The following is a 55,269-nucleotide window of genomic DNA, read 5'->3' as shown; positions in this document are numbered from 1 at the left end:
ATCATTCCGCAGGCCATCCCGCGGATCGTCCCCGCCATGGGCAATTATCTCGTCGCGATGATCAAGGAAACGCCGGTCCTTTCCGTTGTCACCGTCATGGAAATGATGGGCCTTGCCAACATGATCGGCGAACGCACCTTCGAATATCTCGTGCCGCTGACGCTTGTCGGCCTGATCTTCCTCCTCCTGACGCTGATCTGCTCGGCCGGTCTCCACCGGCTGCAGAAAGCTCTTCCGAAAGCAGGAATCCCCTTGCGATGACTGAGAACAACAATCCGCCCATCATCGAATTTTCCAACGTCGCCAAGCGCTTCGGCCACCTGACGGTGCTCGACGACTTCAATTTCATTGTCCGGAAGGGCGAAAAGGTGACGCTGATCGGACCGTCCGGGTCGGGAAAATCGACCGTCCTGCGCATCCTGATGACGCTCGAACCGTTTCAGGATGGGAAGCTGACGTTACAGAACATGTCTTATCATGAACCGAACGGCAAAGGCCCTTTCAAGGCCACGGAAAGCCATCTGCGCCAGATCCGCAACCATGTTGGGATGGTGTTCCAGAGCTTCAACCTTTTCCCCCACATGACAGTCCTGCGCAATGTCGTCGAGGCGCCGCTGCGGGTGCTCGGTATTGCCCGCGCAGAAGCGGAGGCGCGGGCGCTACAACTTCTTGACATGGTGGGTCTTGCCGACAAGAAGGACTTTTATCCCTCGCAGCTCTCCGGCGGTCAGCAGCAGCGCGTGGCGATCGCCCGTGCGCTGGCGATGCGCCCGCGGGTGCTTCTCTTCGATGAGCCGACATCGGCGCTCGATCCGCAACTCGTTGGCGAAGTGCTCTCGGTGATCCGCGGCCTTGCCCATGAGCACGACCTAACGATGCTGCTCGTCACCCATGAAATGCGTTTTGCTCGGGAAGTTTCGGATCGGGTCTGCTTTTTCGACAAGGGCCGGATCTGCGAACAGGGAGCGCCCGAGGAGATATTCGGCGCGCCCCAAAGGGAGCGGACGCGCGAATTTCTGTCATCGGTTCTAGGATAACACGGAAACCCAACGGGCGGAGGGCAGAAGCGAATTTTCGGCATGACAACCTAACTTGTCTGCCTGACAATGTCCCGTTGAAGATGACTAGTTACCGCGCAGCCCAAGGCAATTATCAGACGTCTGTGCACAGGCAGATGATGGCCGGCGCTGTCGGGAGAACAGGCTCATCGTTCTTGATTTCATCAGACCGACTGAGATTCCGTCAGGTGCCAATCAGATCCTATCGGCAATCGGAGTGAGGAACGAGAAGCTGTTCGCTGCGTCATGTTGAGTTGTAGATCGAAGCGGTGGACACGGACGAGCGAGTAATTTGCACCTGACCGCTTCTACATGCCGGAAGGGGGCGCGGCGGTGGGTATCAACTAGGGAGATCGTAAATGACATCTATGTCACCCGGTTCGACGCCAGCGCTCCTTCGGCATCGATAGATGAGGGGAGCATCTTGTGGTGTTCTGGCAACATGTCGGCTTTTGATAATCTCATGTGCCAGTCAACCGACCGAAATGAAGGCGCAAAGCGGCCGTGGCGACGCCAGCCTTCACCCGTACCGGTTATGAACCGTCAACGCTACGCGCGCCATCCTCTAAGCAACAAAATTTTGCCCACGTACTGTGGCGTCACATCAAGACGATCAGGCCCTACATGAGCCTGACCACGACCTTTCCCTTAGCGCGCCCGGTTTCCAGATAGGCGAGAGCCTCTTTCGCCTGATCGAAAGGAAAGACCTTGTCGATGACCGGGCGGATGCTGCCAGAATCGATGATGCCACCAATTTGCGCGAGTTGATCGCCGTCGGGACGAACGAACAGGAAGGAGTAGCGAACATCACGCTTCTTCGCGAGGCGCAGGATCTTCCAGCTCATGAGGCTGAAGAGGAAGCGCAGCACGCCATTGAGGTTTCGCGCGCGGGCAAACGCGGCATCAAGCGGACCGATCAGAGAAACAATTATGCTGTTAGGCTTCAGGATTTGTAGCGACTTCTCGATGCCGTCGCCACGGATGGTCCCGAGCACCATGTCGTAGCCGCGCAGGACCGTTTCGAATTCCTCAGTCTTGTAATCGACCACCTCGTCTGCGCCGAGGCTTTTCACGAGGTCAATATTGCCCGTGCTGGTCGTCGTGCCGACCTTGGCACCGATATATTTGGCAAGCTGAATGGCAAAGGTGCCGATCCCACCCGATCCTGCCGGAATGAAGACTTTCTGCCCGGATTTCAGTACTGCCCGCTCCTTGAACGCCTGCCAGGATGTCAGGCCCACCATCGGGATCGACGCGGCTTCGACAAAATCAAGGTTGATCGGCTTTAACGCAGCAAAGCGCTCAGGAACAGCAACGAATTCAGCCAGTGTTCCGCGGCCAAGATCAAAGACACTGGCAAAGACGGCATCGCCGACTTTGAAACGCGTCACGTGGCGTCCCACCTCCGTCACGACGCCGGCGACATCACTGCCCATCGTGGCCGGCAAATCGAACTTGAGCACCGGTTTGAACGTGCCCTTTGGGATCATGTTGTCGATAGGGTTCAGCCCGACGGCATGAACCTGGAGAAGAATTTCGTCCGGGCCGATCGCCGGACGCGGTAAATCGGTATATTCGGGCTGCGTGGATTTGCCGTAGCGTCTGAAGGTAAGAGCTTTCATAGTTTTCTGCCTTGAGGAGAGTGTTTTCGCCATCTGAAGGGGCGTGCCGATCAGGCCGCCAGGAAAGCTTTCGCTTCGTTCAGGAAGGCATCATGATGCTGAAAAATACCGCCGTTCGCAGCGTCGGGGTAAAGGACGAGTTTGGCTTGCTGAATGCGTCCTGTAATGTCGATCGAATTCTTGCTCGGCACCATGATGCCATGGTCACCATTGACGACCAGAACAGGCCGCCGAACTGTCTCAAGCGATGCGCGCGCTGGAGGCCCCAAGCCTTGATGGCCTTCATCTGGCGCAGCATCGGACCGAAGCCGACTGTCTTGTCGCGGTCGTTCTTTCGCTCGCCTAGGCGCTGCACGAAGGTGACAGAAAGATCTTGGGGTCCCGGAACGTGGCAAGGCCCTTGAAGATCAGTGGCCAGGATACGGCGCCGACCCTTGCAACGCCCGTTCCACCCGCAGGCCAGGTTCCAGCCAGAATGACGCGCCGCACAAGCTCTGACGCGTCGAAGAGAATCTGCTGGCTGACGAAGCCGCCATGGGAAAAGGCGATCATCTCACGCGACATCTCCTGGATCGTCAGCGGCGCCTTGCCGCCCGACGTTGCGATACCGCGATAATCGAGCGCATCGACCGGGCGATCGGCCGGCAGTCCTTCCACAAGGCGTGGGTCGCGATTGTCGAGGTTCGCAGCCCAGTGATTGAGCAACACGACCGGCGTGCCCGTTTCAGGGGGGACAGCCTTGGCGGGACCGAGCCCGCGATAGGCAAACCGCGTACCGAGCGCCTGGAGATATTCGGTCGGGACAGTGTTCCAGTCGGACATGAGGTTGTAATTGGTCATGCTGGGATATCCTTGGATACTGCGTGATCGCTCTGGCGCAGCGGACAGTTTGGAGAGTGGCGTCTCGGTAGGCGGGCGGCAGCCCAAACGGAACGCCGCCCGCCTGGCATCAGTCGGTCAGTGTCGGATAGTCGGTGTAGCCCTTGGCTCCGCCGCCATAGAGCGTGGTAAAATCCACATCATTCAGCGCAGCGCTGGCTTTCAACCGCTCCACCAGATCAGGATTGGCGATGAACATCCGGCCAAATGCGAACAGGTCGCCCTCACCGTGTGCGAGTTGCAGCTCGGCAAGCGTCAGGTCCAGACCATTGTTGACCATGAAGGTTCGGCCAAAGCGTTGGCGCAAGGCGGTATAATCAAAGGGAGCCGCGTCGCGCGCACCGCCCGTTGCTCCTTCAACGATGTGGACATAGGCGATGCCCAGTTTGTCCAACTGTTCGACAGCATAATTAAACTGTGATTGCTCGTGGTCCGAAATCACGATGCCGCTCGCAGGCGAGACAGGAGACAGGCGAACGCCAGTCCGATCAGCGCCGATCTGCTTTGACACGGCCTCGGTCACCTCAAGCAGCAGGCGGGCGCGATTCTCGATGGAACCGCCATAAGCGTCGGTCCGGGTGTTCGCCGTCTCGCGCAAGAACTGATCGAGCAGATAGCCGTTGGCACCATGCACCTCAACGCCGTCGAAGCCTGCTTCGATCGCATTGGCGGCGGCCTGCCGGAAGGAATCGATAATGCCGGGAATCTCATTCGTCTCAAGGGCGCGCGGCTCCGATACATCCGCAAAGCCATTATTGACGAATGTCTTGGTTTCCGCACGAATGGCCGACGGAGCGACAGGAGCCTTACCGCCGAGCAGGTCCACGTGGCTGACGCGGCCGACATGCCAAAGCTGGACGAAGATGCGCCCACCTTTGGCATGCACGGCGTCCGTCACCGTGCGCCATCCAGCGATCTGTTCCGACGTATAGAGGCCAGGAGTATCCTGGTAGCCCTGCGCCTGTTCCGAGACCTGGGTCGCCTCGGTGATAATTAGGCCCGCACCCGCGCGCTGGGAATAGTATTCCGCCGCAAGCGGGCCAGGCACCAAGCCGGCACCCGCACGATTACGGGTCAGCGGCGCCATCACGATGCGATTGGGAAGCGTGAGAGCACCAAGCTCGTACGGTTCGAAGAGAGACTTGTCAGTCATAGGGTCGTCGCTTTCTATTATACCATGAAACATTGAAGCGATTGCAGCCAATCAGGCCTTCGTCCGATAGCGGGCGGCGGCATGGGATTGAGCAACATTCGGGAGCATGGCCTGACGCGCGGCCTGAAATGCGTCCCATTGATCGGCATCGGGCAGCGGCGGAATGGTGACCGGCTCGCGACGGTCGAACCCGACAAGGGCTGCATCGACCAGTTCGCCAACTTCCATCACACCATGCATGGTGTTGACGTCCGCACCGGCATGTTCCCAGATTTCAGTGCGCGTGGCCGCGGGAAGTACAGCCTGGACGTAGACGCCCTTGGGCCCAAGTTCGATGCTCAGGCCTTGGGACAGGAACAGAATAAATGCCTTGGTTGCGCCATAGACGGTCATCGCAAATTCCGGTGCAACACCGACGACCGAGCCGATGTTGATGATCGCACCATTGCCGGCCTCAGCGAAACGCAATGCAACGGAGCTGGCAAGCCGGAGAGGCGCCGTGGTGTTGAGTGTCACCAGCCGGGTGACCTCATCAATGGACTGATCAAGGAAGCGGCCGCCGAGGGCGGTACCGGCATTGTTGACGAGGATGCCAATGCTGCTGTCGTCACGCAGCCGGGCTTCGACCACGGCAAGGTCTGTCGGCGCGGTCAGATCGGCCTGGATGATGTCGACGTTTACCCCCGCTTCGCCGCGCAGGCGGGTGGCCAAGGCCTCCATGCGATCGGTATTGCGCGCGACAAGGACAAGATCGTGGCCGCGCCGGGCGAAGCGGTCGGCGTAAGTCGCGCCGATCCCAGAGGAAGCTCCGGTGATGAGAACGGAAGGACTGTCAGGCATGGTATTGCTCTCTTCTCTGTTGAAACCTATAATCATGATGATCGTCACGTTTAGCTAAATATGATGATCATCATGATTATGTCAATAGCCACCGGAGATATCTGATGAAGGTCAGTCGCGAGCAGATGATCGAGAACCGGGTCCGCATTCTGGACGTGGCGAGCGAATTGTTCCGGCAAAAAGGATTTGACGCCGTCAGCGTGTCTGAGGTGATGAAGGCCGCTGGGATGACCCATGGCGCATTCTACGGACATTTCCGTTCCAAGGACGAGCTTATTGCTGCAACGATCGCGCACGCCCTCTCGGGCGATGACAGCGGCACTCCCGATTTTCGGGCCTATCTGGAAGACTATCTCGCGCCGAAGCATCGCAATAACCCGGCGAGAGGCTGCCCGACGGCAGGATTGGCGGCGGATATCCGCCATCAGACACCGGCGGCTCGCGCCGCCATGTCCGACGGGCTTCGGACACAAATCGAACGCATGGCGAGAGCTCTTCCTGACATCGATGCGTCGGCACGGCGGCGCGCGGCCATCGGAACATGGGCTGCGATGGTGGGGGCAGTGATCCTTGCCCGCGCGATCGACGACGACACGCTTTCGGATGAAGTCATGGAAGAGACGCGGGCCTGGATCGAGGCTGGGTTACCTTCTTCCGCGAATGAATAGTTGGCTGAGCGCATACTGGCACCTTCGGGAGCGCAAGCGCGGCGGTCAGACCTCCACACCGCTTCCAATGTCAGGCGGTGCGCCCAGGGCTGAAGCACCACCTTTCCAGTGGTCTGGCGACCTTCAAGCAGGCGGTGCGCTTCAGCGGCCCGCGACAATGGGAGTACCGTGCCGACCTGGATCTTGACCTGACCGCTCGCCACGAAGCCAATCAGTTCACCAATGGCCGCCATTAGCAAGTCAGCATTTGCCAGATCGGCACCAATGTAGAAGCCGACCACGCTATGGTTTATCGACGTAAGCCGCCAGGGGGTCAACCAGCGCGGTCTTTCCACTGGACCGGCCGGGAACAATCATGAGGCCGAACGATGCCATTGCATCAAGTGCCTGGTTCAGGGTGTCGCCCTCCGCCGTCTCGATTACGATGTTGACGCCTCGCCCATCGCTGATCCGGCGAACATCGTCAGCCTAGTCTGGCTTGGTATAATCGACCGAGACATCCGCACCCAGTGCTTCGGCCTTCGCGCGCTTCTGCAATTTCCCTCGAGAAGGCCGTAACCGCAGCACCACGATCTTGCATCGCGACTAACTGATCAATCCGCTGCATGAACGCAGCGTATTGCCCCTGGAGGGCGACCATCAACCCACGCATCACCACGTCGAACGGGGCTTGCCACGTAACACGAAAGACATCATCGACAGCGTAAGATTGATGAAGGGCTCGTCCGTCGTGAGCTTCGCGTGTGCATCCGCAAGGGCTTTCCATGCGCGTGCAACGTCTCCGTCCGCTGCAGGCCAAGACGCAGGACGATCTTTCCTTGTGGCTCAATCGCGGCTGTAATTGATTGATGACCTGCTGAACTACGACGTCTGCGTACCCCAGTTGTTAAAGGCTAGCTTTGGCCTTTTCGAGCCTTTCACGTTCCCCTGCCGAAGCTGTAACAGCTACATCCATCGGAACTTCAAGGGTCAGCTGAATAATCGACTCCAACTCGCGCAACGCATGAGCGGCAATGGGGCTAGAAACGCGAAGAGGCGGCGCTCCTGCAGCCAGACGGCAAAAATCGACTAGCGATCCGAGGTTCGTTTGCCGAAAAGGCGCCTAATTAGAGCCGTCGTGTCTTGCTGCTCTGGTGCAAGATCAAAGGGCTGGTCAAGCTCGTTCATTTTTCGTTTCTGTGAATTGATAGGTGATCGGCGCCAAAATGAATATGCGGCCAAACGAGAAAGCCGCCACCATCCAGTGGAAATCGAGCGGTTGTCTTCAGCCCTCGGAGACAAAGGGCTATCGGTGACCGCTTGGCGCCACGTCCTTTAGAAGGTAGCGATCAGAGCGAACAGCCGGCGGCAGAGATAGCCGACGTGAACACGGCTCGCGATGGGTTTTCGTGGCCGCAGAACGTACCATGCCGTCGGGAGGCATATCAGGGGAATCGCGCCAATGCCGCCCCATACACCTTCATCGAGGCTGTCGCGGGCGTGGCCACGCACCTCCTCTCTCGGTCGCTGAAATAGCTCATCTAGCCGACAGCCTTCGGAAATCGCATAACGAGATCGGAGATGTCGCGCTGGCGGCGAATGCGATCATCGCGTGATGCTTCGTCTTCGCCCAGCGCGAATTTCGAGACTGCTACCGGGCCAGTTTTGAGATAGCCTTCAGTCTTCCCGTCCTCGGCGAGATGGCGTGCCATCAAGCCCAACACCTCACGAACGACATCTTTGTGCTTGCCTTCAAGGGCCGCGCGAAACGCCGCTGCTGCCGCGTCAAGGCCGCCTTCGTAGTATGTCAGGCAGTAGATTAGATCGTGAGCGTCCTTGCGTTCATCCCGCTGCTCCACTGCATAGGCCTTTAGACAGGTGAAGGCGACGAGATCCGCGCGGTGAAGCGTACCGGTCGCAACTCCATTGTCGCCCATGAGCTCCGCAGTAATTTCCTTCGTCTCGTGGTGGTCGAAGACGATGCCGGAGTGGGGTATATTCAGCGCCTAGACATTGCCATCTGTCGGCAACACCATGACCTTGCCGCCCGACTTTTCAGGGTCATCGGCGAGCAGTTCGAGAATGACCTTGGTTTTCGCGTCAGCCTTGATCTCCCAGCGCCAGGAATCGGGTTTACCCGCGCTGTTAGTTCCGCGCTCGAAACCGAGCTTCTTAAAATTATCTTCAAGCGTGTGATAGGCGTCGGTATCCGCTAGCATGTGGAGCTGTATGACGACATCGACATCGCCGGTACCTGCGTGTGCGGGAATCTCCGGCGGCTTCTTCTCGATCAGATAACGCGGCGTGAGCCCGCCAATCAAGAAGATCGAGTCACGCCATGGCCGAGGTCCCCGTATAAGCGTGATCAGGACTCGTTCACAGTCCTCCGATGGGAAGAATTCGGCGGTGACGGCTTGCTGCGTTGACCCCACCATGACGTCCCCGCGTAAAACGTGGAGGTGATTGGCAGTGATGTTCTCATATAGAAACCGGTCCCAAGCTCCTGGGTGCCTGTGAGATCAATGCCTAGCTTCCCGGAACTCAGCCCGGCGCTTTCGGTAGCGCGACGGTCGCCGACAGGCCTCCTCCGGACCGGGTCTTGAGCGTGACGCGGCCGCCATAAAGCTTCGAAACCTCATTGGCTATCGACAAGCCAAACCCGTCTCCCGGTACAGTCTCATCTAGGCGCACACCTGCCTTCCCAACTTCAGTGATGTCCTCCCTTTCGATGCCAGGACCATCATCCTCGATGACAATAGCAATCTCGCCGTTTTCGGCCTTGCCAAGGATCCAGACAGACGATCTCGCCCACTTGAATGCATTGTCAACAATTGCTCCAACGATCTCGTCAACGTCCTCCGGCGCACACGCAACGCTCAGAGTCTGCTCCACGTCGATCGTGATCGCGAGCTTCCTGTCCACGTAGAGCTTTTGCATCATGGCTACGATATCATCGATATTCTGGCGGAGCTGAGTGGTGGGAGCCAAGCCCGCTGCCGACACTCCTGCTCTGGCTCTCCCCAGGTGGTGCTTGATCTGACGGTCGATCCGGTCCACCTGTAGCCGTGCCTCGCCAGTCGGGTCGGCGTTATCGTTCAGTGCGAGGTAGAGACTTGCTACAGGTGTCTTTAGGCCATGTGCCATGTTCGCGAACTGAAGCCTCGTCTCCGCGAGCCGCTTTTGGTTCTGATCGACCAAACGATTGATTTCCCCGACGAGTGGCCGCAGCTCTTCCGCCTGGGGCTGATCGAGCCCTCTTGCCTGGCCGGAGGAAACGTCGGCAACCTTCTCGGCCAGTGTTCTGAGCGGCGCGAGACCGTAACGCACCTGAAGCAGGATACCAGCGATAAGAAGACCTCCAAGGACAAACATCGCCGGAACGAGAAGCAACAGCGATCGCATAATTGGCCTGACAAGAGCCGAGCGCGGCGCGGTGGCAATGATCTCGACCTGCTCTCCGTCTGCGAACGACTGCGAGGTGAGGAAATGCAGCGCTTGCCCTCGGTTGTCCCGCCCGTCTCCAGCGCGTGGGGTTGCAGTCAACAGGCTCCGCCATTCGAATGGTTTAGGAGGGTTCGACAGGCTTGCTCCGGCAAGGGAACGAGATGTCACCCGCTGTCCAGCAGCAGTCACCTGCCAATACCACCCGGAGCCGGGGCGATCGAATGGAGGGCCGTCGAGATTGCCGTCAACGCCAAGCGAACCGTCTACGCCGATCTTCATGGCGTTCCTGACAGCTTCGATTTGGACACTTAGCCGCTGGTCGACCTGATCCCTCACTACATTGGCAACGATCAGCCCAAGGACAGCGGACGCAACAACCAACGCTGCAGTGGCATAGACCAGGGAGAAGGCGATGAGACGCCCCGCGATCGTTGTTGGCGTTCGTATCCGCGACGAAATCATTTCGCGCCTGCCGTCAGCATGTAGCCACGTCCACGTTCCGTCTCGATCCTGTCGGTGCCAATCTTCCGTCGAAGCCGCGCAATGATGACTTCGATCGAGTTGGAATCAACCTCGGCGTCGCCCTCGTATACCCGTTCAATCAGTTCTCTCCGGTCAACGATGACCTCCTTGCGGAGCATCAGGCAAGAAAGCACCCTCCACTCGAACGCGGTCAGCTTCAACGGTAGTCCTGCGAGCTCGAATGTTCCGAGTTGGGCATCGAACGATAAGTCGCCGCAGGTGATGACGGACGCCGCATGGCCTGCCGAGCGTCGAACGAGCGCGCGCAGTCGAAGGACGAGTTCCTCGATCCGGAACGGCTTCGTCAGGAAATCGTCCGCCCCTGCCTTGAACGCCGCCACCTTGTCCGGCCAGCCGTCACGGGCTGTCAGCACGAGCACAGGGAGTGTACGCCCGGCATCGCGCCACGATTTCAAAACCGTGACCCCGTCAATCTTCGGAAGGCCAAGATCCAAGACGGACGCGTCGAATATTTCCGTGAGCCCGGCATGCTCTCCGTCTTCGCCGTTTCGGGCCACATCAACGACGAAGTTCTCCAATCGCAGGCTGGCTGCAATTCGGTGGGAAAGATCAGCATCATCCTCGACAAGAAGTATTCTCATAGGCACCCGAGTGTTCTGTGTGATCTGACTATGAACTAGGGCGCACTCGCTTAACTGAAACTGAACCGCGCCATTCAGTCTGTGTGTGGACCGACGGTCGTATCGTCAGCCTGTCGAAACCAACAGGAGACACCGCGATGTCCATCGAAGACAACACTCCGGAAGCTCACCCCGACCACAAGCCCCGCCCCCGCAAACGGCCTACGAAACACTTTGCCGCGTTCGCCATCTCGGCTTTCGCCGTCCTGGCAGTCGGCGCGGCAGGCGGTGCAACAGCGATGAAACTCACCAGACCAAGCATCGAAATGGCGCCACTTGCCCCCGTCGTAATCACCAGCCTCAAAGATGGTCGCAGCATCGTAACGATCAAGGGCAATGTTGCAGAAGTCTATGGCAACAAGTTCATCGTGCAGGACGACAGCGGCCGAGCGCTGATCGAGACCGGACCTGCCGGGGATGATGGGAAGCTCGTCGCGGTCGGCGAACCCGTCAGCGTCCAGGGCAGGTTTGAAGACGGATTTGTACACGCGAGCTATATCGTGCATGGAGATGGGAAGACCGACGCGCTACGCCCCCCGCCCGGCCCTCGGCCGCATGGTGGCCCCATGGAAGAGGCCTTGCGTCATATGAAGCCGTAGTCGGCTCTCGTGCTCAGCACTGCCTTAATTAACAAGTTTGGGGGAGCCGGAGAGGACGTTTCTTTCAACGTGGTCTCCAGCTTCCACATTGAGGGCCGTTAGCCTGTCAATCGTTGTCTCTGGTAGGCCGTCGCCTTCCTACAGTCACATGGCGGGACCGAACGCTGACGCGCTCGATAAATTGCATCGGTGGCTCAGGTCTAAGGGAGTAGCGCGTATGATTGAAACTAAAGTCGATGGCGCGCGTTACTCGGCAACTTTCACGGAGAAGCGGGCATGATCAAGCATCTGGTTCAACCGCTTGCCGCGACGGGCAAGCTCACCTCTGCCCAGTCGGACGACTATTTCGCGAATTCGCTTTGACGCTCCTCTCCACACTCCCATCCGCTGGTCTCGGAGCTTTGCTCGCTCTGAATGTGGCGGGGTTTGATTTTGGGCTGGTTGCGATGATTGGAGTCATTCTGCTGATCGGGATCGTCAAAAAGAATGGCATCATGCTCGTTGATTATCCCATACAGTCCGAGCGGGATGACTTTAGGAGTGAGGAGGCAATTGTCCAAGCGGCGGAAATGCGTTTTCGACCGATCCTCATGACCACGATGGCGGCCCTGCTTGGGGGGCTGCCGCTTGCCATTGGGCATGGAGCGGGATCTGAACTGAGGCAGCCGCTCGGATACGCAATTGTCGGCGGCCTGCTGGTCAGCCAATTGCTTACCCTTTATACGACCCCGGTCATTTACCTCTTGCTTGACGGCCTCCGCCGAACGAACAAGCCCCACCCCGACCAGACCCCCGTCCAGAAAGCGGCCTGAAACTCGAATCGGAAACAAGATGAACCCATCGGTCTATACGTTTGCAATCGCGGCCGCGACGGCAGCTGGTGTCGTCGTGCGCCCTTTCCGGCTTCCCGAGGCGATATGGGCTGTCGCAGGCGCAGGCTTGATCCTTGCGCTTGGAATTCTTACGCCTGAGGAGGTTTGGACGGGCGTCACGAAGGGGACCGACGTCTATCTTTTCCTGATCGGGATGATGTTGCTCTCAGAACTTGCGCGCAAGGAAGGCCTGTTCGGTTGGGTTGCGGCTATCGCCACTTCTTGCGCGGACGGTTCTCCAAAAAAGCTGTTCTTCCTAGTTTACGGAGTTGGCATCATCGTCACAGCGCTGTTGTCTAATGACGCGACGGCGGTAGTGCTGACGCCCGCAGTGTACGCCGCCTGCCGTGCGGCCAAGGTCGACAACCCTCTCCCCTATCTGCTGATCTGCGCGTTTATCGCCAACGCCGCAAGCTTCGTCTTGCCGATCTCGAATCCGGCGAACCTGGTTATTTTCGCCGGCGGCGAGATGCCATCGCTGGGTCGCTGGATGACAACGTTCCTTGCGCCTTCGATCGGAGCGATCATCACGACATTTGTGGCCCTTTACCTTACCCAGCGTAAGGCGCTCTCTTGCGAGACGTTGGCCATCGACATTCCCCGCCCCGATCTTTCGCTACCGGCTCTCGTCGCCGGCGCAGGGCTGGTCATTACCGCCATCGTCCTTCTGGGGGCGTCCTGCGCCCATCTGGACTTGGGCATTCCCACCTTCATTGCCGGCACAATCACAACGCTGATTGTTCTTTCCGTTGTCCGGCAAAGTCCAATTCACATCATCCGTGAGATTAGTTGGAGTGTTATACCACTGGTCGCGGGTCTGTTTGTTGTCGTGGAGGCCATCAACCAGACAGGCGTAACAGCGATGCTCGCACAGACGTTACAAACCCTGAGTGCTCATTCCGAAACACGAGCAATTGCAGTCGCAGGGGTTAGCGTGGCGTTGTTATCGAATGTCGTCAACAACCTTCCCGCGGGGCTGTTCGCCGGTAGTGCCGTTGGCCTAGCGCACGTTTCCGATCGGGTGGCGGGCGCGGTTCTCATCGGCGTTGATCTCGGACCCAACCTTTCGGTAACGGGATCCCTTGCGACAATTTTGTGGCTGGCGGCTCTCAGACGCGAAGGGGTCCACGTGAGCGCGCTGTCATTCCTGAAAATCGGATGCGTCGTGATGGCGCCGGCTCTGATCGTCGCCTTGGCTCTACTCTAGCGAAGGTTTCGCGACACGTAACAACAGAGCCGGTTGCTTGAAGTTTTCTGCACGAATGCAGCATGTGACTACTCATGAGGTGGAGTGCGTAGCGCCGGGACAAGCCATCGCTTTCTTGGGAAGAAACCTTTCCAGCAGATTGAATGGAATCGAACCGCCGGCCCTTAACTGGCTTGATTAGCCCTCTCTTTTTTATGTCATTGCGCGACATAGGACTCTATTATGGAACTCACGGCTGGAGAAGGCTTAGCGTTTCCGCGTTTTTCTGAATCGAACGCGATTCAAATCAGTTTTCTTCTGATTCATTGATGCTGGCTGGATGGAGGCAAGCATCCAATGACCGCACCGATATCGAATGATCCTCGCGAGCGCGTTGTTGCCGCCGTAGTGAGTGGCGAAAGCGTTCGTTCAGTGGCGACGCGGTTTGAAATTGCCGTGTCTTAATGGTCCCAGCGCCATCGTGCGACCGGATCGGTTCGTCCCGGCAAGGTGGGCGGCCACCGCAAGCGGATAATCGAACCGCATCGTGATATCATTGTGCAACGGCTCGCCGAAAACCCGCACCTTACGGTGCATGGCCCGAAGGCGGAGTTGTCCGAGCGGGGTATTTCCGTCTCGCACAATACGATTTGGGAATTCCTTCCCAGCGAAGGGCTGCGCTCCCAAAAAAGCGCTGTTCGCCCTTGAGCAGGCGCGTGCCGACGTCGCTCGCAGAAGACAGCGGTGGAAGGCCCTGCAAAATCATCTCGATCCCGAACGGCTGGTCTTCATTGACGAGACCTGGATCAAGACCAACATGTCGCCGATCAGGGGCTGGGGTCCAAAAGGCAAGCGACTGCGGCATTTGCACCGCATGGCCACTGGCGCACGCTGACATTCCTGGGCGCCTTGAGAAACGATCGGCTGACAGCACCCTGTGTCTTCGAAGGACCGATGAACGGCCAGTGCTTCCGCGCCTATGTCGAACAGCAGCTGGTGCCGGTGCTCAAGCCAGGCGACATCGTCGTAATGGACAATCTCCGCAGCCACAAGTCGGCAACCATCCGTCAGTTGATCAAAGCTGCAGTTGCGCGGCTCTGGTTCTGCCGCCCTATTCGCCGGACCTCAATCCGATCGAACAGGCCTTCTCCAAGATCAAACACTGGATGAGAAATGCACAAAAGCGCACCATCGACGACACATGGCGCCATATCGGCAGGCTGGTCGAAACCATCCAGCCCGCCGAATGCCAGAACTACCTAGAAAATGCAGGATATGGTTCCGTTAAATTCGGCCTCGCAGGGGGGCCAGAAGAAGACGATTTCGATCGCTGGCGCACTTCGAGCCGGTGTCATCAATACGCTCATTACCGACAAGTTCACCGCTGCGAGATTGATCGAGCTCTGACGTGTTGCAAACGGCAAGCTCCGTGCCAGCAATTCGGCCTGAATAACGAACTCGAGATGCCACGAGGCGCGATCGACTGACCTGCAGGTCGAAAAGCGGCTTGCCTACGAAAACTCACGCAAAAGGAAAGGCCAGGAGGAAAACCTCCCGGCTTTGCGGGCTAACATGCCCGCAGCAACACAATGCAGTTAACTGAAAACGATACCGCCATCGACGTTCAACGTCTGTCCGGTGACGAAGGCGGCATCGTCGGAGGCGAAGAAGGCGACGGCGCCGACGACATCCTCGGGGTCGCCGATGCGGCGCATGGCGGTCTTATCCTGCCAGCTCTTCTTGACCGTGGGGTCATCCAGATTGACGCGGCCCATGTCGGTCAAAATGATCCCGGGGCAAACGCAGTTCGCCGTGATGCCATCGACACCGACTTCTTGCGCCAGCACCCGCGTGAAACCCATGACAGCGGCCTTGGAGGCCGAATAATGCGCCTGCGACGGCGCGCCGTGCTTGCCGCCGATCGAGGCGATGTTGACGATGCGGCCGTATTTGCGCGCCTTCATTATCGGCAGCACGGACTGGACGACGAGGAAGGTGCCCTTGGCATTCACATCCATGACGCTGTCCCAGTATTCCTCCTTCAGCCCGTCGACATCACCGGCGATCAGGATGCCGGCATTGTTGACGACAGCGTCGAGATGGTCGAAAGCGACGGCGATCGTCCTCGACATGGCTTCGACCTCGCCCTTGTTGCTGACATCGGCAAAGACTGTTACCGCGCGACGGCCGAGCGCCTCGATCTCCGCGGCAACGCTTGCCAGAACGTCTTTCTGCCGTTCGATATCGTTGACCGCGACATCATAGCCGCGCTTGGCGAGCCCAACCGCGATGGCGCGGCCGATGCCGCGGCTTGCGCCGGTCACGAGGGCAGTGCGAATCTTATCGGTCATATCAGATCTCCGGCTCACATTGCGGTGTAGCCGCCATCGATCGTCAGCACCGTACCGGTGATGTAGCTCGATGCATCGGCGGCGAGGAAAAGAACGGCGTTGGCGATTTCACGGGGCTCGCCGAGGCGGCCCATCGGCGTCATGCGCATCCAGGTCTCGAACCATTCGGAATTGCTGCGGCCGCGCAACGTCAGTTCCGTGCCGACATATCCGGGCGCCACCGCATTGACGCGCACGCCGCGTTTCGCCCATTCGACGGCGAGCGATTTGGTCAGAAGATTCACGCCGGCCTTGGCGGCATTGTAGGATACCTGGGGCTGCGGCGTGACCGTGACTTCGCCGCAGATCGAGGAAATGTTGACCATCGCGCCGCGGCCGGCCTCGACCATGCCCCGCCCGAAGGCCTGGGCGCAGATGAAGACGCCGCCGAGATCGATATCCATGACGGATTTCCAGTCGTCGAGGCTCATCTCGGTCGCCGGCGCGTTACGAACGATGCCGGCATTGTTCACGAGAACGTCCACCGGCCCATGGGCGGCGTGGATCGTTTCGACGGCATTCGCAACGGCTGCCGCGTCGGTAACATCAAGCAAAACGCAAGAGGCAGCGCCGCCCGCTCCGATGATCGCGGCGGCAACCACCTCACCCTCAGCCACATCACGGTCGGCAATCACAACCTTGGCGCCGGCTTGCGCGAGGCGCTCTGCGATCGCCCGGCCGATGCCGCGCGCCGCGCCGGTGACGACGGCGAGCTTTCCGTCCAGTCTGAAATCGGCGTCGCTCATGCAGATTGCCCCTTGTTCTCGCTCACCGATTTCAGCGCCGGATAGAGCGCACGGTATTGCTGATAGATCTCGTTATAGAGGCCGACCTCACGTGTGCGCGGCTCGATGCGTTTTCCGGACCGGACCATGGCGGCGATACCGTCGTCGATCGTGGCGAAATGCCCGGCGCCGTGCGCGGCAAGGACGGCGGAACCGATGGAGGGAGCGTCGCGGGAGGCCGGAACGCAGACCGGAAGACCGGCCGTATCGGCATGGATCTGCAACCACAAATCCGATGCGCCGGCCCCGCCACCAATGGTGATCTCGGTGCCGCGATAGCCTGCGTCCGCCATTGCATCAAGGATTGCGCGCGTGCCGAAGCCGATGCCTTCCATGATGGCGCGCATGATGTGCTGCGGCTCATGGGCGAGCGTCAGGCCGACAATCGCGCCGCGCGAGAGCGGATCGGTGTAAGGCGTGCGGTTGCCTTGAAAATGATCCTGGACCAGAAGCCCGTCGCATCCGGGCTCCAGTGCCGCGGCCTTGCGGTTGAGCTCGTCGAGATCCATTGTCCCGTTCATCATGCGGCCGAGCCAGGCGATGATCGAACCGGTGGAGGTCTGGCCTCCTTCGATGATGTACCGATCCGGATAGACACAGTCACGATAGGTGCCCCAGACGCCCGGCGCGTGAACCGCCTTTTCGGTGACGCCGAACTGCAGATGCGACGAGCCCGTGATCAGCGCCAGCTGGCCGGGCTTGGCGACGCCAAGGCCGATCATCCCGATCAGCGCATCGGCGCCGCCCTGCACGAGCTTGACCCTGGTCGAGAGCCCGAGCTCCGCGGCGGCCTTGGCGGAGAGATTGCCGACCACGCCGCCCGGCGGCACCACGCGCTGCGGCCATTTTTCGAGGAGGGCGGACATCCCAAGTTTTTCGACCAGCGAGGCGGCCCAGCCGCCGCGGTCGGTGGCGTAGTGCCAGCGCAGGGTAACGTTGTTCAGACTGGCGGTGCGTTCGCCCGTCAGCCGCAGGGTCATGAAGTCCTGATATTCGCAGATCGTATGCGCGGCCTCGAAGATATGCGGCTCATTGCGGGCGATCCACAGCGCCTTCGGGATCATCCATTCGGCCGAGACCGGACCGCGCCCGCCACCATTGGCGATCAGTGCCGCATCCCCGGTGGCCAGCACCGCATCCGCCTCGGCATTGGCGCGCACATCCATCCAGATGATCGCCGGCCGCAACGCCTTTCCGTCGCGATCGAGCGCCACAACCGTACAACTGGTTGTCGCGAGCGTCACCGCCTCTATCGCCGCGGCATCGACGCCGGATTGCGAAATCACCTGACGCGACGCCTTGACGAAGGCCGTCCACCAATCCTCCGGGTCCTGCTCGGCGCGCGCGCCGGCAGAGAATTTTGTTTCGTACGGAACGGCAATGCTGGCAAGGCAAGTGCCGGAAAGGTCGTAGACGCGTGCCCGAAGACTTTCGGTGCCGCCGTCCGCGGTGAGAAAGTAAGCCATTCTGTCTCCTCCCGCGCCGGCCCTCCCGGCTGGCGCGTCATAGCGCTACTGCAGCGCGCGCATGATTTCCATTGCTTTCGCGCCGTACATTACGGCCGGACCGCCACCCATCTCGATCGCCACGTCGAGCGCCTCGATGAGTTCGTTTTCCTTCGCGCCGTGCTTCATGGCCGCGTCGATGTGGTAGAGAATGCAATCCTCGCATCCCTTCGACACCGCAATCGCGACCGCCATCAGTTCCTTCTGGGCCGAGCTGAAACTTCCGGCGCTGGCGGCAACCTTGCTCACTCTTGAGAAGCCGCCGAAAAGCTCGGGGCTTGCCTTGGCGAGCGTTGCGATGCGCCGCTGGGCGTCTTTCACCTTTTCCTTGATGTCGGTCATGCCTTGGTCCCTCGCGACAGGAGAATTTCGAGCACTTCCTTGGTCTGATCCCACTGCGGCATGTGGCCGGAACGGGCGAGCAGATGCACCGCGACGCGCGGCGGCAGCGAAAGAACTTGCTTCCAGGGGATGATCCGGTCTTCGAGACCGAAGAGCACGCGCACCGGCAGCTCCGCCGATAGTCTCTCAATCGCCGCGAGACTGTCGACCTTCTGCCCGGACGGGCCCGCGATCGCCTCAGCCAGCGAGACGAGCCGTCCCTTCGAAAGCGAGGCGGCCAGACCATTCAAGGCCGCCTCCGACAGATCGACGCCGTGCACCGAGAGACGCCGTAGGAGATGCGCGACTTCGCCGCCCGTTTTCGCCGACGCCATTCCATGAACGAAGTGCCCGTCGATATCTGAGCCGAGACCGGCCGGTGCGATCAGCGAGATCGATGCGACTTTCCCGGGCGCTGCCGTTGCGAGGCCGAGTGCGGCGACGGCGCCGAGCGAATGGGCGACGATCTCCACCTTCGAAAGCTTGAGTGCATCGAGGAAGGCCGGAAGATCGGCGGAGAGATCCGTGGCCGCGTTGGCGACGCTGTTGGTCAGCCCGTGGCCGGGAAGATCCACCACGATGACACGTCGCCCTGCCCGCTTGAGGCCGGCAGCAACCGCGGCCCAAGTAGTCCTGTCGCCGGCAAACCCGTGAACCAGAAGGATCGGGTTGCCCTCGCCCTTGCCGCTGTCGAGATAGGCCAGGCAGCCGCACGCGAGTGTCGCGAATTGAACGTCGGCAGGTGACGCGGCAGGCGCAATGCCGCCTTCGACAACAGCCAGAACATCAGCCTTTTCGATTCGACCGCGACGGCCGGTGCCGACAAGCGTTTCGACATTAAGACCGTGCCGTCTGGCAAGACGACGGGCAAGCGGTGTTGCGCGCACGCGGCCATCGGACCGCGTAACACCCGGTTTCCTGACGGGGGGCGCATTCGTCACCGCTTGCCCGTGGGTGGGGCCAGCTGGTCGAGCGGCGGCCTCATCAACGGCAATCGACTCGCCCGGGACCTCGATGCGGGCGATCGGGTCGCCCACGGTCACCATCTCGCCATCATCGCGCAGGATCGAGACGAGTCGGCCATCCGTCAGCGCCGGAAACTCGGCGATCGTCTTGTCGGTCTCGATCTCGATGATCGCTTCGCCGCGAGCAAAGCTGTCACCCGGCGCCTTCAGCCACTTCACGACGCGGCCCTCTTCCATGGTTTCGCCGAGACGCGGCATGGCAAGGTCGGTTTCCGTGAAGGCGGCCGCGGGTGTTTCCATGGCGGATGCAGCCGCGGCTTCATCCGCCGGCATGGCCTCCGCACCCTCGTCGGCCGTCCAGTCCGGGCCGGTGCCGATATCGATCCTGGCAAGCGGCTTGCCGACCTCGATGACATCGCCGATCGAGACCAGAATCTCCTCCAGACGGCCATCGCCGAGGGCGGGAAACTCCGCGATCGTCTTGTCGGTCTCGATCTCGATGATCGAATCACCGCGCTGGAAGCTGTCGCCGGGCTTCACCAGCCAGCCGACGACCTTGCCCTCGTCCATGGTTTCCCCGAGCCGGGGCATCTTGAGAACCCGGATCGTCATGACAACATGCGCTCCGCGATATCGGCGATGCTGCGCGGCGACGGTACGCTGCCGGATTCGAGTTCCTGCGACACCGAGATCGGAATGTCCTCGCCGGCCACGCGCACGACGGGCTGCTCCAGGAAATCGAAGCATTCTTCCGAAATGCGTGCGGCCAGTTCCGCCGCGACACCCGATGTCATCACGCCCTCGGAGACCACCATCGCCTTGCCGACGCGCTCGACATGCTCGCGCACGGTATCGAAATCGAGCGGATTGAGGGTTCTGAGATCGATGACCGTGACCTCGATCCCCTTCTTCGCCAGCGCATCGGCCGCTTCCAGTGCATAGAAGACCTGACGCGAATAGGTGATGATGACGAGGTCGTCACCGGTGCGGCGTACGGCCGCCTTGCCCCATGGTAGGGCCTCGGCCTCGAAATCGACCTCTTCCTTGCGGGTGTAGAGCGACTTGTGCTCAATGAAAACGACTGGGTCGGGCTTGGTGAGGCTCTGGCGCAGCAGATGATAGGCATCGGCCGCGGTCGCAGGCATGGCGAGCCGCAATCCCGGCGTATGCATGACCCAGGCCTCAAGGCTCTGCGAATGCTGCGCGCCTGCGGAACGGCCGGTGCCACCCTGGGTGCGCAGCACCATGGGCACACCAATCTGGCCGCCGAACATGTAGCGGATCTTTGCAGCCTGGTTGGCCAGCTGATCCATGGTCATGCCGAGGAAGTCGATATACATCAGCTCGGCAACGGGCCGCAGGCCGGTCATCGCGGCACCCACGGCCGCGCCGATGATGGCAGGTTCGGAGATCGGCGTGTCGATCAGCCGCTCCGGTCCATGTGTCTTGATCAAGTCCTTGGTGACACCATAAGCGCCGCCATAACGTCCGACCTCTTCACCGATGACGACGATGGTCTCGTCTTCGGTCATCGCGTCGTCCAGCGCCTTGCGCAGCGCATCTCTGTAGGTGGTCGAGGTCATCATGCATCATCCCTGGCAAGAACACGGTCGATCCGGACGCTAACGGGTTCCGGCTCCGGCTCGCCGACCGCATAGACGTCTCGGAACATGGAGGTGAGTGGAGGCGCCTTGGATTCGACCGTGAAGTCGATCGTCGCGTCCATTTCGGCGACAATCTCCTTGTCCATCGCGTCGAGCACGCTTTCCGTTTCGAGTTTCTGGGCGATCAGCTTCTCACGGGCAAACAGCACCGGATCTTTCTTGCGCCCCTCGATCTCCTCGGCCTCGGCGCGGTATGGGCTCTTGTCCATGCGCGCATGGCCGAAGAACCTGTAGACCTCGACCGAGAGGAAACCGGGCTTGCCGGCGCGGGCGTCGTCCATGAGCCCGCGGGCCGCCGCCTCGACTTCTTCCACATCATGGCCGTTGACCACGGCGCCATTGAGACCGAAGGCCTTGGCGCGCTCGTCGAACCGGCTGCTTTTCGTTGCCTGATCGATCCGCGTACCCATTCCGTATTGGTTGTTGACGCAGACAAAGAACACCGGAAGCCCCCAGAGGGCGGCCATGTTCATGCTCTCGTAGAGGATGCCCTGTTGCATGGCGCCGTCGCCGAAGAATGCAACCGAAACGGAGTTCTGCTTGAGATGCTTGCTTGACAGGCCGGCACCGACGACGGCAGGGATGCCGCCACCGACGATGGCATTGGCGCCAAGATGGCCAAGCGCCATGTCGGCGATATGCATGGAACCGCCCTTACCCTTGCAGTAGCCAGTCTCCTTGCCGCCGATTTCGGCCATCATCTGCTTGGGGTCGGCGCCGCGAGCCAGAAAGATACCGTGCCCGCGGTGATGCGTGGTGAAGGTATCCTGCGGCTGCATGGCGGCACAGACACCGGCCGCGCTCGATTCCTCACCGATCGACAGATGAAGCATGGAGCCGGCCGACTGGCCGCGAATGAAGAGCTCCCCGACACGCTCCTCGAAGGTGCGGATGCGCCGCATGACGCGATAGAGATCGACGAGCTGGCTGTTGCGCTTCGGCTGTGCGTCGGATGTCGGTGTGGAACCGCCGGCCGCGGCCTTCAGCTGATTTTGATCCTGAGACACAATATGATCCTTTTAGAAAAAGCGGATTTCGCCACGCAGCACCGCAAGGGCCACCGCCGCGATCATCACGACACCGCGAACGATGTTCTGGAGGTAGAAGGGTGCGCCCAGCAGGTTGAGACCGTTGTCGAGCATCCCGATGATGATCACGCCGATGATCGTGCCTTCGACGGACGCCCTGCCCGGACGGAAACAAGTCATGCCGATGAAGACAGCCGTCAGCGCGTCCATGAGGTATGGTTCACCCGCGCCCGGCTGGCCGGTGCCGAGGCGTGCGGTCAGCATCACGCCGGCGACAGAGGCACCTGTCGCGGAGATCATCAGAGCGATCTGGCGGCAGCGATTGACGTTGATGCCCGAGAGGCGCGCGGCAACGATGTTGGTTCCGGTCGCAACCGTGGCGCGTCCGTAGCGGGTCTTGTTGATCAGCGTATGGACGACGATGACGACGATGATCGCGATCAGCACCGGCACGGGCAGGAACCCAAGGATGCGGCCGGTCGACAGGTAGTAGAAAGAGTCCGGCATCTGGGCGTAGATGGAGTCGCCGCCGCTATAGGCGTAGTTGATGCCGAGCGCGATGGGTCCCATCCCGAGCGTCGCGATCAGCGAGGGTATGCGCAGTTTTGTCACCAGGAAACCGTTGACGATACCGATGATAAGACCTGCCAGGATCGATAGCGGGATCGCCACGACAACCGGCTGGTTGTTCAAGACGAGCAGGCCCGCGATGAGCATGGAGGACAAACCGGCGACCTGTCCGACCGACAAGTCGAACTCGCCGCTGACGACAGCGACGGTGAGCGCGCTCGCGACGACGGTCAATGCCGAGATCTGGATGAGGACGTTGCTCAGATTGTTGGCGCTGAGAAAGCGTGGACTAAAGATAGAAAAGACGACGAAGATCACCAGCGCGGCGAAGACGGTGCCGTAGCGGCTTGCGAAGTCGATCCAGTTTATCGGGCGTGGCCCCTGAACCTTGATAGAGCTCTCTCTCACTGTCGTCTGTCCTTCAATTGGTTTTCAAGAGCAGGGCCTCTTCGGTCATTTCCGCCGCCGGGAAATGATCACGAAGCGTGCTGTCCGAGATGCAATAGATGCGATCGCAGATGGCGATCAGTTCGGTGAATTCGGCGCTGGTGACGATCACCGTGCCGCCGCGCCTGGCGAGACGTCCGATCAGATCGTAGAACTCCGCCTTGGCGCCGACGTCGACGCCCTCGGTCGGATTGTCGAGCAGGAAGATCTGGTTCTTCAGGCTGGCCTCGCTCAGGCCCGGCCGCGACAGCCAGCGCGCGAAAGAAACCTTCTGCTGGTTGCCGCCCGACAGTTCCTGGACCTTCTGGCCCTGTCCGGCGCATTTGATCGCCAGCGCCGAGATGAGCTCGCCGGCCCGTGCCTTCGCCATCCGGCTGGACATGAAACCTCGCGACGACAGCCCGGCCAACGATGCGGACGAAAGATTTTCCTCGACCGTCAGCGCACCGAACATCGCCGTGTTGATACGATCGGCGGGCACGGAGTAGATGCCGCTCACGACCGCGTCACCCACGGTTCTCGGCAGCCCGGTCTTATCGAAGAGCTTGACGCTCCCCGTCTCGGCCGGACGACGGGCGCCGGCAAGACACTGAAGAAACTCGGTTTGCCCTGCCCCGATCAGCCCGGCGATGCCGACAACTTCGCCGCGGTTCGCCTCGAAGTGACCGACATGCAGATTGGCGACCTTGAGGCTATCAACGGAAATGACGGTGTCGCCGGCAACGGCGGAAGAAGCGCGCTTTTCCCGCACGACGCTACGGCCGATCATCATCTGTACGATGTCCTCGCGCGTCAGATTTTCATCGACGACGCCCTGATGAACCAACCGTCCGTCCTTGAGAACGACGACGCTGTCGCAGTGCTCGAGAACTTCCTGAAGGTGGTGCGAGATGAAGATCACGCCGATATTCTTCGCCCGCAGTTGATCAATGAAGGCGAACAGTCGCTTGCTTTCGCCGAGCGTCAGCGTCGCAGTCGGCTCATCGAGGATCAGGATGCGCGGGTTCGTCGCCAGCGCTTTCAGGATATCGACGATCTTCTGCTCGCCGGGGCCCAGGTCTCCGCATTCCACATCGATATCGATATCGACGTCGAAAGCCCGCCATAGCGCTTCCGCGCGCCGGCGAAGCTCGCGCTTGTCGATCAGGCCGAAGCGTGTCGGCTCACGGCCGAGCTCAATGTTCTGAGCGCCGGTCAGGCGCGAGATCGTCATGTTGTGCTGGTGCGCGACGGACACGCCGGAAGCGACCGCATCGCGCACGGTCCTGTAGGATTGCTTCTGTCCGTCGATATAGATCGCGCCCCGGTCGGCCGGATGCGCACCGCAGATCACCTTGATCAGCGTCGACTTGCCAGCGCCGTTGGCACCGACCAGCGCCAGGACTTCGCCGCCTTTCAGCGAGAGGCTGACATTTTGCAATACCTGCACACCGCCGAAAGCCTTCGAAACGGCTTCGACCCGCAAAAGTTCTTCACTCATGGTACGTCGCTTTTATTGATCCAAGGCTGGAACAGGGGCCGGCAGCCGAGGCTGCCGGCCGGCTTGGGAGGTCAGCCTTTCATGCCCTTGAGCACGCGGTCCTGGTACAGGTAGTAGAGGTCGGTTGCCGACCAGGGCTGGTCGTCCTTGCCGGGGACGTTGACTTCGCTGACGAGCAGCGGGGTCGGGAACTCGACGATCGGAACCGGAACGAGTTTCTTGGCATCGCCGCCCTTGCCGACGATCTCGTTGACGAGCCAGCCGCAATAGGCGCCCCAGAGTTCGAAAGCTTGGGCGCTGGTGGCCTTCTGCGGCCACTTGGCGCCGCCATCGCGCATTCTCTGAAGCGCGGTCGGATGGCCATCGGCGCCGACGACGAAGATCTTGTCCTGCAGGCCCTTGGCAACGATCGCCTCGGAGGCGGCCATCGCCGGTTCATCCCATGGGCACCAGATGCAATCGAGCTCGTCCCCGTAGCGGGTCAGCCAGTCGTTGACGATGTTCTGGGTCTTTTCATAGAAGCCGTCATACTGGATGACGCGGGAGTCGACCTGTTCGATCCAGCTGTTTTCCGACAGCAAAACCTCGAGAACCTTGCCGCGCTTGCGCGTGCCGTGGTGGAAGTTGGCGATGATCGAGGCGATCTTGGCCTTGCTCTTGCCAGCGCCAAGCAGGCGGTCGGCCATATACTGCGACGGCGCGCCGCCGAGAATATAGTTGTTGCTGGTCAGGTCGGCGATCGCCGGGTCCTGCCATCCAGAATCGATGCTGAAGAAGGGGATTCCCGAGGTCTTGACGGTGTCGAGGGCGGCATGGGCCGCCGTCAGCGTCGCGAAGAGGACGATGATGGCATCGACCTTGGCGGTCACGGCATCCTGGATTTGCGAGACAAGCTTGCCGGGATCGCCCTTGGCATCCGTCAGGTTCATCTTCCAGGTCTTGTCGACGCCCATCCCCTTCATCCAGGTCTGCATACCTTCCCAGGCGCGCTGATCGGACTGGGCGGACATCTGCTGGCCGATGACGGCGATATTGAGCGGCTTGTCGGCCGCGAATGCCGGCGTCGAGCCGAGCAGGAATTCAGCCATATTGGGCATGGTGGCGGCAGCGGCGGCGACGCCGCCGGCACGTCCGCCCCACTTGAGAAGGTCACGGCGCGATACGCCCCCGACCGTCGGCGATTGATCGTCAGTCTCAGTCATCAAATCCTCCCAGATAACTCACTTGCTCCTTCAAGCATGATCATTTGTTCAGTCGCTGCACAAAAAGTCAAATAAAAAATACTTTTGATCAGCGAATGAACAAATGATAGACCGGTCCACAGAGAAGGATGCACGCTATGATCGAACGGGACCAAAGCGAAAACGACGTCATGGTGAGAGCTGCCTGGCTCTATTATGTCGCTGAAAAAACACAGAATGAGATCGCCTCGATCTTGGGGCTTTCGCGCGTGAAAGTCGCAAGACTGATCGCGGATGCGCGGACAAGCGGCATTGTGACGATCGACATCGATCATCGTCTTTCCGCGCAATCGGAGCTCGAGGAGCGCATCAGAACCAAATTCGATCTGAAGTTCTGTTACATCACACCGCCATCCGACGATGAAGACGCCGGGGGTGAATCGCGCGACGTTCAGGAGGCGGTCGCCCGTCGAGGGGTCGGCATGGTCGCGGCGAGATTTCTGCGCACGGTTTTGATGCAGGAGCAGTCGAAGGAGACGGTCATCGGCCTCGCCTGGGGCCGGACCATCAGCGCGATGGCCGACGCATTCCTGCCCGTCAATACACCCGATGTGCAGTTCGTTTCCCTGCTTGGTTCATTGACGCGATCTGCCTCGGCCAATCCGTTCGATGTCGTGCAAAAGATCGCCTCGAAGACCGGCGGCCAGGCGAAATATCTTCCCGTACCCTTCATCGCCGACAGTGAGGAGGACAGGGAAGTCTTCATCCAGCAAAGGGTTGTCCAGGATATCATCAGGACAGCGATGCGCGCGCAGGCATGCTTCATCAGCGTCGGCGAATGCGATTCGGGGTCGTTCCTATCGCGCTATGGCTATCTGTCGAAGGAGGACCTTGCCGCGCTCAACGAACTCGGCGCGGTGGGCGACACGCTTGGCCTGTTCTTCGACGAAAACGGAAACTACATCGATTCCCAAATCTGCCGGCGCACGCTTGCAATTAACCTCTCGGATCTCTCGCACAGCGATATTATCCTGCTGTCGGCGGGCATCGCAAAGGTCCATGCGACCCATGCGATCTTGAAAGCTGGATTCATCACTGGCTTGGTGATTGATGCGGAGAGTGCCAAGCAACTCGGCCAGCTCTTATAAACCTCATTTGTCATGGCGGCTCGGGGGAGAACTCAATGCCTGAGCCTAGAAAACAATGCCTTGGAACAGCGTCTCTGAATTGATGCGATATGAACAGACAACACCAAAACTATGCCGGCTCCTGCTTGTCGCATCAATTTCCAGCTTCAACCTGAACTCTGTAAAGAGACGAGCACTCCAGCCTGCTTCAATAAGGCCGGTCAGATCGCAAAAGAGCCCGAAGAGGGGCGCTCAACAGGCTCCAAAAAGCTCAGTGTTCTGGTCCCAGGAGAGAACCGGCACCGGGCAATTACTACTTGCTCATATATTCCAGCCAAGAGCGAATCTAATTGCTCTGCCTGGTCCCCCCACACCTGGTTCGTCATTCGCCTGCCCCAAGGCCTGACTTCCCGCCAGCGCCCCCAGCGCCGCCTTTGCCCGGCCTGTTACCTATGCCGGGCCTCCCGGCTTTGGCATCTTGTCCCGATATTCCGTTCTTCGCAGATTTCGTCATCATATCCTCCACGGTAGATGTCTGCTCCGACGCTAGCGGGTGAGTGCGAGTGCCGTCCAAGTCCCATTTCAAAGTAGTATCCGACGAGGAAAGAGCCCTGCGGCGCCGCTATCTCGCGGCCTGGTTATTGCGGCCCGCAGATACGAAAATTGGGCAAGGCCGAGATATTGGTGACCCTCGACTTTTAGCGTGACGGCCTCTCAAGAGTTGCGAAATTTCGTCAGCCGTCTTCCGTCCACGTTTCGCTGGAAAGGTCAGTGAATCCGTCGCTCTGCCAGTGGTGTGATGCCTTGCACCGCGTACCGATGCATGCCCGAGAAGTAAAAGCTATGTTGCCGGGTCTTTGGCCTATCGAAATTTCGGTGCAACGCGTCGGAAAGTTGAGCTGGCTCACGGAAACCTTGGTGGAAGAGCCTGATTATCAGCCTCGCCGCAATACGGAGCTCATTATCAGGCGATACCGAAATATCGCCCCTGTAGCCGTAGCCATAAAGCACAGCTTTCAGCATGCTGAGGTCTTTGACTGCAAGATTGGTGGTGTCAATCGCGGAAGACATATCGTCCTCCTTTCGGTCAGGGCGAAGCGGATGGGCTTCAATCGACAGCGCCCGTTCAATGGCTGCCGAGACCGGCAACTTGCGCTTAATCTTGAACGATAGCAAATGAATTAGTCGAAGGACAATTAACAAGCATACCGCACAGTTGGCGAAGAGATTCTCCCCCGCTATCCTTGATGTCTCCACCATCCAGAAGTTCGTCGGCTGGGTAGAGACAAAACCACCAGACTTCTAGGATGAGGCAGAAGAGCGCGGTCGCCGTCGCTGAAGATCGGGCATGAGTCTCATTTCGGCTGAGAACGTCGCGCGACGCACTCGTACCAATCGCGTGCTGCCCTTTGGCCGGCAGATCTCGCCCTCAAACGTTAGGCTTGTCTCGCCTTGCGATTTGCGTAGCGCCTGTCTCGTTCGGCTCTACAAGCGGCTTCATCCTCGATCAATCGAGCGACACGATTATGCTCAGCCGCTGCGTGTGCTCGGATCTCGGCCGTGGCAGCTTCAAGCGCAGCCGCCTGCTTCGGCCACCTTGGCATCGAGCAGCGCAAGCTCTTCCTGCTTGACGCGGTCTCGTTCAGCGCGGCGGGCATCGCGCGCTTCCACGACGACGATGCGCTGGGCTTGCCTTACCGCCTTCAGTGGCTCCGCCGCTGTCTTGGCTGCCTGATAGGCTTTGAGCAGAGATGCCTTGCATTACCAGCTGCGGATCGTCGATCCGCGAGTTCGTTTTGTCTGCCATTTTTCAAAAGGGGACCCTAACGTTTGGGGGAACAATCAGCGCAGAAGGCTGCGCTTGGCGAGCAAGGCGGACGCTGCGGCAGCCTGGTCGGCGAACTCTTTGGCCTGCCTCGCCTCCCGCAATCTATGCGTCTTGGCCTCACGAGACCGGGTCATCGCTTCAAGCTCGTCCATCGCGTTATTTTTGCCGAAAAACGGCGTTTGAATGTTACCGAAGGCGATCTCCGCCGTCTGGCGTGATTTACTATAGTGTTGTGTCATTGAAGAATCCTAACTGGCCTACCGTGTGAACCACAAAAAACGCCAGGCAGAGTGCCTGGCCCACGATCGAAAACGCGCTCCCAGCAGTGCCAGTACATCCGTGGTCAAAGGGAAGCAGATATCGATCAAGCTGCCTGCAAGTTGCAGCCGGACATCTTGCCTGGCTTCATGTCGCGCTCAAGCTCGTAGCCAAGCTTCTTGCCTTCAGCGATTTCTCGCATACCGGCGCTCGACAGCGGAAATATGGACAAAGGCGTCAGCGCCGCCATTGTCAGGCTCGATGAAACCAAAACCCTTGGTGGAATTGAACCATTTTACAGTGCCTTTGGTCATGATGAACCCTTTCAAAGCAACGTTGACATATCGCAGCGCAGACGGCGTTGCGAGTGGTAAAACCGATGTTCTGAAGAGGGAAGTTCGTCCAAGACGCGGTTGCTAGGGCGCAATAAGCAAAGCTCAGAAAGCAAAAGATCGTTGAGACAGAAGTAGGACGGAAGAGGCGGAATGTCAACTTTTAGTTTTTCACGGAACGCTGACTAGCGAATAAGTTGTGACTTTATGGGTCGCATCTCGTATGAAAAAAGTTTAAATAACGCTTTTAACTCAATGGTCTGAGCGAGGATGCAGGTTCAAAAGCGCGGTCCAAGCTTTGCCGGACGGGAATTGTCTCGTTTCGGAAGCGAGTTGGCGAAAGCAGCGGCCTCGCCGGAATATGGAAAATCATCGCCGACCTGATCACTTCCTTCGTAAACCCTAAAGGTTGGGCCATCGATCTCGACGATCTTGTAACCGTTGACGTATTCGAATTTCGGTGTTTTCCAACTCATGCGGCGCAATTCCTCGATAAACCAGTACAACACATTCGATGTGTAACACCCCTGTTTAGCACGAATGGGACCTCGAACCAGGCTTTTGCATTGCGCTTGGCTTGCCGCTGAAGACGTTAGGTGAGTTGTGCTCCGCGAGAGCGGCGTCTGACGAATTACCGCGAAAGGACCAAGAGCTGCGGTCCTGAAGCAGCAAGCTAAATCCAAAATAAAGGGCCGCTAAAAGCGGGGCCGACAATCGGCTTGCCCAACATCAAGCTCACGTTTTATCGATGATGCTCTTGACGGCATCTTTCGCATGGCCTTTGGCCTGCTGCGCATCGCCCTTGGCTTCCTGGGCGGCGCCTTTTGCTGCCATGCTGCGAGTGTCAGTGGCATCGCCTACCCCCTGCTTCGATTTGCCAGCGATCTCATTGGCCTTGCCAAATATTTTGTCGGATGTCGAACCCATGCTTGTATTCTCCTGTTCGACGGAATCGCACGGCCTTCAAGTCGCTACCCGGTCACACGCCGGGGAAGTCCATCCCTGGCCGCTTAACGAACCGCTCAAGTGTCAAACTCTTCCCATCCGGCGTTCCGGACCGCCTCGCCGAGGCTTTGCTTCTCCAACCTTCCATTAGCCAACGGTGAGGAGCAGACGAGAGGCGACGTCTACATTGCAAGGTGGCTTTCCTTGAGCCGCAACGTGACCATGACGCCGCTTTCCGTCCAGTTGTAGGCAATCGAGCCACCCAGCTGCCCTCTCACCGTTCGGTCTAACAGTTTGCTGCCGTATCCCTCCGCGGCGCTCGGTGCAGTCACCTTTGGACCGTCCTGCTCCGTCCAGACAATTTCCACACCATAATCCATCTTGCTTCCGGAGATATCGAGCAGCCCAACGTCGTCCGATAATGCGCCGTATTTGAGCGAGTTGGTCGCCAGCTCGTGCACGACAAGGGCGAGGCCGGTCGCAGCTTTTTGGCCGAGCCCCATCCGCGGCACGGCAACGCGAACGCGTCCGGCAAAAGCACCGACATCGTCGTACGGCGCGAGGATGACCGTGAAGAGATCGCCCAGCAGAGCAGCACTCCCCTGACCGTTCGGCAAGGGGCGCACCAGATCGTGAGCACGGCCTAGCGCTGTCAGGCGCTGCGTCAATTGTTGCACCATCTCCTCCTTAGTCTCGGTCGATCGTGACGTGATTGCGGTCAAGCCGGATGCCAGCGCAAGAAGGTTTTTGACGCGGTGGCTCATCTCGCCGGCGAGAAGCTCATGGCCCTCTTCTGCCTGCTTACGCCCAGTGACATCAAGGAAGATCCCGGTCATTTTCTTGGTTGCTGCATCGCCTTCGTTACCCTGACCGCGAGCCGATATCCAACGGACCTCCTCAGAATTGGTCAGAATGCGAAAATCGATCTCGAAGGGGCCGTCAATCGCCCTGGCTGCAACAAATGCAGCCCTGACGCGATCCCTGTCCGCGGGATGGACTTTCGCGGATAGATGCTCGAAATCTAGGTTCTTTTCAACGGGGATGTCCCACAGGTCATAGGCTTTAGCATCCATGACGAAAGTGTCGTCTTCGACCATCCAGGTCCAGAGCGCCACCCCCGCCGATTTGATCGCCTTTCGAAGCTCGTCGGCATTCCATTCGAATTGAGTGGGACCTCGACCGTCCATCAGTACCTCCGTTGTCGGCCTCGCAACGTTCTTTACACAATGCTTGATCTAGGGGGCTTTTGCGCCTTTCCAATAATTCGCCGGCGCACAAACAATGACGTAGCAGAGAAAAAGTCCAGAACTCCAGCCGCTGCTTTGGGTTTCGCAGTCAGATGTACCGGAGGAGTTCATGCGAACAGTTCTTGTGGTCGAAGACGAACCGCTCATTCGACTTATGCTCATCGATGCGCTCGAGGGCGCAGGGTTTTCCGTCATTGAGGCAGGCACGGCGGATGAAGCGCTCGACATCATCAGCGATCAGACGATCCATCTGCTGTTCACCGATATCCAGACGCCAGGGAAACTGTCGGGTCTCGATCTCGCGCATGTTGTCGCCGACCGGTTCCCACAAGCTGGCATCCTGATTGCTTCGGGGCGCCTGACGCTAACCGATATAGAGCTGCCGCCGTCCGCGGAATTCTTTAACAAGCCGTATGATCTCGACAAGGTCATCAGCCGTTTGAGCGAGCTTTAACCTCCGGCATCGCGGAACGAATAGCGCCTGCGGGGGTTGAGCAAGGTACAGACCTGGCTCTTGAGCTGACCGCCTCAGCTTACCGCCAGCGCTGGCTCAAGTAACCGCTCCCTCGCTTTAACGAAGGCCAATACCTATGCGTGAAACCAAACAATTTTCGATGAGCGCCAACGGCGATCGGTGGGCTCTGGACACCACCGACGGAGAGACTGTCGTCGTCCACAACGGTAACGAGCCGTCGGGTGGGCATCAAACGCGCATACCTCTTGCGGTCTTTCTCGAGCAAAGTGTTGGCAAACCCGAACATGCCGCACTCCTTCAGGTCCTTGGACAATCCCGGGAGCAAGTCGAACAACAGCTGCAGCCCGATGAGATAGAGACGCCGTCACACAGGACAGCAGCGACGTACCTTCGGCTCGGTGGCCGGCGTCTTGCAAAAGTTGACGACAATATCGTTAGCGTCCGGGCCTGGGGGGATGACCCGGCCGAGGCCGAGGCATTTTGGCAAACCCAGGTCGAACCCTTGGATCACAGGAAGCGGCAGGAAGTTTTCTTGCATCTCCCCTCGATCAGCGACCAATAAACCACGAGGCTGTCGTGACTGATGAGAAAAAATCAAGGAAGCGATGCTTAGAGAGGGGACACGGACAATGCCGACCGTGCTCGCGAATATCTCAAGAACCGGGCCGAAAAGGGCACGGAGAACGCGATGAGAGATGATCAGTCAAAGGGTTCGAATTATCATCCCGAGCAAGACCCCGCAAAAGAATCTCGTGATTTCATCGTTGGTCGCCGCTGCTTGAAGTGTGGCTGCGGATTTTGGCGTTGAGCGATAGCTAGGCCTGCAACAACTCATTTTTGGCAATAATTATGCGCTATAGAAAGGCTGGCTATAACTCATGAGATGGAACTGGCAAAACACCGATTGGCCAAACATCAGGTACGACGCTGCAAGCGTTGTGTCACTAGAGCAGAAATTTTTGCATGATCATACGAGTAGGCGAGTTATGCTATCCAGGACACGCCCGATGTTGTGCAACAGCACTAAGGTCGCTTCCTGCCGCAGGACGGGGCTGCTCTTGCCGCCAAGATCCTCAATCAAGTATGGGAAGCGGCATAATCCGAACTAAGCCGTCGAGCTCGGATGTGGGGAGCGTTTCGCATCCGAGCTGTCCCCCGTCTTCGGAGTTGATCGGATGTGAAGAACCGTCGACCCAGATATCTGGAGCCGTTGCAATCGTTAGACGGAGAGCGCTTGCCAAAAAAACAATGCGCGCGCTGCAGCGCGATGAGCTCCATGACTTCGCAGAGCGCTGTTTTGCTCACGATCGATCGCAAATTTTCTGACATTCACCCCGTCCTTGACGTGATCAGGGCTAGTGTTTGTCACTCGAGTTTGAAATCGCACCGGTCGCCTCCATGAGCAAGGCGATCTGATCCGTTACGCTGCTGTGGTCGATTCGATCTCAACGTTTTGCTGAAACAAGCTGGGCGTTGTTGTCAGCGCGATGATAGGCTATCGAACACGGTACAGACGCAGTCCACCATTTGAGGGGAAGACTTGATAGATGGCACGAAAGTACAGAGACGATATCGCCTCGGTGGATCCCGAGGCTGAACCCGTCATCTGTCCGCTGTGCGAGCGGACGATACCGCACGACCAGATAGAGGAACACCACCTTGTTCCAAAGAGTAAGGGCGGCAAGATCAAGGTGCCGTTGCACCGGATATGCCATAGCCACATACATGCAGCCTTCACGGACGCGCAGCTGGCAAAGAAGTTCTCCACGATCGCCGCTATTCTCGAAGACCCCACGATCCAGAAATTCGTCGGTTGGGTAAAAACAAAACCACCAGGCTTCGAGGATGAAGCAGAGGAGCGTGGCCGCCGCCGCTAGTCGCCCGCTGCCGATTGCAATGAAATCTGAAACGGGTGCTAATGCTCCCGAATCATTGATGTGTCACCCGCGCCCTTGGAGCATACCTTTTTAGAGAAGCGAGCCTCTCATGCCCACGGACCCAGTAGTCGTGCTCGTTGTCGATGACGAGCCTCTTGTCCCTTGCCGATAGGAGCCAAGCTGGTGATGAGGACTTCGGGGTGTTCGAAGCTGACACTGCAGATGAGGCGATTGAAGTCCTTGAACTGCATACCGAAATTACGCTTGTTTTCACGGACCTAGACATGCCGGGAAGCATGAACGGGCTGAAACTCGCAGCATCTGTTCGCGATCGCTGCCCCCCGATCAAAATCATCGTGACATCCGCCTACCGTCCGCCTGAAGTCGGGAAGCTCCCCCAAGGCTCGCCCGTCCTCCAAAAAGCCCTATGTCTCAGCCGAAGTCGTGACGATGATCCGTGAGTTATTGACGGACTGAGCGGCTTTGGCGACAGGCGAGCGATCACGCCACTCAGGTGCCGTCTACGCGTAGTCAAGCGTCGTCGATATGGCCCGCATTTTGAGTTAACTCGCGTTCCTTGGCTATCCGCACGTCAGCGGACATTTTTTCGCTCTGGTATGGTCCGAGCGACCCGGTGGCGCCGTCGTTTTTCCATTCCACCCAATGACCCTTGTCATCGGATCGAACGACTACGGATAGTGATTGCTTTTCTTCTGACATGGATAGGACCTCTCATGTCCGCGACCATAGCTGGAATGCGACAAGGTGCAACACCATAAAATGGGATCGTGTTACGATCGCTCGGGTGCCTCTCGTGGCGCCACATCACTGCAACTCGCGGCGGAAGCTAATTCAGCGAGTTTGATCCCGTGCCTCGTCGCGAGCGAGCCGCGCTTCGCGAAGCCGTTGAGTCTTAGCTTGTCGCGCCTGTTCCTCGGTCTGAAGTTCCTCGACGGCTTGACCGTGTGCGAAGAATTGGGATTGGACGCGGTCGAATGCGGCTTCGGCCTGCTGCCTGGACTTGCTGTGGGTCATGAAACCTCCTTGGGTTTCGGGGCTATGAAGCGAAAAGGCCGGACAACATTGCCCGGCCCTTCAAACGCGCTGCCCCATTGCCAGTACATCCGTGGTCAATGGGACGGCCCGTTCAATCATGCAGCTTGCAGGTTGCAGGCAGACATCTTGCCGGACTTGGCGTCGCGCTCGAGATCATAGCCGAACTTCTGGCCCTCGACGATTTCGCGCATTCCCGCACGCTCGACGGCGGAGATATGGACGAACGCATCAGCGCCGCCGTTATCCGGCTGAATGAAGCCGAAGCCCTTTGTGGAATTGAACCATTTTACTGTGCCCGTGGTCATAATGAACCCTTTCAAAGCATAGAGTGAGGGACCGCGGAAGCGACGCTTCGCGGACGGTGATACGACTATTTTTGAGAGAGAAGGTTCGAATAGAGCGCGGTGCCAATCGCGCGGTAGACAAAGCTCGGCAAGCAAAAGATCGATGAAGTCATAGATAGCGGCTTTACGCCGGAAGTCAACCGATAGCTTCGATCCCGTTCATTGAGGCTTTGATTTTGAGGCGGTGGACGACTCCCGATGTGCGCCGCTTTCGCGCCGCCTGAAAATAGCGTGGTGAGGCGAATAAAATCGCCGACCGCATGCTGGAAACCGCTATTGATGCGCCAGCAGTTTCCGGGCTTCCCGGAAAGAAACAAGCCGGCCCCGCCGTTCATCCCACAGTGCCAGTCGGACGCACCCAATGCTTTCCCACAGCGTTATGCGGCCAATGCTCGCCAATTCAGGATGAGCGCGCAGTACCTCCGGAAGTCGGTAGTACGGAATACGACTAGCGAGATGATGAATGTGGTGAACGCCAATATTCCCCGTCAGCCATCGAAGCACCAGCGGGAGGTCATAGTGCGAAGCGCCATGGAGAGCGGCTTTAGGAAATTGCCAGTCGTCGGCCTTTGACCAATGCGTTTCCTCAAACTGGTGTTGTACGTAAAACAGCCAAACGCCGGCAGCTCCCGCCAATAAAACAACAGGAAGATGCACCAACAGGAACGGCACCAGCCCCACGAACCATATTGTCAGTGCAGCGACGAGCGCGATCGCCAGATTGGTTGCCATCGTCGACACCCAAGGCAAGAATTCGGCTCTCATCATACCGATCGGCAGCCGTTGTTTTAGAAGGAACACCCAGACCGGGCCGATGCCGAACATGACAACAGGGTGCCTATAGAAGCGGTATCCAAGTCTCCTTGCCGGAGAGAGGGCGTGATATTCGTCGACCGTCAGGGTGGCGATGTCACCCACTCCCCGTTCGTCAAGATTGCCAGCAGAGGCATGGTGCTCGGCATGAGTTCGCCGCCAGTAGTCGTAGGGCGTGAGGGTCAGAACTCCAATTATGCGTCCCGTCCATGTGTCCAACCTTCGCCGCGCGAAGAACGAGCCGTGCCCGCAGTCGTGCTGGATCATAAAGAGCCGCAATAGGAAAGCTGCAGCAGGCAGAATGAGCAAGGCACCCAGCCACGAACCTTGCATGATGAAGATGCACGCTCCGGCCCAGAACGCAGCGAACGGTACAGCCGTTACCACGAGCTCAAATACGCTGCGACCAAATCGCGGCTGCCGGTATTGCGCCAGAATCTTGATCCAAGCGCCGGTCGTGTCCCGGCTTGGTGATTTTGGTTCGTGGTTTTGAGAGTTCATTTGATCCGAGCTGTTTCTGAGCGCAGCGCGGGACTTCTGCTCCGCACCACGATTTAATTGTTGGGTATCAGGCTCGACCAGCCCTACGCGCTGCCTCATCTACTACAGCGCGAGAAGCGAAACTATCCGTTTTTGTCTGTGAGCTTGCGCGTCGGCCGCTTTCCCGCGTCCGTGCCGCACTGCCAAAGCGATGGCGGCTGCGAAATTCGACAACAACACGGATCCACATGCTGATTTCGGCGTTCAGAAAAGCTGTTGTTTTACGAACGTTCAAGCAATCGCCTCTGTAGAGTCGCGTCGATCATTGGTCTTGAGCGAACACATCGACATTGATGGGCGCGTAGCCACCGATATCCCACCACCTCGTATACTGCTCGGCCGTAAGACAGCCGCCTGTTGCTTGACGCACCGCTACCAATTCCGCGCTCCGCTAAGTCACTGGCGAGACGCGTCGGGCCGCAGCGATACGCGCGACGGCGGCAAGAACATCGATGAGAAGAAGCGCTCGCATGTCGGCACCCAACGGTCTTGGAACTATCTAGTCGCTTGGCGCGTTCAGGGCGTACAAATTGACAGGGGATCATCATGGATACCAATCTCGCCATCGCAGCTTTTGCCGCTACGGCCTCGTTCTTGTTCATGGTGTGGGGTGTCGGTCGGAACTACTGACCGATATCATTTCATCGCGATCTTCAGTCGAAGAAGGCCACTCGGCCCATGTGGCGGCCTGACACTTACCGGCTCGATGGCCGAGATATAGCTTGCATTCCCTCGAGCGCTGCTCAGTAATGCGCCGTTATCTCAACTAGGAGGAATCGATGGCTAAGGGTCAAGCTAGAAGCAACAAAGAGGTCCGCAAGCCTAAGAAGGACAAGACCGCTCCAGTCGCAGCGCCGGCTACGCTCGGGGCCAAGGCTGTAGAGTCAAGCAAGCAGAAGAAGCCCTAAAATACGTCGACCTCTCCGATATAGTCGGAGAGGCTTAGCCTCGCACGTGCGTGGTCCAGATACCTTCGGATACCGGCGTCTTCCATCTGCCTTTCCAGTTCGCGCCGCCACCCAGTAACAGACAATCAAAACGGCGATCTCAGAAGGCTCTACTGGCAATCGCCGATGGGCTGGTCATGCCACGACTGCTATGGGCGGAAGCAGACCGAGCGTAATCGTAAGTCGCGGGTTGAAGAGGTTCGAACCCACAACCATGTCATCCTGAGAAAATAAGTGATTGCATATATTGTGATATAGCCTCCCGGCGGCGGCATGCCAGCCTCCTGACGGCTGAGACATAGTTAAAATGAAGCCGCTAACCTCCAACCGCTTCTTCACATTGTTCCATGCGGCCCCTCCTTCCCAAGCCCTCATTATTCAATGGAACAGGTCGTCAAGCCGAACTCCGAGAGGAGAACCACGTCCCGGTTCCTGCTTGTCACGACAGCATCCGGGTAAGCTCTCAGCGAAAATCGGCAATTCAAATCAAAAAATCCTTGGCGAAGCACGGGCTATTTCTTGACCATATGGTCAGTTTTTGATCCGCCAGTTGGGGTAAATGCATGCTGAGACATTGATATCTCCAATCATATCAGCCACTTCGCTCTTGGCATGAATCTTGCTGATTTCCAACTGATGCTAACATTGCCATCAGGGGAACGACATGACCGACAAACCTCAGCCGACTGAAAACACGCCGTCGCCATCTGCCGAGATCAGCCGCCGCACGCTTCTAGGAGGCGCTGCAGCGGGGGCCGCGGCCGCCACCATCGGAAACTTCACAATCTTCTCGCGCCAGGCGCAGGCCGCCGAGCCGCTGCGCGTTCTGTGCTGGCCGGGTTATGAAGAAAAGGACGTGATCGCCGAGTTCGAGGATCTTCACAAGACCAAGGTCGAGTTCAAGAACTATATCGGCGGCGAGCAGATGCTGCAATTTTTCGCCCAGACGCCGCCCGGCACCTTTGACGCAATCGTTTCCGACGCCGAATACGTTCAGAAGCTGAAGGCCAACAAGGCGATCGAGGCCTACAAGACCGAAGGTTTTGCTGAACTTGCCAATTACCATCCGAAATTCCGCGATTTCGCACCAACCAAGGGCGAAACCGCCGGCACGGTCTACGGCATTCCGACGCGCTTCTCCTTCTACGGCATTTCATACAATACCGACGAGATGTCGGCCGAGCAGGCGCAGGACTGGAATTCGCTGCTGGACAAGAAATATGCCGGCAAGATCGGCATGTTCGACTGGTACCTGCCGAACCTCGGCAATGCCAGCCTCGCCGTCAATGCGGGCAACCAGACGCCTTATGCGATCACCGACGACCAGCTGAAGAAGGTCAAGGAATTCCTGACCAAGCTCCGCCCACAGATCGGCATGTTCGGCTCGTCCAACCAGCCAATCGCCCAGGCCATGCTGGCCGGCGACATCTTTGCCTCGCCAACTGGTGACCTCGATATTGACCTGAAGCTCGCCGGTTACGACAACTTCTCCTCGACCATTCCCAAGCAGGGCGGCATTCGCTGGCAGGAAGTCGCCTGCGTCTGCTCGGCCTCGAAGAACAAGGATCTGGCGATGGAATGGGTCAAGTACATGACCTCGCCAAAAGTCCAGTCGAAGCTCGTCTATACCAAGGCCTTCAAGGCCCGCGGCCCGAACATGAAGATCGTCGACTATTGGGATGACGACCAGAAGAAGCTTCTCTCCTACGTTCCGGACCCGGAAAATCCGGGCAAGATGCTCGTCGAGACGCTGATTGACCGCTCCATGCCGCGCGGCTTGCCGGCCAACCAGCCGGAACAGGCTTGGATCGACATCTTCAACGAGTTCAAGACGGCTTAATTTGGGCGGAATAGCCCCTCAGTCGCCCTAAAGCCCCCTCTGGCCTGCCGGCCATCTCCCCCACAAGGTGAAGAAAACTTGCCGCTCCGCTCTGCTTCAATTCAGTCTCGTCGGATCGGTTGGGTTAAGCCCTCCCCCTTGTGGGGAGGGTGGGGAGGGTCCTCTTGTCCCTATGCGATAGCCTCTTCCTTCGAGCGCTATGGCCAATATCCAATCGGAGACCTGCATGGCAGCCGCGATGACCACCACCACGCCCGATCTCGAGCTCCTGTCGATTACCAAGCAGTTCGACACCGCCACGGCCGTCGACAGCATCAATCTCAAGGTCGGCCGCGGCGAGTTCGTGGCGATCATGGGGCCTTCGGGATGCGGCAAGACCACGCTTCTGCGCATTCTGGCAGGTCTTGAGACAGCCTCGTCCGGCCGCCTCTATATCCGCGGCAAGGATGTCTCGGATGTGCCCGTCAACCTGCGCGCCACGCGGCTGGTCTGGCAGCATTACGCGCTTTTTCCGCATCTCGACGTTGCCGGCAATATCGCCTTCGGCCTGACGCTGAAACCGCATGACAAGCCGATCGTCGCCGGTAAGGTGAAGGCTATGGCCGAGCTCGTCGGCCTTTCCGACCTGATGAGCCGCAAGATCAGCCAGCTTTCCGGCGGCCAAAAACAGCGCGTCGCGCTGGCCCGCGCGCTGGTGACGGAACCGGAAATCCTGCTTCTCGACGAACCGCTCTCGGCACTCGACGCACATTTGCGCATTCGCATGCAGGGCGAGCTGCGCCGCATCCAGCAGCAGCTCGGCATGGCCTTCATCTATGTCACCCACAATCAGGTCGAAGCCTTTTCGATGGCCGACCGGGTGGTGGTGATGAACAAGGGCAGGATCGAGCAGATCGACGCCCCGGAAGAGATGTATGCCCGGCCGAAAACGGAATTCGTCGCCCGTTTCGTCGGCACCAACAATCTTTTTGCCGGCCGCATCCAGGAAGTCGGCCAAGGCCATGTCATCGTCCATTGTGCCCATGGCCAGGTCGTGGTCACGACCGATGACCCGCCACCTATCGGCGCCTCCGTTTTCGTCGTGGTGCAGGCCGACAAGCTGACGCCGGCCCCGACGGTGGTTGCCGGTGAAAACCGCCTGGATGCCACGCTGCGCGGCCGTGAATATGCCGGCTCGCACAATATCTACCTTCTCGACCTCGTCGACGGGACCGAAGTTAAGATGACGGTGCAGCAGGTCCTGCCGGTCGAGATCAACCAGAAGGCCACCGCCTGGTTCTCGCCGGCCAATGCCTCGCTGATCCGGGGGGCCGCATGACCGTAGTCGAGAGCCCCACGGCGAAACGCATGAGAACGCCGAATGACAGCCAGCTAAAAATCTGGTTTCTGGCGCCGCTTGCCACCTGGCTGACGGTTCTGTTCCTGCTGCCGCTGATCTTCCTACTTTGGATCGGCTTCTGGCGCGTCGAAAATTTTCAGACCATTCCGGATTTCTCGCTCGGCAATTACGCGGATATCTTTGCGAGCTTCTTTTCGAAATCGCGTTACGGACTGGCGCTCATTCAGTCGCTCTGGGTAGCGATCACCACCGCCTTTTTCGCAACCATCCTCTCCTACATGGTGGCACTGTCGATCGCCTTTGCCGTGCCGGGCCGCTGGCAGCGTCTGGCGCTGCTGTTTGCCATCGCGCCCTTCTGGTCGAGCTATGTTTTGCGGCTTTATTCCTGGCAGACGATCCTGTCGCGCAACGGCGTCATCAACTCGGTGCTGAAACAGTTCGGTCTTTCCGACTACCGAATCGACGTAATCTATACCCAGATCGCGACGCGTATCGGCCTCATTCATTATCTGGCACCGATCCTGGTCGTCATCCTCTATGTCAGCATTCTTGCGATCGACAAGGTGCTGATCGAAGCGGCTCGGGAACTGGGCTGCACCCGCTGGCAAGCTTTTACACGCGTCATCTTGCCGCTCTCGCGCTTCGGGCTGATGACGGCCGCAAGCTTTGCCGTCATCGTCTCGCTCGGGGACGCGCTTTCCGGAAATCTGCTCGGCGGCGGCGCAGGCACATCCATCATCGGCAAGCTGCCGACCTATGCCTCGATGATCATGTCCGACTATTCGAGCTCCACCAACCTGCCGCGCACCTCGGCACTGGCGACGATCCTGATCGTGGTCATGGTCCTGGCGCTCGCCGCCGGCTTCGTGGCGGCGGACCGTGCACGCCGGAGGACAAGCTGATGTCAGTTCGCACCAAAGCCAATCCCTGGGTCTTTCTCGGCCGCCTCTGGCTCGGCATTGCCTATGCCTTCATGTTCCTGCCGCTCGTGGTTCTGGTGCTCTTCTCTTTCCAGAAGAACCGGTTTCCCGGCTTTCCGCTGCAGGGTTTTACGCTGCAATGGTATGAAAAGCTGTTTTCCGACGGCACGCTCCTGGATGCGCTCGGCAATACGATGATCGTCTCGCCGGCGGCCGCGACCGTCGCCACGGTGATCGCCTTCTTCGCGGCCTATGCCTTCAACCGCTTCACCTTCCGCGGCAAGACGACCTTTCTGGCACTGGTGACGCTGCCCATCCTCATTCCGCCGCTCATTCTCGGCGTCGGTTTCCTGGGGCTTCTGGCGCGGATCCATCTCTCCGGAACGCTGTTTGCCGTTTTCCTCACCCATGTCGTGCTGATCACCGCGCCGGCGCTCGCCATCATCCAGCTGCGCTTGGCGCAGATGCCGGTGTCGCTCGAAGAAGCCGCCTGGGATCTCGGCGCCACCGAATGGCAGGCGGTGACCAGGGTCGTGCTTCCCTTTGCGCTTCCGGGCATTTTTGGCGCATGGCTGCTCGCCTTCACCTTCTCCTTCGACGAGTTCATCATCGCCTGGTTTGTCTCGGGTTTTCAGCCGACGCTGCCGGTGGCGATCTACTCCGTTCTCGTTGCCGCCATCGACCCGTCGCTCAATGCGATCGGCACCATCGTTTTCGGCATTTCCTGCCTCGTCCTAATCGGTCTCGAACTGGTCCTGCTGCCGCTTCTCGTCGGCAGGTCGGAAAAGCAATCATAGAGTCATCAAATGAGCCTTCTCTTCCAGAATGCCACCCTTTTATCCATGGACGCAACCTGCGGCGCTACGCCGTTTACGGGAGATCTTCTCGTCGAAGGCGATAGCATTGCGGCGATCGGGACGGATATTCCCTTGCCTCCCGAGACACGGGTGATTGATGCGTCCGGCAAGCTCGTCATGCCCGGCCTCGTCAACGCCCACCTGCATTCCTCGGAAACCTTCTTCAAGGGGCGGTATCAGGGCACGCCGCTCGAAGTCTGGATGCTCTATTCCTATCCGATCCTGATGAAAGGGCCGATCTCTGAACGGCTGCTTTACCTGCGCAGCCTGCTGACGGCGATGGAATCCTTGAAAGCCGGCGTCACGACGCTGGTCGATGATTTCTTCGATCCGCCCGGTTTTGATCTCGGCCGCCTGAAACGCGTCTACGACGCCTATGACGATGCCGGCATCCGCGCCAACGTCTCTCATTGCGTGATCGACAAACATGTCTTCGACACCATGCCCTATCTTCGGGAAATTATGCCGACCGATCTGCAGGCCGAGGTCGAGGGCCCATCGATCACCACCGCCGACTACATGGCCTATTGCAGGGATGTATTTGCTTCAGAGCATGGCCGCGCCGGACGGCTCGGCTTTATGGTCTCAGCGTCCGCGCCGCAACGCTGCTCGGTGGAGATGATGCAGGCCTGCGTGGCGCTGGCACATGACCGGGGCGTGCCCTATCATACCCATGTGCTGGAGACGAAGACGCAGGCGGTGACCGGCCCCGAATTCTACGGCAAGAGCCTGATCCGCTATATGCACGATCTCGGCCTGCTGACGAAAAACACCACGATCGCCCATTCGATCTGGGTCAGCGATGACGACATGGCGCTGATGGGCGCCGCCGGCTGCTCGGTCGCCCACAATGCCGTCTCCAACCTGAAGCTCGGTTCCGGCATCGCACCGGTCCGCCGCCTGCTCAATGCCGGCGTGCATGTCGGCCTCGGCACCGACGGTCTTTCCAGCAACGACACCGCCCGGATTTTCGACGTGATGCGTTTCGCCGCATTGCTGCACGATATCGCAGCACCGGATACGGACGGCTGGATGACGGCGGCCCAAGTATTGCGCGCGGCGACGATCGAGGGCGCACGCACGGCCATGCTCAACCAGGTCGTCGGCTCGCTGGAGGTCGGCAAGCGCGCCGACCTGATCATGCTCGACACGTCCGGTTACGATTACACGCCGATGAACCGGCTCGACCATCATCTGGTTTATTGCGAGAACGGCTCAAACATCCGCATGGTCGTCGTGAACGGCGAGATTACCGTCGAGGACGGCAGGCTTCTAACCGTCAACCAGGCCGAAATCTTCGCCGAACTGCGCGAGCTCCTGCCCGCCTACATGTCCGAACATACGGAACTTGAAAGGCTGAATGCCCGGTTCGAGCCCTATGTGCGCGAAATGTATCGCCGCGCGACGATCCAGGACATCGGCATGAACCGCTATCAGGGCGACCTGCCGCTCTGGCGCGGCGCCAATCATTGAGGATGCCGGCATGAGCACTTTTCTTCCGGCACAGGTGATCCGCGCCAAGCGCAATCGCGAAATTCTCTCCGATGCCGATATCCGCCGTTTCGTCGAGGGGATCGGGGCGGGCGAGATTTCCGAGGCGCAGATCGGCGCCTTTACCATGGCCTGTTTCCTCAACGGCATGACGCCGCGGGAAACGGCCGCCCTGACGCTTGCCATGCGTGATTCCGGCGATGTGGTGGACTGGTCGGGAAGCGGCTTTGCTCCGGAAACGATCATCGAAAAACATTCGACCGGCGGCACGGGCGACGAGAAACTCAGCCTGATCGTGGCGCCGCTTGTGGCCGCCTGCGGCGTGGCGATGCCGATGATTTCCGCTCGCGGGCTTGGCCATACCGGTGGCGAGGTTGATCTCATGGAGGCGATGCCCGGCGTGGCGATCGCGCCTTCCACCGAAATGTTCCGCAAGGCGGTGATTTCGGCGGGCTCCGCGATCATCGGCCCGACCCCAAGACTCGCGCCGGCGGATGCGGCGATCTATTACATCCGCGATGTCACCGCGACAGTGGAATCGATCCCCCTCATCACCGCCTCGATCCTGTCGAAGAAGCTCGCGGCCGGCGTTTCCGGCCTTGTCATGAGCGTCAATTACGGCTCCGGCGCCTTCATGCCGACCTATGCGGAGGCGCAGGAACTGGCAAAAAGCCTTATTGCCGTCGCCCGCATCGCCGGCCTGCCGATGGTTGCCCCGATCGTCGAGATGGACGAGATCATGGGGGATGCGATAGGCAGCCGGCTGCAGCTGCGCGAGGTGATCGACTTCCTCTCCAGGGTGAGACAGGAAAGTCGCATCCGGGCGCTTGTGATGGATATCTCCGCCGAAATCCTCGTCATGGCCGGGCTGGCCACCTCGAAGGACGGCGCACTCGATCTCGTCGAAGCCCGCCTTGCCGATGGATCGGCCCTCGACCGTTTCCAGCGCATGGTTACGGCGCTCGGCGGACCGGTGGATCTCGTCGCAAATCCCGATGTCCATTTCCCGCCCGCTCCGGTCATCGCGCCTCTCCCCTCGCCGACCACCGGCTTCGTCCAGAAGGTCGATGCCTACGCGGTCGGTATCGCCATGGTCAGACTCGGTGCTGGCCGGAAAGTTGCAAGCGACTTGCTCGACCAAGATGTCGGCCTGGCCGGCATGGTCCATATCGGCGATGAGATTGTCGAAGGCAACCCTCTCTGCATCCTGCGTTGCCGCAGCCAGGCCGATTTCGATAGCGTGGCGAGCGCGATCACCGCTGCCATCAGCATCGGCTCGGCAAAGCCGGACCGCCGGCCGGTCGTGACCGGCCGCCTTTCCACCCAAGACTAACAAGAGCCCAATTCAACAAGAACTGAGAGAACCATGGCTTTCGCCCAGGAACACGCGATCACCGACATCTGCCTTCTCGTCAAGGACACCCAGCGCTCGATCGACTTTTATGTCGGAAAACTCGGTTTCGAGATCAACCGGCAGGCCGAGGGTTTCGTCGAGTTCAACGGCGCCGGGCTGACGCTTGCCTGCTGGGAGATCGATCATCTGAGCGACAATACCGGTGTCTCCAATGCCAAGGCGGAAGGGCCGCACAAGGCCTGTATCGCCGTGCGCGTGCCGTCGCCGGAAGCGGTCGATGCCTCGTATACCGAGCTCAAGGACAAGGGCGTACCGTTTTACGGCGGGCCCGCCGATTATGTCTGGAATGCGCGCGGTGCCTATTTCATCGGCCCGGACGACGAGCTTTGGGAAATCTACGCCTGGAAGGAAGGCGGCTCGATGGGCAATTTCTGAACCGCCCCCTTTATCTCAGTGGGCGCCGGCTTCGACCGGCGCGTAAAGCCAGGGCTCGATTGTTACCGGACGACCTTCGAGTGACAGCGTCGCGGTGCGCGGCGCGGTTTCGGCAATCACCTTGCCGCGGCGGATAACGGCAAGACGGTTCGCCTTCATCCGCACCGCCTCGATCGTATCGCGCGCCTCGAGCAGCACGAGATCGGCATTGCAGCCGACGCCGGTACCATAACCATTGAGGCCAAAGGTCTTTGCCGGGTTTTCGGTGATCGCCTTGAAGCAGGATTTGACCGCATCGCGGCTGGTCATGTGCCCTGTATGGACCGCCATATGCGCAACTTCCAGCATGTCGGCGCTGCCGAACGAATACCAGGGATCCATGCAGCTATCCTGGCCGAAGGCGACATTGACGCCGAGCGCCATCAGCTCCGGCACCCGCATCATACCGCGCCGCTTCGGATAGGTGTCATGCCGGCCCTGAAGCACGATATTGGCGAGCGGGTTCGGCACGCAATGGATTTCCGCCTCGGCGATCAGTGGCAGAAGCTTCGAGGCGTAATAATTGTCCATCGAATGCATGGACGTGAGGTGCGAACCCGCCACCCGGCCCTTAAGGCCGAGCCGCTGGGTTTCATAGGCCAGGCTTTCGATATGCCGCGACATCGGGTCATCGGTCTCGTCGCAATGCAGATCCACCATCAGCCCGCGTTCGGCGGCGATCTCGCACAGCGCCTTCACCGAAAGCCGGCCGTCTTCCATCGTCCGCTCGAAATGCGGAATGCCGCCGACGACATCGACACCCATGTCGAGCGACCGGAGCAGGTTCTTGGCGGCCGTCGGCGAGCGATAGAAACCATCCTGCGGGAAGGCGACCAGCTGCAGGTCGAGATAGTCCTTCACCATGTCCTTGACTTCGAGTAGCGCCTCGACGCCGATCAACCGTTCGTCGCAGACGTCCACATGTGAGCGGACGGCCAGCAGGCCCTGGGAGACGGCGAGATCGCAATAACGCAGCGCACGCCCGATCACGGCCTCCTTGGTCAGCAGCGGCTTCAGTTCACCCCAGAGCTGGATGCCTTCGAGCAGCGTGCCGGAGCGGTTGAGACGCGGCGTGCCGAGCGACAGCGTCGCGTCCATGTGGAAATGGATGTCAATGAAGGGCGCCGTCACCAGCTTGCCGCCGGCATCGATCACGCGACCGGCCTCGGCGGAGATCCCGGCCTCGACCGCAACGATCTTGCCGCCGGAAACGGCGATATCGATGCCGGTCTGGTCATCGGGGAGATTGGCATTCTTGACGAGTAGATCGAAGGTCATCGGTTGGCTCCGGACATGTTGGTGGTGTCGCTCCCCAGACTGAGCATGGACCGCCAGCTTCCGTTGACGGATCCGGTCATTGTTATAGCGCCAGACTAGATGTAACCTGACCAAGTCGTCAATTTTTTGATGATCGCTGCGGCAGGAAATGCAACTTGCCGCGCACGCCGCGAGGTTGTTGGCCTATTTCGCGCCGCAGTTACAACAGGCGGCGTATGCCGTGAGGGAAAGGATGGATCATGGCCCGGACTGCGGAAAAATTAGATGAGAAGATCCGCGCCCGCAATATCAGGCTGATCCTCGATGTCGCGACGGATGTATTCTCGCGCAAGGGTTTCGACGGCACTCGCATCGCGGAGATTGCCGAACTGGCGGAACTTCCGAAGGCTAACATTTATTACTATTTTTCCTCGAAAGCGGAGATCTACTCGGCCATAATCGCAAACTTGATTGCCGGATGGGATGATGCCCTCTCAAAACTGCGTGTTGACCAAGACCCCGCTCAAGCGCTGCGTGATTATGTCAAAGCCAAGCTTCTGTATGCGCGTCAAAATCCACGGGAATCGCGGCTTTTCGCAAGCGAGATAATACAGGGCGCCCGCTTCCTCAGCACAAAAGATCGCGCCCATATGCGTGCGGCCACTGATAGATACGTTGCGGTTCTTGAGCAGTGGATGCAGGAAGGGCGGATGAGAAAAATCGACGCCCGGCATTTCTTTATCATGCTTTGGGGAGCGACACAGTTCTACAGCGATTTCGAACCACTCGCCTGCGACGCACTCCACCGTCAGAATATTACTGAGCACGATCACGCTATGGCTGCAGAAACGATTGTAAATTCAATTACTGGCGGCATCATACCATCCTCCGGCTCGTGGTGACCAGTTACATCCGATGTCCGCTTACAAGCCGCGTAATGGAGGCATATCATCGCTCGCTGCTTCGGCTATGCGCTTCTTATGCAAGGCACTCCTAGCGGTCAGCCCAGCCTCGAGGCCGTCAGATCCTGCGGCTCACCTGGAGTGGAGGTGTTGAATGACCATCTAGATATGGTTGTCTCAAACTCTTGAACTGATCTGAACCGTCGGCCTCGTTGTATCACTGCTTTTTGGCACATCCATCTACGATCTCAAGACCAGGCAAATGCCACCGCGCGTCGATCTCGTTGAGAAAAATGGATTGACATTCTATACTGCGGACGCCGCTCTGGTAAAAGTTGCTGAAGCGTTTTTTCAAAGATCACCTATCGAAGCTGAGATCGTTCTGAAATCCCTGCGCGATTTGTCGGGTATCCTGGGTCGATCGCTCGACGGAGGGCATTCGGCCGTGGCCGGCCGTCTGGCCGGGGCATTTCGCCGCATGGGAAAAGGCGAGTTCGCCGACGATATCTTGAAAACGATGAAAGGTGCGATGTACGACGTTAGAGAGACAGACCCGTTCGATCAAAACCAGCAAGTCTCCACCTTAGCTGTCGGTGGATCTCCCATTGTGGCGCGTCTCAATGCTATATGGGAAAGCCAGCGTCAGGCAGTCCTCGATGTTTTCCCTGCTGCCCCCCCTTCCCTCGGACACGACCGAATTTATGAAATCGGTCGAGGACATATATAAAAACGACGCATATCACTCGCTTTCGATCGAAGGGTACAGCATTACTCCGGAACTCATTGATCGCGTACGCGCTGGGACGTGGATCAGAAGGATAGAAGAAACCGCGGCGCCTTGGCAGCACGCGGCTACTGGCAGGCGTTTCAAAGCGTGAAGGAATCTGTCTCCGCGGTGCACCGGCGGGAGCCGTGATCCGGAAGCAACATAGGGATTGGTACCGCGAGCTGTTCAGCCCCTCGATCGCCGCAGGTATTCTGAAACCCAGCGCCCTCGCGGGCTATCGAAACCGCCCTTTATTTCTGCGCGGATCATGGCATGTACCACCGCGTTCAAAAGCAGTTCAGGATGGAATGGAGACCCTGTTAGATCCACTGGAGAAGGAAAGCGAGCCAGCGGTTAGGGCAGTCCTTGGCCACTGGTTGATACGCTATGTTCATCCATATCCTGACGGCAACGGACGGATGGCGCGCCTCCTGATGAACGCCATGTTCGCCTCGGGTGGGTTCATGGGCAGTGGTCAGGGTTGAGGATCGGTCTACTTATTTGGCCGGACTTGAACAGGCGAGCGTCCACATGAACGTAAAACCGTTCGCGCACTTCATCGCGGAACGCACTTCTTGGTCGATGAGTAAGGCACTCTAAAATCATTGATACGCCTTGAGGGGATCCTAACCTGCGACCTGGCAACTCGACCAGCTAATACTGCCTAAATTGGCTTCAGAATAACGAGGGAAGCCGTTCGGAAGCTTCCGTTGTGCATTTAAGTGGCCTCTGGTTCCAGGGCCCTGGCTTTGCGAGCGTTGCCAGGGATTCAAAACTCGGCTTCGCCAAGAAGTAACCTTGTATGAGGGAAACGCCGAGATCTTTCAGCGTAGCCATCTCGTCAGCAGTTTCCACCCCTTCACACACAGGAACAATCGCCAGATCCCCCAGCATATCGAGCGTGTGTTTTACAATTTTGCGCCTGACGGGGTCGGTATCGATTCCTCGGATAAGGTCCATGTCCAGTTTTACGATGTCAGGCTGGAAATGAGTTAGGAGTCCGAGCCCCGAATGACCGGCACCGAAATCGTCGATTGCCGTCTTGAATCCCATATCTCTGTAGGTGCGAAGGATATGGAGGATGTGTTTGGTATCGAGCTGCTCGGTCTCGGTAAATTCGAAGATGATGCGATCAAGAGGAAAGCCAGCCTTCATCGCAGTGGCAAGGGTCAGTCGAATGCAGGCCCGCGGCTCATAGACCGCGTTTGGCATGAAGTTGATCGATAGCTTGACGTCATCGGCCGGATCGTAAAGTTCAGATGCCAACTCGATCGCCTTCACCCGACATTGCTGGTCGAACGCATAGCGATTTCCTTCCTTGACTTGGCTGAGAACTGAACCAGCCCCCCCGCCGTTCGGACCACGCACCAATGCCTCGTGAGCAAAGACAGCGCCCGTGCTGATATTGACGATCGGCTGAAACGCCATCGAAAAAGGAAGGTCGAAAGCGGCGCCATCGCGGCAGCCATCACATTGCGTCGGCATGATCAGCCCTCCGTTGAATGGCTAGCCTTACAGGATCGGCTATTAAACTTCCGTTGAAGCGCGACGCGAGAATGTCGCAGCTGATGTCAAGCAGTGAAAATCCGGAAAGACCTACACCAAGCTACGGGGCACGATCTTCTGCTGAGACAGAAGGGTCCACGAACGACAGCCTTGAGGGAGCAAGGCGTCGCTGGGACTGACACGTAGGATCGAGCAAGATGCCTTGCCAGCGTCTTCGCCTTGATTGGAATCGAACACCATAACCGGTAACAATCAGCCGCCAGCTCATACTTTTAAGCTGACAAGCTTCCTTTCATGGGAAGCTTAGCTCCAGCGTGGCGGTGTTCCGATATGATTTTTGAGCGCCTCGGTGAATGCTCTGATTTTAGCAGACGGCACTTGGAGCGCCCGAAGAAGGTATATCCCGGAAGGCCGTTCATTCCATGCTTCGCCCGACAGTGATAGGCGGACAAGATCACCCGCCTGGACGGAAGGCCCCGAGACCCAGCTCGGTAGGAACGCCACCCCCATCCCGGCGATCGCAGCCGCGTTCAGCGCTTCAAAATCGTCGGACCGGAATACGACGCGCTCGCACGCTTCTCCTGTCGGCGCGCCAAGAATATTAGACCAACCGAGAAGATCGTTGCCATGGAGCTTATCGAGGACACGATGTTGGCGAAGCGCATCTGCACTTTCCGGCACGCCGTAGTGCTCAAGATATGCGGGGCTCGCCACGACGATGCGATCAAGAGGCGCCAACTTGGTGGCTATCAGCGAGCTGTCCTGTAGATCACCCATCCTCACCACCAGATCGAGCCGCTCTGCGACCGGGTCGGCCAGCCTTTCGGTGAGATCCAATTCGACATTCAGGCTTGGATATTCGCGCGCGAGAGATGCCAGAACGGGAATGACGTAGCGCTTTCCGAAAGTTGGGAAACAGGCGACCCGCAGCGTGCCGATGACCGCGCCATCGAAAGCGGCGACCTCGGAATGGGTATCCGCCAGATCGTCAAGCAGGCGCTGGGCGCGCTCAAAAAGGTGACGGCCCGGATCCGTCAAAGACAGCGCCCGTGTCGAGCGAACAAGGAGAGCAACACCCAGATCCTGCTCCAATGCATCGATCTGTCGAACGACAGCCGAGGGCGTGACGGCCCGGCGCCGAGACGCAGCCGAAAAGCTTCCAGTTCGGACGACATCGACGTAAACCGCGAGATGTTCGGCGAAGCGTGGGTCCCTCATCTTTGCCTAGGACGCAAAACCGTTTCGACCATTCAGTTCGTTATCATCTGCAGGCATTCGGCGCACTTTCCTCGTCGTGAACGGGCGAACGCCCAACAAACAGAAGGAACACTACTATGGTCAAGGTCCTCGATACAATTCTCTCCCAGTCCGCCTATTCAGCCGAGATCGACGTTCCGCTCGAACAGATCGATATTGCTGACTGGCTGTTCAACCTGCCCGAAGCCGAATATCTTCGCTGCTGCCCGCCCGATCATATCGCTGCCGGCGTCACCTGGACCGACGACGGCCGTCGGATGTCGATCAATGTCGAGCAGATCGGTTCGGGCCTGGTCGTACAGCACTATGTGGCCGAAGTCGCCGAGCCGGCCTATTGCCGCATGAACTCGATCTCGGATGTGTTCACAGCCAATGGGCGCACGAAGGTCAACGTCATCTGGGAACTGATCGCCGAGAAGATCGACGACAGAAGGACCCGCTATACAAACAAGGTCACCGCGCACCCGACGGATGCGTTCATGGGCTTCATCGAAGAGCATGGTGTCAGCTACGAAGAGGCCGTGGCAGCCCGTCAGGCCGCAGGCGGCGACCACAACAGCCGCGAGACACCAATGTTTGCTGCAAGCATCGCCCGGCGAGCGCTTTCGAAATAAGGAGCCGTTGCGATGAAAGCGATCATATTCGATGACTTCGGAACCGCGGATGTCCTGCGGCTTGGCGAAGCGTCCATGCCCGAAGTACGCCCCGACGATCTTCTGGTCAAGGTGATGGCGGCTGGCGTCAACCGAGCCGACCTCCTGCAACGGGAAGGTGTCTATGGCTCGCAAAGCTACGGCGACAGCACTATTCTCGGGCTTGAGGTCGCTGGAGAAGTCATTGCCATGGGTGACGCGGTGACCGGCTTTGCAGTCGGAGACCGTGTCATGGGCATCGTCGGCGGCGGCGCCTACGCCCAATATGCGCGTCTCGACAGCGGATTGGCCGCTGCCATTCCAGCCGGCATGTCCTTCACCGATGCAGCGGCGGTCATGGAGAGCTTCGTGACGGCCTGGGAGGCGCTTTCAAATCTCGGGAAAGTCGCAAAAGGTGAGACAGTCCTCGTTCACGCTGCTGCAGGCGGTGTCGGATCGGCTGCCGTCCAGCTCGCAAGGGCCGCCGGAGCGGCCGTGCTGGCCACGGCTTCTGCAAGCAACATCGAAAACGTGCTGTCACTCGGTGCAGATGCGGTCTTCGATTATAAGCAGGCCGACTTCGAGGCAGAGATCGTTGATACGCCCGCCTCTCGCGGCGTCAATCTGATCATCGACTTTGTCGGCGGGTCCTACCTCGCCCGCAACATTCGTAGTCTTGCGCCTGGTGGCCGGCTTGTCCAGGTCGGCCTGCTGGGCCGCGATAACAACGCCATCATTCCCCTCGACATCGTTCTTCACAACCACTTGCAATTGCTGGGGACGGTGATGAAATCCAGGTCACGGTCAGAAAAAAGAGCGATGATCGGCCGGTTCAGGGAACAGGTGCTGCCGAGGGTTGGCCACGAGCTGAAGCCAGTCATTGGAGCGACGTATCCGCTCACCGCTGCATCGGACGCCCATCGCCGAATGGAGGCCGGCGGATTGTTCGGGAAGGTCGTTCTGGTGGGCTTTCATGAATGACACAGGCCTACGGTGTGCTACCCGCGCCCTGAAAGGATGTGAACCTTTGACCATGCTGTTCCAAACTCCCTCCGTCATATTCCCAAGTAAGGCTCAAGCGAGCCAAATGTTCGCTTGAGCGCGACAAATAGGTAGGCTGCCGCGCAATCGGTTTGGTGGTAATAATTGCCACCAAACGAAGCGGAGGCTCTTATGCGCAATGTTGAAAAAGTCAGCGTTTCGATGACGCCCCAGCATGCAGAACCGTTGCGCGATGCCGTTAACAGCGGCGCTTAGGCTAGCGGGAGCGAAGTTGTACGAGAAGCCATGCGTGACTGGTCGGCCAAGTGGATGCAGAAGCGCGACGATATCGTTAAGCTGCGTGCGATGTGGGAAGAAGGCAAAACAAGTGGTCCTGCCGTCGAAGTGGATTTTGATGCCGTGCTCGATGAAGTCGGCCGGGAAGTAAAGTCTCCAGCCCCTCATGCCCGCTAAGCTTCTCTGGACACCCAAGGCGCGCGCTGACGTTAAGAAAATATACGTTGCAATAATTAGCGAGCAGCCTGAGCGCGGAGCGATACTTTGCCAGATTCGGCCGCGAGGCGGAAATGCTTATCGAGTATCCGCGTCTAGGCGAGCGCCACCCGGAAGTATTCCGTATCGCCCGGATGTTGGTCGAAGCGCCCTATGTCATCCTTTACGAGACACGCCCCGACTCCGACGACGGTCCCGTTCATACAGTTGAAATCGTCCGAGTAGTGGACGGTCGGCGCGACCTTTCCGCGTTGTTCTAACAGCTCATGAACCGAGATTAATTGTCCAGTTGAGGGGATACGAACCGCCGACCCGTGCTGGAATCAAGTGGCCGACTGGTCTTGGAAAGACCGCTCGTCCTGCAAGCGGCCGTTCATTCAAAATACGCTCAATGCGCCCTAACTATTGGGGAGCCTTCGCTTGAGGCGGTTATCCGGTACCGAGCGGGTTCGAGACCCGGAGCCGCCAATTTCCCGTCGCCGAGCGCTCGACGATCTGGGTGGCGGTGCCGTGCTGAACGCTGGAATGGTCGTCAGACGCGACCCTGATCTCCCAGTCGAGAAGAAGCAGCGCGATATCACCGCTTTTTAGGACACGGCGGACGGTATTCTTGATGATCGGCTTCATGGAGACCAACTTCTCGATTTCACCCCTGATGGCTCCTGGGCCACCCTCGACCACCAAGCTGTCGGTCGTGCGCATAACGGCCTGCGGGTGGAAGAGCGCCATGACGCCATCGACGTTGCCGCTGTTAAGCCCGCTGTCGAAAGCTGTCGCAACATCTTCTGGATATGGGGTGCTTACCATTCCGCCAGCTAAGAAGGCATCGATCCTTGAGGCAACATGGTGTGGTGCTTCCAGAGGAGACAAGTGGCCGACACCGGGAATGACGGTCAGCTGTGCGCCGGGCAGAGACGGGACGACGACGGTTTCCAGCAGCTCGACGCTGTCGACCTTGTCCTTCTCGCCACCAATCACAAGAACCGGCACATCGATGCGGCCGAGATCGGCGCTGACGTCTTCCGAGATCGCGGCGGCAGGCCAGTACTGCTTCGCGGCGCTGGCACCGCCCACGCTATCCTCAATGACCTGCTCCCGCACTGCCTGCGAAAGGGAAATCTCCGCGAGGACGTTGTCGATGGTCCATGCCGTTGACTCGGCGACCGCGTAAGCTCGCTTCATGCCTTCGCGAATGTCTTCAGGCAGCGACTTGCCCTGAGCCGGCGACGGCGCGACAAGGACGAGCCCTGTCAGTCCCGCAAGTTGCCTGGAAGCAAGAAGCTGGGCCACCTTTCCGCCCATCGAGTAGCCTACCAGGATGTAGTTCTTCAGCTCCAATGCAGCGATCGCGGCTTCGACGTCGTTGGCCATGGAAACAATATCATAACCGCTTTCTGGACGATCCGACTTGCCCCAGCCGCGCGCATCGAAAGCGACCGAGCGAACCTTGGACTTCAGCGCCTTGATCATGTTGTCCCAAGTCCGGGAGGTTCCTCCCCAGTAGTGAAGAAAAATTAGCGTCTGCTCGCCTG

At 58.9% G+C, this 55,269-nt stretch carries 55 protein-coding genes and 7 pseudogenes (2 of these 62 only partly in view); 27 read left to right on the top strand and 35 right to left on the bottom strand.

All coding sequences use genetic code 11. The annotated features are described in order from the left end of the window. Together ehuD and ehuA are read left to right on the top strand one after the other, a co-directional pair. A protein-coding gene (gene ehuD, locus ACVTFQ_RS29895) for an ectoine/hydroxyectoine ABC transporter permease subunit EhuD (protein WP_470424433.1) crosses the window boundary here: on the top strand, window positions 1–261 show its end. The gene continues 432 nt to the left of window position 1, outside the view; the window shows 261 of its 693 coding nt (coding positions 433–693); its start codon lies off the left edge, out of view; it ends in the stop codon at window positions 259–261. Continuing rightward, window positions 258–1,037 carry an ectoine/hydroxyectoine ABC transporter ATP-binding protein EhuA gene (gene ehuA / locus ACVTFQ_RS29890; protein ID WP_112436325.1) on the top strand — a complete coding sequence of 260 codons (780 nt, stop codon included), beginning with the start codon at window positions 258–260 and terminating at the stop codon, window positions 1,035–1,037. The genes ehuD and ehuA overlap by 4 nt, the downstream gene beginning before the upstream one ends. Before the next feature lie 641 nt (window positions 1,038–1,678). Here the strand turns inward: ehuA and ACVTFQ_RS29885 are convergent. The 5 genes from ACVTFQ_RS29885 to ACVTFQ_RS29865 form a co-directional block, all read right to left on the bottom strand. After that, window positions 1,679–2,680 (bottom strand): NADP-dependent oxidoreductase, encoded by a 1,002-nt coding sequence (locus ACVTFQ_RS29885; protein ID WP_470424432.1) that lies wholly within the window; start codon window positions 2,678–2,680, stop codon window positions 1,679–1,681. A 50-nt stretch (window positions 2,681–2,730) separates the two neighbouring features. Beyond that, on the bottom strand, window positions 2,731–2,874 hold the full coding sequence (locus ACVTFQ_RS29880) for a hypothetical protein (protein ID WP_470424431.1): 144 nt from the start codon (window positions 2,872–2,874) through the stop codon (window positions 2,731–2,733). A gap of 148 nt (window positions 2,875–3,022) precedes the next feature. After that, window positions 3,023–3,520, bottom strand: coding sequence for an alpha/beta fold hydrolase (locus ACVTFQ_RS29875; RefSeq protein WP_470424430.1), 498 nt, complete (start codon window positions 3,518–3,520; stop codon window positions 3,023–3,025). 109 nt (window positions 3,521–3,629) lie between these two features. Next, window positions 3,630–4,712, bottom strand: a complete 1,083-nt coding sequence (locus tag ACVTFQ_RS29870; protein ID WP_470424429.1) for an alkene reductase — start codon at window positions 4,710–4,712, stop codon at window positions 3,630–3,632. 51 nt (window positions 4,713–4,763) lie between these two features. Next, on the bottom strand, window positions 4,764–5,552 hold the full coding sequence (locus ACVTFQ_RS29865; protein ID WP_470424632.1) for an SDR family NAD(P)-dependent oxidoreductase: 789 nt from the start codon (window positions 5,550–5,552) through the stop codon (window positions 4,764–4,766). A gap of 104 nt (window positions 5,553–5,656) precedes the next feature. Here ACVTFQ_RS29865 and ACVTFQ_RS29860 point away from each other — a divergent pair, with 104 nt between their 5' ends. After that, the gene (locus ACVTFQ_RS29860) at window positions 5,657–6,220 is read left to right on the top strand and encodes a TetR/AcrR family transcriptional regulator (RefSeq protein ID WP_470424428.1); all 564 of its coding nucleotides are present in this window, start codon (window positions 5,657–5,659) and stop codon (window positions 6,218–6,220) included. A 152-nt stretch (window positions 6,221–6,372) separates the two neighbouring features. On the opposite strand, the pseudogene ACVTFQ_RS29855 reads toward ACVTFQ_RS29860, so the two are convergent. The 5 genes and pseudogenes from ACVTFQ_RS29855 to ACVTFQ_RS29835 form a co-directional block, all read right to left on the bottom strand. Beyond that, window positions 6,373–6,453 (bottom strand): annotated as a pseudogene (locus ACVTFQ_RS29855) (hypothetical protein); the annotation flags it as partial. Window positions 6,454–7,740: 1,287 nt separating this feature from the next. Continuing rightward, window positions 7,741–8,136 carry a hypothetical protein gene (locus ACVTFQ_RS29850; RefSeq protein ID WP_470424427.1) on the bottom strand — a complete coding sequence of 132 codons (396 nt, stop codon included), beginning with the start codon at window positions 8,134–8,136 and terminating at the stop codon, window positions 7,741–7,743. A 69-nt stretch (window positions 8,137–8,205) separates the two neighbouring features. Beyond that, the gene (locus ACVTFQ_RS29845; protein WP_470424426.1) at window positions 8,206–8,634 is read right to left on the bottom strand and encodes a hypothetical protein; all 429 of its coding nucleotides are present in this window, start codon (window positions 8,632–8,634) and stop codon (window positions 8,206–8,208) included. Between the two features lie 106 nt (window positions 8,635–8,740). Then, complete coding sequence (locus tag ACVTFQ_RS29840; RefSeq protein ID WP_470424425.1) at window positions 8,741–10,105, bottom strand: sensor histidine kinase; 1,365 nt, start codon at window positions 10,103–10,105, stop codon at window positions 8,741–8,743. Next, window positions 10,102–10,767 carry a response regulator transcription factor gene (locus tag ACVTFQ_RS29835; RefSeq protein WP_111564790.1) on the bottom strand — a complete coding sequence of 222 codons (666 nt, stop codon included), beginning with the start codon at window positions 10,765–10,767 and terminating at the stop codon, window positions 10,102–10,104. The genes ACVTFQ_RS29840 and ACVTFQ_RS29835 overlap by 4 nt, the downstream gene beginning before the upstream one ends. 137 nt (window positions 10,768–10,904) lie before the next feature. Between ACVTFQ_RS29835 and ACVTFQ_RS29830 the strand changes: the two genes are divergently transcribed. The 5 genes and pseudogenes from ACVTFQ_RS29830 to ACVTFQ_RS29810 form a co-directional block, all read left to right on the top strand. Next, window positions 10,905–11,405 carry a hypothetical protein gene (locus ACVTFQ_RS29830; RefSeq protein WP_470424424.1) on the top strand — a complete coding sequence of 167 codons (501 nt, stop codon included), beginning with the start codon at window positions 10,905–10,907 and terminating at the stop codon, window positions 11,403–11,405. Between the two features lie 359 nt (window positions 11,406–11,764). Further along, window positions 11,765–12,217: pseudogene (locus tag ACVTFQ_RS29825) on the top strand (efflux RND transporter permease subunit); the annotation flags it as partial. Between the two features lie 19 nt (window positions 12,218–12,236). Then, entirely contained in the window at window positions 12,237–13,484 is a 1,248-nt protein-coding gene (locus ACVTFQ_RS29820; RefSeq protein WP_470424423.1) for an arsenic transporter, read from the top strand. Window positions 13,485–13,820: 336 nt separating this feature from the next. Beyond that, window positions 13,821–14,752, top strand: a pseudogene (locus tag ACVTFQ_RS29815) (IS630 family transposase); the annotation flags it as partial. Window positions 14,753–14,756: 4 nt separating this feature from the next. Then, window positions 14,757–14,870: pseudogene (locus ACVTFQ_RS29810) on the top strand (sugar-binding domain-containing protein); the annotation flags it as partial. 188 nt (window positions 14,871–15,058) lie between these two features. Here the strand turns inward: ACVTFQ_RS29810 and ACVTFQ_RS29805 are convergent. The 10 genes from ACVTFQ_RS29805 to ACVTFQ_RS29760 all read right to left on the bottom strand — a co-directional run bounded on the left by ACVTFQ_RS29805 (window position 15,059) and on the right by ACVTFQ_RS29760 (window position 25,880). After that, window positions 15,059–15,814: an SDR family NAD(P)-dependent oxidoreductase gene (locus ACVTFQ_RS29805; protein WP_470424422.1), complete on the bottom strand. Its 756-nt coding sequence runs from the start codon at window positions 15,812–15,814 to the stop codon at window positions 15,059–15,061. 14 nt (window positions 15,815–15,828) lie between these two features. Continuing rightward, entirely contained in the window at window positions 15,829–16,599 is a 771-nt protein-coding gene (locus ACVTFQ_RS29800; protein ID WP_470424421.1) for an SDR family NAD(P)-dependent oxidoreductase, read from the bottom strand. After that, complete coding sequence (locus tag ACVTFQ_RS29795) at window positions 16,596–18,104, bottom strand: FGGY-family carbohydrate kinase (RefSeq protein ID WP_470424420.1); 1,509 nt, start codon at window positions 18,102–18,104, stop codon at window positions 16,596–16,598. Before ACVTFQ_RS29795 ends, ACVTFQ_RS29800 begins: the two co-directional genes overlap by 4 nt. 45 nt (window positions 18,105–18,149) lie before the next feature. Further along, on the bottom strand, window positions 18,150–18,485 hold the full coding sequence (locus ACVTFQ_RS29790) for a carboxymuconolactone decarboxylase family protein (RefSeq protein WP_470424419.1): 336 nt from the start codon (window positions 18,483–18,485) through the stop codon (window positions 18,150–18,152). Beyond that, entirely contained in the window at window positions 18,482–20,101 is a 1,620-nt protein-coding gene (locus tag ACVTFQ_RS29785; RefSeq protein WP_470424418.1) for an acetoin dehydrogenase dihydrolipoyllysine-residue acetyltransferase subunit, read from the bottom strand. Before ACVTFQ_RS29785 ends, ACVTFQ_RS29790 begins: the two co-directional genes overlap by 4 nt. Beyond that, window positions 20,098–21,075 carry a pyruvate dehydrogenase complex E1 component subunit beta gene (locus ACVTFQ_RS29780; RefSeq protein WP_111564800.1) on the bottom strand — a complete coding sequence of 326 codons (978 nt, stop codon included), beginning with the start codon at window positions 21,073–21,075 and terminating at the stop codon, window positions 20,098–20,100. Before ACVTFQ_RS29780 ends, ACVTFQ_RS29785 begins: the two co-directional genes overlap by 4 nt. Then, on the bottom strand, window positions 21,072–22,160 hold the full coding sequence (locus ACVTFQ_RS29775) for a thiamine pyrophosphate-dependent dehydrogenase E1 component subunit alpha (RefSeq protein ID WP_470424417.1): 1,089 nt from the start codon (window positions 22,158–22,160) through the stop codon (window positions 21,072–21,074). Before ACVTFQ_RS29775 ends, ACVTFQ_RS29780 begins: the two co-directional genes overlap by 4 nt. Window positions 22,161–22,172: 12 nt before the next feature. Beyond that, window positions 22,173–23,159, bottom strand: coding sequence for an ABC transporter permease (locus ACVTFQ_RS29770; RefSeq protein WP_470424416.1), 987 nt, complete (start codon window positions 23,157–23,159; stop codon window positions 22,173–22,175). A gap of 13 nt (window positions 23,160–23,172) precedes the next feature. Beyond that, window positions 23,173–24,678 (bottom strand): sugar ABC transporter ATP-binding protein, encoded by a 1,506-nt coding sequence (locus tag ACVTFQ_RS29765; RefSeq protein WP_470424415.1) that lies wholly within the window; start codon window positions 24,676–24,678, stop codon window positions 23,173–23,175. Between the two features lie 71 nt (window positions 24,679–24,749). Next, window positions 24,750–25,880: a sugar ABC transporter substrate-binding protein gene (locus ACVTFQ_RS29760; protein WP_111564803.1), complete on the bottom strand. Its 1,131-nt coding sequence runs from the start codon at window positions 25,878–25,880 to the stop codon at window positions 24,750–24,752. A 137-nt stretch (window positions 25,881–26,017) separates the two neighbouring features. On the opposite strand from ACVTFQ_RS29760, the gene ACVTFQ_RS29755 reads away from it, so the two are divergent. Next, window positions 26,018–27,007 carry a sugar-binding transcriptional regulator gene (locus ACVTFQ_RS29755; RefSeq protein ID WP_181459341.1) on the top strand — a complete coding sequence of 330 codons (990 nt, stop codon included), beginning with the start codon at window positions 26,018–26,020 and terminating at the stop codon, window positions 27,005–27,007. Between the two features lie 747 nt (window positions 27,008–27,754). On the opposite strand, the gene ACVTFQ_RS29750 is transcribed toward ACVTFQ_RS29755, so the two are convergent. From ACVTFQ_RS29750 to ACVTFQ_RS29720, 7 genes and pseudogenes are all read right to left on the bottom strand, one after another. After that, window positions 27,755–28,246, bottom strand: coding sequence for a hypothetical protein (locus ACVTFQ_RS29750; protein WP_470424414.1), 492 nt, complete (start codon window positions 28,244–28,246; stop codon window positions 27,755–27,757). Window positions 28,247–28,422: 176 nt separating this feature from the next. Beyond that, window positions 28,423–28,800: pseudogene (locus ACVTFQ_RS29745) on the bottom strand (DUF6481 family protein). A 28-nt stretch (window positions 28,801–28,828) separates the two neighbouring features. Then, window positions 28,829–29,053: a hypothetical protein gene (locus ACVTFQ_RS29740; protein WP_470424413.1), complete on the bottom strand. Its 225-nt coding sequence runs from the start codon at window positions 29,051–29,053 to the stop codon at window positions 28,829–28,831. A gap of 125 nt (window positions 29,054–29,178) precedes the next feature. Next, window positions 29,179–29,386: pseudogene (locus ACVTFQ_RS29735) on the bottom strand (cold-shock protein). 296 nt (window positions 29,387–29,682) lie between these two features. Beyond that, the gene (locus ACVTFQ_RS29730; RefSeq protein ID WP_111564807.1) at window positions 29,683–29,880 is read right to left on the bottom strand and encodes a hypothetical protein; all 198 of its coding nucleotides are present in this window, start codon (window positions 29,878–29,880) and stop codon (window positions 29,683–29,685) included. Between the two features lie 259 nt (window positions 29,881–30,139). Then, window positions 30,140–30,331 (bottom strand): CsbD family protein, encoded by a 192-nt coding sequence (locus tag ACVTFQ_RS29725; RefSeq protein WP_470424412.1) that lies wholly within the window; start codon window positions 30,329–30,331, stop codon window positions 30,140–30,142. A gap of 200 nt (window positions 30,332–30,531) precedes the next feature. After that, a complete protein-coding gene (locus ACVTFQ_RS29720; protein ID WP_470424411.1) occupies window positions 30,532–31,536 on the bottom strand; it encodes a sensor histidine kinase in 1,005 nt (334 codons plus the stop codon). A gap of 169 nt (window positions 31,537–31,705) precedes the next feature. On the opposite strand from ACVTFQ_RS29720, the gene ACVTFQ_RS29715 reads away from it, so the two are divergent. The 4 genes from ACVTFQ_RS29715 to ACVTFQ_RS29700 all read left to right on the top strand — a co-directional run bounded on the left by ACVTFQ_RS29715 (window position 31,706) and on the right by ACVTFQ_RS29700 (window position 34,409). After that, window positions 31,706–32,050 (top strand): response regulator, encoded by a 345-nt coding sequence (locus ACVTFQ_RS29715; RefSeq protein ID WP_470424410.1) that lies wholly within the window; start codon window positions 31,706–31,708, stop codon window positions 32,048–32,050. A 136-nt stretch (window positions 32,051–32,186) separates the two neighbouring features. Beyond that, the gene (locus ACVTFQ_RS29710) at window positions 32,187–32,633 is read left to right on the top strand and encodes a hypothetical protein (RefSeq protein ID WP_470424409.1); all 447 of its coding nucleotides are present in this window, start codon (window positions 32,187–32,189) and stop codon (window positions 32,631–32,633) included. Between the two features lie 985 nt (window positions 32,634–33,618). Next, a complete protein-coding gene (locus ACVTFQ_RS29705) occupies window positions 33,619–33,948 on the top strand; it encodes an HNH endonuclease (RefSeq protein WP_111564810.1) in 330 nt (109 codons plus the stop codon). 143 nt (window positions 33,949–34,091) lie between these two features. Further along, window positions 34,092–34,409, top strand: coding sequence for a response regulator (locus tag ACVTFQ_RS29700; RefSeq protein ID WP_470424631.1), 318 nt, complete (start codon window positions 34,092–34,094; stop codon window positions 34,407–34,409). A gap of 70 nt (window positions 34,410–34,479) precedes the next feature. Here ACVTFQ_RS29700 and ACVTFQ_RS29695 read toward each other — a convergent pair whose 3' ends face one another. The 4 genes from ACVTFQ_RS29695 to ACVTFQ_RS29680 all read right to left on the bottom strand — a co-directional run bounded on the left by ACVTFQ_RS29695 (window position 34,480) and on the right by ACVTFQ_RS29680 (window position 36,662). Further along, complete coding sequence (locus ACVTFQ_RS29695) at window positions 34,480–34,668, bottom strand: hypothetical protein (protein WP_470424408.1); 189 nt, start codon at window positions 34,666–34,668, stop codon at window positions 34,480–34,482. A 132-nt stretch (window positions 34,669–34,800) separates the two neighbouring features. Further along, window positions 34,801–34,983 (bottom strand): hypothetical protein, encoded by a 183-nt coding sequence (locus ACVTFQ_RS29690; RefSeq protein ID WP_470424407.1) that lies wholly within the window; start codon window positions 34,981–34,983, stop codon window positions 34,801–34,803. Between the two features lie 116 nt (window positions 34,984–35,099). Next, complete coding sequence (locus ACVTFQ_RS29685; protein WP_470424406.1) at window positions 35,100–35,309, bottom strand: cold-shock protein; 210 nt, start codon at window positions 35,307–35,309, stop codon at window positions 35,100–35,102. A 312-nt stretch (window positions 35,310–35,621) separates the two neighbouring features. Next, the gene (locus ACVTFQ_RS29680) at window positions 35,622–36,662 is read right to left on the bottom strand and encodes a fatty acid desaturase (RefSeq protein ID WP_111565395.1); all 1,041 of its coding nucleotides are present in this window, start codon (window positions 36,660–36,662) and stop codon (window positions 35,622–35,624) included. A gap of 1,650 nt (window positions 36,663–38,312) precedes the next feature. Here ACVTFQ_RS29680 and ACVTFQ_RS29675 point away from each other — a divergent pair. From ACVTFQ_RS29675 to ACVTFQ_RS29645, 7 genes are all read left to right on the top strand, one after another. After that, complete coding sequence (locus ACVTFQ_RS29675) at window positions 38,313–39,488, top strand: ABC transporter substrate-binding protein (protein ID WP_470424405.1); 1,176 nt, start codon at window positions 38,313–38,315, stop codon at window positions 39,486–39,488. Between the two features lie 226 nt (window positions 39,489–39,714). Beyond that, window positions 39,715–40,806, top strand: coding sequence for an ABC transporter ATP-binding protein (locus ACVTFQ_RS29670; RefSeq protein WP_470424404.1), 1,092 nt, complete (start codon window positions 39,715–39,717; stop codon window positions 40,804–40,806). Then, the gene (locus ACVTFQ_RS29665) at window positions 40,803–41,729 is read left to right on the top strand and encodes an ABC transporter permease (protein WP_470424403.1); all 927 of its coding nucleotides are present in this window, start codon (window positions 40,803–40,805) and stop codon (window positions 41,727–41,729) included. Before ACVTFQ_RS29670 ends, ACVTFQ_RS29665 begins: the two co-directional genes overlap by 4 nt. Beyond that, on the top strand, window positions 41,729–42,544 hold the full coding sequence (locus ACVTFQ_RS29660) for an ABC transporter permease (RefSeq protein WP_470424402.1): 816 nt from the start codon (window positions 41,729–41,731) through the stop codon (window positions 42,542–42,544). The genes ACVTFQ_RS29665 and ACVTFQ_RS29660 overlap by 1 nt, the downstream gene beginning before the upstream one ends. A 9-nt stretch (window positions 42,545–42,553) precedes the next feature. After that, window positions 42,554–44,077, top strand: a complete 1,524-nt coding sequence (locus ACVTFQ_RS29655) for an amidohydrolase family protein (protein ID WP_470424401.1) — start codon at window positions 42,554–42,556, stop codon at window positions 44,075–44,077. Window positions 44,078–44,087: 10 nt separating this feature from the next. Further along, on the top strand, window positions 44,088–45,428 hold the full coding sequence (locus ACVTFQ_RS29650; RefSeq protein ID WP_470424400.1) for a thymidine phosphorylase: 1,341 nt from the start codon (window positions 44,088–44,090) through the stop codon (window positions 45,426–45,428). Between the two features lie 33 nt (window positions 45,429–45,461). After that, on the top strand, window positions 45,462–45,884 hold the full coding sequence (locus ACVTFQ_RS29645; protein ID WP_313760789.1) for a VOC family protein: 423 nt from the start codon (window positions 45,462–45,464) through the stop codon (window positions 45,882–45,884). A 15-nt stretch (window positions 45,885–45,899) separates the two neighbouring features. On the opposite strand, the gene ACVTFQ_RS29640 is transcribed toward ACVTFQ_RS29645, so the two are convergent. Continuing rightward, window positions 45,900–47,201 (bottom strand): amidohydrolase family protein, encoded by a 1,302-nt coding sequence (locus tag ACVTFQ_RS29640; RefSeq protein WP_470424399.1) that lies wholly within the window; start codon window positions 47,199–47,201, stop codon window positions 45,900–45,902. A 239-nt stretch (window positions 47,202–47,440) separates the two neighbouring features. Here ACVTFQ_RS29640 and ACVTFQ_RS29635 point away from each other — a divergent pair, with 239 nt between their 5' ends. The 3 genes from ACVTFQ_RS29635 (at window position 47,441) to ACVTFQ_RS29625 (ending at window position 49,333) form a co-directional block, all read left to right on the top strand. Continuing rightward, on the top strand, window positions 47,441–48,082 hold the full coding sequence (locus ACVTFQ_RS29635; RefSeq protein WP_470424398.1) for a TetR family transcriptional regulator C-terminal domain-containing protein: 642 nt from the start codon (window positions 47,441–47,443) through the stop codon (window positions 48,080–48,082). Between the two features lie 262 nt (window positions 48,083–48,344). Beyond that, window positions 48,345–48,809 (top strand): hypothetical protein, encoded by a 465-nt coding sequence (locus ACVTFQ_RS29630; protein ID WP_470424397.1) that lies wholly within the window; start codon window positions 48,345–48,347, stop codon window positions 48,807–48,809. Between the two features lie 185 nt (window positions 48,810–48,994). Continuing rightward, complete coding sequence (locus ACVTFQ_RS29625) at window positions 48,995–49,333, top strand: Fic family protein (RefSeq protein WP_470424396.1); 339 nt, start codon at window positions 48,995–48,997, stop codon at window positions 49,331–49,333. A gap of 190 nt (window positions 49,334–49,523) precedes the next feature. Here the strand turns inward: ACVTFQ_RS29625 and ACVTFQ_RS29620 are convergent, their stop codons facing one another. Together ACVTFQ_RS29620 and ACVTFQ_RS29615 are read right to left on the bottom strand one after the other, a co-directional pair. Continuing rightward, window positions 49,524–50,333, bottom strand: a complete 810-nt coding sequence (locus tag ACVTFQ_RS29620) for an EAL domain-containing protein (RefSeq protein WP_470424395.1) — start codon at window positions 50,331–50,333, stop codon at window positions 49,524–49,526. 324 nt (window positions 50,334–50,657) lie between these two features. Beyond that, the gene (locus tag ACVTFQ_RS29615) at window positions 50,658–51,572 is read right to left on the bottom strand and encodes a LysR family transcriptional regulator (RefSeq protein WP_470424394.1); all 915 of its coding nucleotides are present in this window, start codon (window positions 51,570–51,572) and stop codon (window positions 50,658–50,660) included. A gap of 116 nt (window positions 51,573–51,688) precedes the next feature. Here ACVTFQ_RS29615 and ACVTFQ_RS29610 point away from each other — a divergent pair, with 116 nt between their 5' ends. From ACVTFQ_RS29610 to ACVTFQ_RS29595, 4 genes and pseudogenes are all read left to right on the top strand, one after another. Further along, window positions 51,689–52,225, top strand: a complete 537-nt coding sequence (locus ACVTFQ_RS29610) for a hypothetical protein (protein WP_470424393.1) — start codon at window positions 51,689–51,691, stop codon at window positions 52,223–52,225. A gap of 12 nt (window positions 52,226–52,237) precedes the next feature. Beyond that, window positions 52,238–53,224, top strand: a complete 987-nt coding sequence (locus tag ACVTFQ_RS29605) for an NAD(P)H-quinone oxidoreductase (protein ID WP_470424392.1) — start codon at window positions 52,238–52,240, stop codon at window positions 53,222–53,224. A gap of 291 nt (window positions 53,225–53,515) precedes the next feature. Further along, a pseudogene (locus tag ACVTFQ_RS29600) lies at window positions 53,516–53,698 on the top strand (ribbon-helix-helix domain-containing protein); the annotation flags it as partial. Between the two features lie 113 nt (window positions 53,699–53,811). Then, entirely contained in the window at window positions 53,812–53,997 is a 186-nt protein-coding gene (locus tag ACVTFQ_RS29595; RefSeq protein ID WP_470424391.1) for a hypothetical protein, read from the top strand. A gap of 169 nt (window positions 53,998–54,166) precedes the next feature. Here ACVTFQ_RS29595 and ACVTFQ_RS29590 read toward each other — a convergent pair whose 3' ends face one another. Then, window positions 54,167–55,269: the 3' portion of an alpha/beta fold hydrolase gene (locus ACVTFQ_RS29590; protein ID WP_470424390.1), read on the bottom strand. Its footprint extends 49 nt past the window's final position; 1,103 of the gene's 1,152 nt are visible here — the last part of the coding sequence; its start codon lies off the right edge, out of view — the gene reads right to left on this strand; it ends in the stop codon at window positions 54,167–54,169.

The organism is Rhizobium sp. O111 (assembly GCF_055616315.1).
The sequence above is the reverse complement of the archived record's forward strand: the minus strand, read 5'-3'. Positions and strand labels throughout refer to the sequence as shown.

Bases quoted from the DNA above. Each gene is read 5' to 3' on its own strand.
- ACVTFQ_RS29800 (WP_470424421.1), bottom strand. From the start codon at position 16,599: ATGAGCGACGCCGATTTCAGACTGGACGGAAAGCTCGCCGTCGTCACC.
- ACVTFQ_RS29820 (WP_470424423.1), top strand. From the start codon at position 12,237: ATGAACCCATCGGTCTATACGTTTGCAATCGCGGCCGCGACGGCAGCT.
- ACVTFQ_RS29755 (WP_181459341.1), top strand. From the start codon at position 26,018: ATGATCGAACGGGACCAAAGCGAAAACGACGTCATGGTGAGAGCTGCC.
- ACVTFQ_RS29785 (WP_470424418.1), bottom strand. From the start codon at position 20,101: ATGACGATCCGGGTTCTCAAGATGCCCCGGCTCGGGGAAACCATGGAC.
- ACVTFQ_RS29875 (WP_470424430.1), bottom strand. From the start codon at position 3,520: ATGACCAATTACAACCTCATGTCCGACTGGAACACTGTCCCGACCGAA.
- ACVTFQ_RS29685 (WP_470424406.1), bottom strand. From the start codon at position 35,309: ATGACCACGGGCACAGTAAAATGGTTCAATTCCACAAAGGGCTTCGGC.
- ACVTFQ_RS29870 (WP_470424429.1), bottom strand. From the start codon at position 4,712: ATGACTGACAAGTCTCTCTTCGAACCGTACGAGCTTGGTGCTCTCACG.
- ACVTFQ_RS29675 (WP_470424405.1), top strand. From the start codon at position 38,313: ATGACCGACAAACCTCAGCCGACTGAAAACACGCCGTCGCCATCTGCC.
- ACVTFQ_RS29760 (WP_111564803.1), bottom strand. From the start codon at position 25,880: ATGACTGAGACTGACGATCAATCGCCGACGGTCGGGGGCGTATCGCGC.
- ACVTFQ_RS29840 (WP_470424425.1), bottom strand. From the start codon at position 10,105: ATGATTTCGTCGCGGATACGAACGCCAACAACGATCGCGGGGCGTCTC.
- ACVTFQ_RS29665 (WP_470424403.1), top strand. From the start codon at position 40,803: ATGACCGTAGTCGAGAGCCCCACGGCGAAACGCATGAGAACGCCGAAT.
- ACVTFQ_RS29725 (WP_470424412.1), bottom strand. From the start codon at position 30,331: ATGGGTTCGACATCCGACAAAATATTTGGCAAGGCCAATGAGATCGCT.
- ACVTFQ_RS29715 (WP_470424410.1), top strand. From the start codon at position 31,706: ATGCGAACAGTTCTTGTGGTCGAAGACGAACCGCTCATTCGACTTATG.
- ACVTFQ_RS29835 (WP_111564790.1), bottom strand. From the start codon at position 10,767: ATGAGAATACTTCTTGTCGAGGATGATGCTGATCTTTCCCACCGAATT.
- ACVTFQ_RS29845 (WP_470424426.1), bottom strand. From the start codon at position 8,634: ATGGTGGGGTCAACGCAGCAAGCCGTCACCGCCGAATTCTTCCCATCG.
- ACVTFQ_RS29670 (WP_470424404.1), top strand. From the start codon at position 39,715: ATGGCAGCCGCGATGACCACCACCACGCCCGATCTCGAGCTCCTGTCG.
- ACVTFQ_RS29650 (WP_470424400.1), top strand. From the start codon at position 44,088: ATGAGCACTTTTCTTCCGGCACAGGTGATCCGCGCCAAGCGCAATCGC.
- ACVTFQ_RS29765 (WP_470424415.1), bottom strand. From the start codon at position 24,678: ATGAGTGAAGAACTTTTGCGGGTCGAAGCCGTTTCGAAGGCTTTCGGC.
- ACVTFQ_RS29830 (WP_470424424.1), top strand. From the start codon at position 10,905: ATGTCCATCGAAGACAACACTCCGGAAGCTCACCCCGACCACAAGCCC.
- ACVTFQ_RS29850 (WP_470424427.1), bottom strand. From the start codon at position 8,136: ATGGGCGACAATGGAGTTGCGACCGGTACGCTTCACCGCGCGGATCTC.
- ACVTFQ_RS29700 (WP_470424631.1), top strand. From the start codon at position 34,092: ATGACGAGCCTCTTGTCCCTTGCCGATAGGAGCCAAGCTGGTGATGAG.
- ACVTFQ_RS29885 (WP_470424432.1), bottom strand. From the start codon at position 2,680: ATGAAAGCTCTTACCTTCAGACGCTACGGCAAATCCACGCAGCCCGAA.
- ACVTFQ_RS29680 (WP_111565395.1), bottom strand. From the start codon at position 36,662: ATGAACTCTCAAAACCACGAACCAAAATCACCAAGCCGGGACACGACC.
- ACVTFQ_RS29645 (WP_313760789.1), top strand. From the start codon at position 45,462: ATGGCTTTCGCCCAGGAACACGCGATCACCGACATCTGCCTTCTCGTC.
- ACVTFQ_RS29720 (WP_470424411.1), bottom strand. From the start codon at position 31,536: ATGGACGGTCGAGGTCCCACTCAATTCGAATGGAATGCCGACGAGCTT.
- ACVTFQ_RS29750 (WP_470424414.1), bottom strand. From the start codon at position 28,246: ATGGTGGAGACATCAAGGATAGCGGGGGAGAATCTCTTCGCCAACTGT.
- ACVTFQ_RS29740 (WP_470424413.1), bottom strand. From the start codon at position 29,053: ATGACACAACACTATAGTAAATCACGCCAGACGGCGGAGATCGCCTTC.
- ACVTFQ_RS29610 (WP_470424393.1), top strand. From the start codon at position 51,689: ATGGTCAAGGTCCTCGATACAATTCTCTCCCAGTCCGCCTATTCAGCC.
- ACVTFQ_RS29620 (WP_470424395.1), bottom strand. From the start codon at position 50,333: ATGCCGACGCAATGTGATGGCTGCCGCGATGGCGCCGCTTTCGACCTT.
- ACVTFQ_RS29615 (WP_470424394.1), bottom strand. From the start codon at position 51,572: ATGAGGGACCCACGCTTCGCCGAACATCTCGCGGTTTACGTCGATGTC.
- ACVTFQ_RS29730 (WP_111564807.1), bottom strand. From the start codon at position 29,880: ATGAGTTGGAAAACACCGAAATTCGAATACGTCAACGGTTACAAGATC.
- ACVTFQ_RS29630 (WP_470424397.1), top strand. From the start codon at position 48,345: ATGCCACCGCGCGTCGATCTCGTTGAGAAAAATGGATTGACATTCTAT.
- ACVTFQ_RS29860 (WP_470424428.1), top strand. From the start codon at position 5,657: ATGAAGGTCAGTCGCGAGCAGATGATCGAGAACCGGGTCCGCATTCTG.
- ACVTFQ_RS29865 (WP_470424632.1), bottom strand. From the start codon at position 5,552: ATGCCTGACAGTCCTTCCGTTCTCATCACCGGAGCTTCCTCTGGGATC.
- ACVTFQ_RS29690 (WP_470424407.1), bottom strand. From the start codon at position 34,983: ATGACCCACAGCAAGTCCAGGCAGCAGGCCGAAGCCGCATTCGACCGC.
- ACVTFQ_RS29795 (WP_470424420.1), bottom strand. From the start codon at position 18,104: ATGGCTTACTTTCTCACCGCGGACGGCGGCACCGAAAGTCTTCGGGCA.
- ACVTFQ_RS29635 (WP_470424398.1), top strand. From the start codon at position 47,441: ATGGCCCGGACTGCGGAAAAATTAGATGAGAAGATCCGCGCCCGCAAT.
- ACVTFQ_RS29660 (WP_470424402.1), top strand. From the start codon at position 41,729: ATGTCAGTTCGCACCAAAGCCAATCCCTGGGTCTTTCTCGGCCGCCTC.
- ACVTFQ_RS29880 (WP_470424431.1), bottom strand. From the start codon at position 2,874: ATGGTGCCGAGCAAGAATTCGATCGACATTACAGGACGCATTCAGCAA.
- ACVTFQ_RS29790 (WP_470424419.1), bottom strand. From the start codon at position 18,485: ATGACCGACATCAAGGAAAAGGTGAAAGACGCCCAGCGGCGCATCGCA.
- ACVTFQ_RS29655 (WP_470424401.1), top strand. From the start codon at position 42,554: ATGAGCCTTCTCTTCCAGAATGCCACCCTTTTATCCATGGACGCAACC.
- ACVTFQ_RS29710 (WP_470424409.1), top strand. From the start codon at position 32,187: ATGCGTGAAACCAAACAATTTTCGATGAGCGCCAACGGCGATCGGTGG.
- ACVTFQ_RS29605 (WP_470424392.1), top strand. From the start codon at position 52,238: ATGAAAGCGATCATATTCGATGACTTCGGAACCGCGGATGTCCTGCGG.
- ACVTFQ_RS29695 (WP_470424408.1), bottom strand. From the start codon at position 34,668: ATGTCAGAAGAAAAGCAATCACTATCCGTAGTCGTTCGATCCGATGAC.
- ACVTFQ_RS29640 (WP_470424399.1), bottom strand. From the start codon at position 47,201: ATGACCTTCGATCTACTCGTCAAGAATGCCAATCTCCCCGATGACCAG.
- ACVTFQ_RS29705 (WP_111564810.1), top strand. From the start codon at position 33,619: ATGGCACGAAAGTACAGAGACGATATCGCCTCGGTGGATCCCGAGGCT.
- ACVTFQ_RS29780 (WP_111564800.1), bottom strand. From the start codon at position 21,075: ATGATGACCTCGACCACCTACAGAGATGCGCTGCGCAAGGCGCTGGAC.
- ehuA (WP_112436325.1), top strand. From the start codon at position 258: ATGACTGAGAACAACAATCCGCCCATCATCGAATTTTCCAACGTCGCC.
- ACVTFQ_RS29595 (WP_470424391.1), top strand. From the start codon at position 53,812: ATGCTTATCGAGTATCCGCGTCTAGGCGAGCGCCACCCGGAAGTATTC.
- ACVTFQ_RS29805 (WP_470424422.1), bottom strand. From the start codon at position 15,814: ATGACCGATAAGATTCGCACTGCCCTCGTGACCGGCGCAAGCCGCGGC.